The 55,696-nt window shown below is 62.0% G+C and carries 60 protein-coding genes (2 of these 60 cut by a window edge); 37 read left to right on the top strand and 23 right to left on the bottom strand.

Translation table 11 applies throughout. The features are described from left to right. The 5 genes in view from AC1C2O_RS01730 to sufB are tightly spaced (at most 9 nt apart) and all read right to left on the bottom strand, a layout consistent with a single transcriptional unit that may run on beyond the window. A protein-coding gene (locus AC1C2O_RS01730; RefSeq protein ID WP_495428707.1) for a metal-sulfur cluster assembly factor crosses the window boundary here: on the bottom strand, positions 1–261 show its 5' portion. The gene continues 69 nt to the left of window position 1, outside the view; only the first 261 of its 330 coding nucleotides appear in the window; the start codon lies at positions 259–261; its stop codon lies beyond the left edge, outside the window. Positions 262–270: 9 nt separating this feature from the next. Continuing rightward, positions 271–1,041, bottom strand: a complete 771-nt coding sequence (gene sufC, locus AC1C2O_RS01725) for a Fe-S cluster assembly ATPase SufC (protein ID WP_495428706.1) — start codon at positions 1,039–1,041, stop codon at positions 271–273. Further along, the gene (locus tag AC1C2O_RS01720) at positions 1,042–1,368 is read right to left on the bottom strand and encodes a non-heme iron oxygenase ferredoxin subunit (RefSeq protein WP_495428705.1); all 327 of its coding nucleotides are present in this window, start codon (positions 1,366–1,368) and stop codon (positions 1,042–1,044) included. It lies immediately after the preceding gene. Next, on the bottom strand, positions 1,365–2,570 hold the full coding sequence (gene sufD, locus AC1C2O_RS01715) for a Fe-S cluster assembly protein SufD (RefSeq protein WP_495428704.1): 1,206 nt from the start codon (positions 2,568–2,570) through the stop codon (positions 1,365–1,367). Before sufD ends, AC1C2O_RS01720 begins: the two co-directional genes overlap by 4 nt. Beyond that, a complete protein-coding gene (sufB, locus tag AC1C2O_RS01710) occupies positions 2,571–3,989 on the bottom strand; it encodes a Fe-S cluster assembly protein SufB (protein WP_495428703.1) in 1,419 nt (472 codons plus the stop codon). A gap of 228 nt (positions 3,990–4,217) precedes the next feature. Between sufB and AC1C2O_RS01705 the strand changes: the two genes are divergently transcribed. Continuing rightward, entirely contained in the window at positions 4,218–5,300 is a 1,083-nt protein-coding gene (locus AC1C2O_RS01705) for a COX15/CtaA family protein (RefSeq protein ID WP_495428702.1), read from the top strand. A 126-nt stretch (positions 5,301–5,426) separates the two neighbouring features. Beyond that, on the top strand, positions 5,427–5,870 hold the full coding sequence (gene yajC / locus AC1C2O_RS01700) for a preprotein translocase subunit YajC (protein ID WP_495428700.1): 444 nt from the start codon (positions 5,427–5,429) through the stop codon (positions 5,868–5,870). Here yajC and AC1C2O_RS01695 read toward each other — a convergent pair. Beyond that, the gene (locus tag AC1C2O_RS01695) at positions 5,816–6,721 is read right to left on the bottom strand and encodes a heme o synthase (RefSeq protein ID WP_495428699.1); all 906 of its coding nucleotides are present in this window, start codon (positions 6,719–6,721) and stop codon (positions 5,816–5,818) included. The genes yajC and AC1C2O_RS01695 overlap by 55 nt on opposite strands. Positions 6,722–6,936: 215 nt before the next feature. Between AC1C2O_RS01695 and tkt the strand changes: the two genes are divergently transcribed. Genes tkt through pgl form a run of 6 tightly spaced genes read left to right on the top strand, consistent with a single transcriptional unit; the run spans position 6,937 to position 15,039 of the window. Further along, positions 6,937–9,039 (top strand): transketolase, encoded by a 2,103-nt coding sequence (gene tkt, locus AC1C2O_RS01690; RefSeq protein WP_495428698.1) that lies wholly within the window; start codon positions 6,937–6,939, stop codon positions 9,037–9,039. After that, positions 9,036–10,148: a transaldolase gene (gene tal / locus AC1C2O_RS01685; RefSeq protein ID WP_495428697.1), complete on the top strand. Its 1,113-nt coding sequence runs from the start codon at positions 9,036–9,038 to the stop codon at positions 10,146–10,148. Before tkt ends, tal begins: the two co-directional genes overlap by 4 nt. Further along, positions 10,145–11,752 (top strand): phosphoglucose isomerase-related protein, encoded by a 1,608-nt coding sequence (locus AC1C2O_RS01680; protein WP_495428696.1) that lies wholly within the window; start codon positions 10,145–10,147, stop codon positions 11,750–11,752. Before tal ends, AC1C2O_RS01680 begins: the two co-directional genes overlap by 4 nt. 22 nt (positions 11,753–11,774) lie before the next feature. Then, entirely contained in the window at positions 11,775–13,322 is a 1,548-nt protein-coding gene (gene zwf, locus AC1C2O_RS01675; protein ID WP_495428695.1) for a glucose-6-phosphate dehydrogenase, read from the top strand. Then, a complete protein-coding gene (locus AC1C2O_RS01670) occupies positions 13,319–14,254 on the top strand; it encodes a glucose-6-phosphate dehydrogenase assembly protein OpcA (RefSeq protein ID WP_495428694.1) in 936 nt (311 codons plus the stop codon). Before zwf ends, AC1C2O_RS01670 begins: the two co-directional genes overlap by 4 nt. A 5-nt stretch (positions 14,255–14,259) precedes the next feature. Continuing rightward, a complete protein-coding gene (gene pgl, locus AC1C2O_RS01665; RefSeq protein ID WP_495428693.1) occupies positions 14,260–15,039 on the top strand; it encodes a 6-phosphogluconolactonase in 780 nt (259 codons plus the stop codon). Here the strand turns inward: pgl and AC1C2O_RS01660 are convergent. After that, entirely contained in the window at positions 15,033–16,124 is a 1,092-nt protein-coding gene (locus tag AC1C2O_RS01660) for a DMT family transporter (protein ID WP_495428692.1), read from the bottom strand. The two genes, pgl and AC1C2O_RS01660, sit on opposite strands and share 7 nt — an antisense overlap. A gap of 44 nt (positions 16,125–16,168) precedes the next feature. Here AC1C2O_RS01660 and def point away from each other — a divergent pair, with 44 nt between their 5' ends. From def to AC1C2O_RS01620, 8 genes are all read left to right on the top strand, one after another. Further along, complete coding sequence (def, locus tag AC1C2O_RS01655; protein WP_495428691.1) at positions 16,169–16,735, top strand: peptide deformylase; 567 nt, start codon at positions 16,169–16,171, stop codon at positions 16,733–16,735. Between the two features lie 121 nt (positions 16,736–16,856). After that, the gene (locus AC1C2O_RS01650; RefSeq protein ID WP_495428690.1) at positions 16,857–17,393 is read left to right on the top strand and encodes a septum formation family protein; all 537 of its coding nucleotides are present in this window, start codon (positions 16,857–16,859) and stop codon (positions 17,391–17,393) included. Positions 17,394–17,566: 173 nt separating this feature from the next. Continuing rightward, the gene (locus AC1C2O_RS01645) at positions 17,567–19,486 is read left to right on the top strand and encodes a heavy metal translocating P-type ATPase (protein ID WP_495428689.1); all 1,920 of its coding nucleotides are present in this window, start codon (positions 17,567–17,569) and stop codon (positions 19,484–19,486) included. A gap of 89 nt (positions 19,487–19,575) precedes the next feature. Beyond that, a complete protein-coding gene (locus AC1C2O_RS01640; protein WP_495428688.1) occupies positions 19,576–20,829 on the top strand; it encodes an alpha/beta hydrolase family protein in 1,254 nt (417 codons plus the stop codon). 220 nt (positions 20,830–21,049) lie between these two features. Continuing rightward, the gene (locus tag AC1C2O_RS01635; RefSeq protein WP_495428687.1) at positions 21,050–21,214 is read left to right on the top strand and encodes a hypothetical protein; all 165 of its coding nucleotides are present in this window, start codon (positions 21,050–21,052) and stop codon (positions 21,212–21,214) included. 43 nt (positions 21,215–21,257) lie between these two features. Beyond that, positions 21,258–21,590: a hypothetical protein gene (locus AC1C2O_RS01630; RefSeq protein WP_495428686.1), complete on the top strand. Its 333-nt coding sequence runs from the start codon at positions 21,258–21,260 to the stop codon at positions 21,588–21,590. Positions 21,591–21,656: 66 nt separating this feature from the next. Further along, positions 21,657–21,809, top strand: a complete 153-nt coding sequence (locus tag AC1C2O_RS01625; protein WP_495428685.1) for a hypothetical protein — start codon at positions 21,657–21,659, stop codon at positions 21,807–21,809. Positions 21,810–22,116: 307 nt separating this feature from the next. Continuing rightward, positions 22,117–22,500 carry a hypothetical protein gene (locus AC1C2O_RS01620; protein WP_495428684.1) on the top strand — a complete coding sequence of 128 codons (384 nt, stop codon included), beginning with the start codon at positions 22,117–22,119 and terminating at the stop codon, positions 22,498–22,500. A 130-nt stretch (positions 22,501–22,630) separates the two neighbouring features. Here AC1C2O_RS01620 and AC1C2O_RS01615 read toward each other — a convergent pair whose 3' ends face one another. Both AC1C2O_RS01615 and AC1C2O_RS01610 read right to left on the bottom strand, forming a co-directional pair. Beyond that, positions 22,631–23,296, bottom strand: coding sequence for a hypothetical protein (locus AC1C2O_RS01615; RefSeq protein WP_495428683.1), 666 nt, complete (start codon positions 23,294–23,296; stop codon positions 22,631–22,633). 127 nt (positions 23,297–23,423) lie between these two features. Next, complete coding sequence (locus AC1C2O_RS01610) at positions 23,424–23,828, bottom strand: hypothetical protein (protein ID WP_495428682.1); 405 nt, start codon at positions 23,826–23,828, stop codon at positions 23,424–23,426. Between the two features lie 188 nt (positions 23,829–24,016). Between AC1C2O_RS01610 and AC1C2O_RS01605 the strand changes: the two genes are divergently transcribed. Both AC1C2O_RS01605 and AC1C2O_RS01600 read left to right on the top strand, forming a co-directional pair. Beyond that, positions 24,017–24,415, top strand: a complete 399-nt coding sequence (locus tag AC1C2O_RS01605) for a hypothetical protein (RefSeq protein WP_495428681.1) — start codon at positions 24,017–24,019, stop codon at positions 24,413–24,415. Continuing rightward, a complete protein-coding gene (locus AC1C2O_RS01600; RefSeq protein ID WP_495428680.1) occupies positions 24,390–24,605 on the top strand; it encodes a helix-turn-helix transcriptional regulator in 216 nt (71 codons plus the stop codon). Before AC1C2O_RS01605 ends, AC1C2O_RS01600 begins: the two co-directional genes overlap by 26 nt. A 69-nt stretch (positions 24,606–24,674) precedes the next feature. Here AC1C2O_RS01600 and AC1C2O_RS01595 read toward each other — a convergent pair whose 3' ends face one another. Further along, positions 24,675–24,938, bottom strand: a complete 264-nt coding sequence (locus tag AC1C2O_RS01595; RefSeq protein WP_495428679.1) for a hypothetical protein — start codon at positions 24,936–24,938, stop codon at positions 24,675–24,677. Positions 24,939–25,132: 194 nt separating this feature from the next. Further along, a complete protein-coding gene (locus tag AC1C2O_RS01590) occupies positions 25,133–25,333 on the bottom strand; it encodes a hypothetical protein (protein ID WP_495428678.1) in 201 nt (66 codons plus the stop codon). Positions 25,334–25,682: 349 nt separating this feature from the next. Between AC1C2O_RS01590 and AC1C2O_RS01585 the strand changes: the two genes are divergently transcribed. Together AC1C2O_RS01585 and AC1C2O_RS01580 are read left to right on the top strand one after the other, a co-directional pair. Next, the gene (locus AC1C2O_RS01585) at positions 25,683–26,660 is read left to right on the top strand and encodes a zinc-binding dehydrogenase (RefSeq protein ID WP_495428677.1); all 978 of its coding nucleotides are present in this window, start codon (positions 25,683–25,685) and stop codon (positions 26,658–26,660) included. 503 nt (positions 26,661–27,163) lie between these two features. After that, positions 27,164–27,850, top strand: a complete 687-nt coding sequence (locus tag AC1C2O_RS01580) for a hypothetical protein (protein WP_495428676.1) — start codon at positions 27,164–27,166, stop codon at positions 27,848–27,850. A gap of 876 nt (positions 27,851–28,726) precedes the next feature. Here the strand turns inward: AC1C2O_RS01580 and AC1C2O_RS01575 are convergent. The 3 genes from AC1C2O_RS01575 to AC1C2O_RS01565 all read right to left on the bottom strand — a co-directional run bounded on the left by AC1C2O_RS01575 (position 28,727) and on the right by AC1C2O_RS01565 (position 30,079). Further along, a complete protein-coding gene (locus AC1C2O_RS01575) occupies positions 28,727–28,933 on the bottom strand; it encodes a hypothetical protein (protein WP_495428675.1) in 207 nt (68 codons plus the stop codon). Positions 28,934–29,637: 704 nt separating this feature from the next. Next, positions 29,638–29,796, bottom strand: a complete 159-nt coding sequence (locus AC1C2O_RS01570) for a hypothetical protein (protein WP_495428674.1) — start codon at positions 29,794–29,796, stop codon at positions 29,638–29,640. Then, complete coding sequence (locus AC1C2O_RS01565) at positions 29,789–30,079, bottom strand: hypothetical protein (RefSeq protein ID WP_495428673.1); 291 nt, start codon at positions 30,077–30,079, stop codon at positions 29,789–29,791. The genes AC1C2O_RS01570 and AC1C2O_RS01565 overlap by 8 nt, the downstream gene beginning before the upstream one ends. Positions 30,080–30,816: 737 nt before the next feature. On the opposite strand from AC1C2O_RS01565, the gene AC1C2O_RS01560 reads away from it, so the two are divergent. Further along, positions 30,817–31,056: a DUF2188 domain-containing protein gene (locus AC1C2O_RS01560; protein WP_495428672.1), complete on the top strand. Its 240-nt coding sequence runs from the start codon at positions 30,817–30,819 to the stop codon at positions 31,054–31,056. Positions 31,057–31,153: 97 nt separating this feature from the next. After that, positions 31,154–31,405: a hypothetical protein gene (locus AC1C2O_RS01555; RefSeq protein WP_495428671.1), complete on the top strand. Its 252-nt coding sequence runs from the start codon at positions 31,154–31,156 to the stop codon at positions 31,403–31,405. Between the two features lie 97 nt (positions 31,406–31,502). Here AC1C2O_RS01555 and AC1C2O_RS01550 read toward each other — a convergent pair whose 3' ends face one another. The 4 genes from AC1C2O_RS01550 to AC1C2O_RS01535 form a co-directional block, all read right to left on the bottom strand. Further along, positions 31,503–31,847 carry a hypothetical protein gene (locus AC1C2O_RS01550; RefSeq protein WP_495428670.1) on the bottom strand — a complete coding sequence of 115 codons (345 nt, stop codon included), beginning with the start codon at positions 31,845–31,847 and terminating at the stop codon, positions 31,503–31,505. Further along, positions 31,844–33,013 carry an ATP/GTP-binding protein gene (locus tag AC1C2O_RS01545; protein ID WP_495428669.1) on the bottom strand — a complete coding sequence of 390 codons (1,170 nt, stop codon included), beginning with the start codon at positions 33,011–33,013 and terminating at the stop codon, positions 31,844–31,846. Before AC1C2O_RS01545 ends, AC1C2O_RS01550 begins: the two co-directional genes overlap by 4 nt. A gap of 375 nt (positions 33,014–33,388) precedes the next feature. Continuing rightward, positions 33,389–34,258: a DUF4190 domain-containing protein gene (locus tag AC1C2O_RS01540; RefSeq protein ID WP_495428668.1), complete on the bottom strand. Its 870-nt coding sequence runs from the start codon at positions 34,256–34,258 to the stop codon at positions 33,389–33,391. Positions 34,259–34,398: 140 nt separating this feature from the next. Then, complete coding sequence (locus AC1C2O_RS01535) at positions 34,399–34,710, bottom strand: hypothetical protein (RefSeq protein ID WP_495428667.1); 312 nt, start codon at positions 34,708–34,710, stop codon at positions 34,399–34,401. A 68-nt stretch (positions 34,711–34,778) separates the two neighbouring features. Here AC1C2O_RS01535 and AC1C2O_RS01530 point away from each other — a divergent pair, with 68 nt between their 5' ends. After that, positions 34,779–35,042 carry a hypothetical protein gene (locus AC1C2O_RS01530; RefSeq protein WP_495428666.1) on the top strand — a complete coding sequence of 88 codons (264 nt, stop codon included), beginning with the start codon at positions 34,779–34,781 and terminating at the stop codon, positions 35,040–35,042. 305 nt (positions 35,043–35,347) lie between these two features. Here AC1C2O_RS01530 and AC1C2O_RS01525 read toward each other — a convergent pair whose 3' ends face one another. Beyond that, positions 35,348–36,208, bottom strand: a complete 861-nt coding sequence (locus AC1C2O_RS01525) for a hypothetical protein (RefSeq protein ID WP_495428665.1) — start codon at positions 36,206–36,208, stop codon at positions 35,348–35,350. A 20-nt stretch (positions 36,209–36,228) separates the two neighbouring features. Then, entirely contained in the window at positions 36,229–36,831 is a 603-nt protein-coding gene (locus AC1C2O_RS01520) for a hypothetical protein (RefSeq protein WP_495428664.1), read from the bottom strand. Between the two features lie 405 nt (positions 36,832–37,236). Here AC1C2O_RS01520 and AC1C2O_RS01515 point away from each other — a divergent pair, with 405 nt between their 5' ends. The 6 genes from AC1C2O_RS01515 (at position 37,237) to AC1C2O_RS01490 (ending at position 43,002) form a co-directional block, all read left to right on the top strand. Further along, positions 37,237–38,868, top strand: a complete 1,632-nt coding sequence (locus AC1C2O_RS01515; protein ID WP_495428663.1) for an AAA family ATPase — start codon at positions 37,237–37,239, stop codon at positions 38,866–38,868. 11 nt (positions 38,869–38,879) lie between these two features. Then, positions 38,880–39,320, top strand: a complete 441-nt coding sequence (locus AC1C2O_RS01510) for a hypothetical protein (RefSeq protein ID WP_495428662.1) — start codon at positions 38,880–38,882, stop codon at positions 39,318–39,320. After that, positions 39,317–39,535 (top strand): DUF2997 domain-containing protein, encoded by a 219-nt coding sequence (locus AC1C2O_RS01505; protein ID WP_495428661.1) that lies wholly within the window; start codon positions 39,317–39,319, stop codon positions 39,533–39,535. Before AC1C2O_RS01510 ends, AC1C2O_RS01505 begins: the two co-directional genes overlap by 4 nt. Beyond that, positions 39,532–40,344: a ComEA family DNA-binding protein gene (locus tag AC1C2O_RS01500; RefSeq protein WP_495428660.1), complete on the top strand. Its 813-nt coding sequence runs from the start codon at positions 39,532–39,534 to the stop codon at positions 40,342–40,344. The genes AC1C2O_RS01505 and AC1C2O_RS01500 overlap by 4 nt, the downstream gene beginning before the upstream one ends. A gap of 1 nt (position 40,345) precedes the next feature. Then, positions 40,346–41,005: a 4Fe-4S single cluster domain-containing protein gene (locus AC1C2O_RS01495; protein WP_495428659.1), complete on the top strand. Its 660-nt coding sequence runs from the start codon at positions 40,346–40,348 to the stop codon at positions 41,003–41,005. A gap of 341 nt (positions 41,006–41,346) precedes the next feature. Further along, the gene (locus tag AC1C2O_RS01490) at positions 41,347–43,002 is read left to right on the top strand and encodes a DUF4209 domain-containing protein (protein WP_495428658.1); all 1,656 of its coding nucleotides are present in this window, start codon (positions 41,347–41,349) and stop codon (positions 43,000–43,002) included. Between the two features lie 104 nt (positions 43,003–43,106). Here the strand turns inward: AC1C2O_RS01490 and AC1C2O_RS01485 are convergent, their stop codons facing one another. Then, positions 43,107–43,577, bottom strand: coding sequence for a hypothetical protein (locus AC1C2O_RS01485; protein WP_495428656.1), 471 nt, complete (start codon positions 43,575–43,577; stop codon positions 43,107–43,109). A gap of 283 nt (positions 43,578–43,860) precedes the next feature. Here AC1C2O_RS01485 and AC1C2O_RS01480 point away from each other — a divergent pair, with 283 nt between their 5' ends. From AC1C2O_RS01480 to AC1C2O_RS01460, 5 genes are all read left to right on the top strand, one after another. Next, on the top strand, positions 43,861–44,097 hold the full coding sequence (locus tag AC1C2O_RS01480; protein ID WP_495428655.1) for a DUF2188 domain-containing protein: 237 nt from the start codon (positions 43,861–43,863) through the stop codon (positions 44,095–44,097). A gap of 549 nt (positions 44,098–44,646) precedes the next feature. After that, positions 44,647–45,786: a hypothetical protein gene (locus AC1C2O_RS01475; RefSeq protein ID WP_495428654.1), complete on the top strand. Its 1,140-nt coding sequence runs from the start codon at positions 44,647–44,649 to the stop codon at positions 45,784–45,786. A 2,122-nt stretch (positions 45,787–47,908) separates the two neighbouring features. Next, complete coding sequence (locus tag AC1C2O_RS01470; RefSeq protein ID WP_495428653.1) at positions 47,909–49,564, top strand: Eco57I restriction-modification methylase domain-containing protein; 1,656 nt, start codon at positions 47,909–47,911, stop codon at positions 49,562–49,564. Continuing rightward, positions 49,561–50,280 (top strand): PaeR7I family type II restriction endonuclease, encoded by a 720-nt coding sequence (locus AC1C2O_RS01465; protein WP_495428652.1) that lies wholly within the window; start codon positions 49,561–49,563, stop codon positions 50,278–50,280. Before AC1C2O_RS01470 ends, AC1C2O_RS01465 begins: the two co-directional genes overlap by 4 nt. A 27-nt stretch (positions 50,281–50,307) precedes the next feature. Further along, positions 50,308–51,060, top strand: a complete 753-nt coding sequence (locus AC1C2O_RS01460; protein WP_495428651.1) for a PaeR7I family type II restriction endonuclease — start codon at positions 50,308–50,310, stop codon at positions 51,058–51,060. 302 nt (positions 51,061–51,362) lie between these two features. Here AC1C2O_RS01460 and AC1C2O_RS01455 read toward each other — a convergent pair whose 3' ends face one another. After that, a complete protein-coding gene (locus AC1C2O_RS01455) occupies positions 51,363–51,899 on the bottom strand; it encodes a hypothetical protein (RefSeq protein ID WP_495428650.1) in 537 nt (178 codons plus the stop codon). A 135-nt stretch (positions 51,900–52,034) separates the two neighbouring features. Here AC1C2O_RS01455 and AC1C2O_RS01450 point away from each other — a divergent pair, with 135 nt between their 5' ends. From AC1C2O_RS01450 to AC1C2O_RS01440, 3 genes are all read left to right on the top strand, one after another. Beyond that, positions 52,035–52,871, top strand: a complete 837-nt coding sequence (locus AC1C2O_RS01450; RefSeq protein WP_495428649.1) for a metallophosphoesterase — start codon at positions 52,035–52,037, stop codon at positions 52,869–52,871. Next, positions 52,868–53,767, top strand: a complete 900-nt coding sequence (locus tag AC1C2O_RS01445; RefSeq protein WP_495428648.1) for a hypothetical protein — start codon at positions 52,868–52,870, stop codon at positions 53,765–53,767. Before AC1C2O_RS01450 ends, AC1C2O_RS01445 begins: the two co-directional genes overlap by 4 nt. 117 nt (positions 53,768–53,884) lie before the next feature. Continuing rightward, positions 53,885–54,256: a hypothetical protein gene (locus tag AC1C2O_RS01440; protein ID WP_495428647.1), complete on the top strand. Its 372-nt coding sequence runs from the start codon at positions 53,885–53,887 to the stop codon at positions 54,254–54,256. Between the two features lie 490 nt (positions 54,257–54,746). Here the strand turns inward: AC1C2O_RS01440 and AC1C2O_RS01435 are convergent, their stop codons facing one another. Further along, positions 54,747–55,696: the 3' portion of a hypothetical protein gene (locus AC1C2O_RS01435; protein WP_495428646.1), read on the bottom strand. It continues 217 nt past the right edge of the window; the window shows 950 of its 1,167 coding nt (coding positions 218–1,167); its start codon lies off the right edge, out of view; the stop codon is at positions 54,747–54,749.

The raw sequence follows: 55,696 nt of genomic DNA, 5'->3' as shown, positions 1-55,696 counted from the left end.
CGGCATCCACACCCAGTTGATGCGGAACCGATCGACGACTGCGTCCAGTGCCTGCGCCGTCTGCTCTTCGAGCACGTCGGTGAGCGGACACCCGGCGCTGGTCAGCGTCATGTGGATGACAAGAGCGTCATTCTCGTCGTCCCACCCGAGGTCATAGATGAGCCCCAGGTCGACGACGTTGATCCCGAGCTCAGGATCCATGACGTCCTTGAGCGCTTCGGTGACCTCGTCGAACTTCTCTGGTGCAAGCGTCGCGGTCATGACCTCAGCCTACGCTTCGATCGGGGCCGAGGGGTCGAGGAAACGGTCGTAACCCTCTTCCTCGAGACGGTCAGCGAGCTCAGGTCCGCCCTCTTCCACGATCTTTCCCGCCACAACCACGTGCACGAAGTCGGGGCGGATGTAGCGAAGGATGCGCGTGTAGTGCGTGATCAGCAGCACACCGAGACCGGTGTTCTCCTTCGCGCGGTTCACGCCTTCCGACACAATCTTCAGCGCATCGACGTCGAGCCCGGAATCCGTCTCGTCCAACACGGCGAACTTCGGCTTGAGAACCTCGAGCTGAAGAATCTCGTGACGCTTCTTCTCACCACCGGAGAAGCCTTCATTCACGTTGCGCTGCGCGAACTTGGGGTCCATGCGCAGGTTCGTCATCGCGGCCTTGACATCCTTGGTCCAGGTGCGGATCGAGGGTGCTTCGCCGTCAAGCGCCGTCTTCGCGGTACGCAGGAAGTTTGTGACCGTGACGCCGGGGATCTCTACCGGGTACTGCATCGCGAGGAAGAGTCCGGCACGCGCACGCTCGTCGACGCTCATCGCCAAGACGTCTTCACCGTCGAAGGTGATGGTGCCGCTGGCGACCTTGTACTTCGGGTGCCCGGCGATCGTGTACGCAAGAGTCGACTTGCCTGAGCCGTTCGGGCCCATGATCGCGTGGGTCTCACCGGTCTTCATGGTGAGGTTGATTCCGTTGAGAATCGGGGTGGTACCCGTCTCGGTGTCGACCGTCACAAACAGGTCGCGGATCTCAAGAACAGACATTCAGATTTCCTTCGTCACAGTGGGATCAATGAGCACGTCGTCGCCGTCGATCTGGACGACGTAAACCGGAACGGGCTCATAAGCGGGGAGATTCTGGGGGATGCCGGTGCGCAGTGAGAATGCAGAGCCGTGGGCCCAGCATTCCAATGTGTCGCCCTCGACGAATCCCTCGGCGAGAGAGATCTCGCCGTGCGTGCAGACGTCACCGATGGCGTGGATCTCACCGGCGGAATCGAGAACGATCGCCATGGGCACGCCGTCGAGTTCTACGCGCAGCGGAGCGTCCTGCTCAAGCTCGCTGACTCCACATGCGCGCTGCGCGCTCATACGTTGACCTCTGCGAGTTCGGCATCGATCGCAGCGAGCAGTTCGCTTTCAATCGTTGGGAGGCCGAGGCGCAGCACGATATCAACGAGGAAGCCGAGTACCACCAGTCGACGGGCCTCTTCTTCAGAGATACCGCGCGACTGCAGGTAGAACAACTGCTCATCATCGAAGCGTCCGGTGGCACTGGCATGGCCTGCACCGCGGATATCTCCGGTCTCGATCTCGAGGTTCGGGATCGAGTCGGCGCGCGCGCCCTCAGTGAGCACCAGGTTGCGGTTCGCCTCATAAGAATCGGTGCCAGAGGCATCCGGTCCGATCAGGACATCGCCGATCCAGACACTGTGCGCGCCCTTGCCCTGCAGCGCACCCTTGTAGAGCACGTCACCGGTGGTGTGCGCGCCCTTGTGATGCAGATACACCTGACTTTCGAGGTGCTGGCCAGCGTCCGCGTAGGTCAGACCGTACATCTTTCCTTCGGATCCGGTGCCTGCGAGCTCAAGGTTCGGATTCACGCGCACGAGGCCACCGCCGAAGCTGATGACGAAGTGCTTGAGCGTGGCGTCGTTGTCAACGCGCGCCTGGTGCGATGCGGCGTGCACGGCGTCATCTTCCCAACGCTGTACGGTCACGACCGTCAGCCGGGAACCAGCACGAGCAATGATCTCGACGTTCTGCGCGTACTGGGCAGAACCGCGGTGGCGCAGAACAACCGTCGCGGAGCTGTGCTCGAGAGCCTCGATCACGATGTGCGCGTCAGCACGCTTGTCAGCGCCCTGTCCGGTGATCGTGACGAGGATCGGCTCTGCGACCTCTTCATCACGCGGGATGCGCACGTGCATGCCGTCGGCGGTGCCCTGCCATGCCACAGCCGCAACGATGTCTTCGGGAACGAAGAACTCGCCGCGCGGTGCGGTGCCGGCAGTCAGCGACTCGGCGATGTACTGCTCACCGGTCGTGATCTCGTAGGTGACGCCGTCGTTGTGCTTAGCCGGCGCGAACAGGCCGGTGAGCTTCGCGACTGGCGTGTGCTTCCAATTGACCTCGCGGCCGGTCGGCGTGCCGAAGTCTGCAGGCTCGAAGGAGCGCGGGCGCTCTGAGCGGGTCTGCACGGGAACGAATCCGGCCTCTGCCACCTTGGCGGCGCGGTCGATGTGCGCGTTCGTCTGCTGCGCCTCGCTGGGCGCTGTCGTAGGGGCCGCCATTTAGCCGACCGATCCTTCCATGCCCATTTCAATGAGCTTATTCAATTCCATCGCGTATTCCATCGGCAGCTCGCGAGCGATCGGCTCGATGAAACCACGCACGATCATTGCCATGGCTTCGGTCTCGGCCATGCCGCGCGACTGCAAGTAGAAGAGCTGCTCTTCGCTGACCTTGGAAACTGTGGCTTCGTGGCCGAGCTGCACATCGTCAACGCGAATATCGATGGACGGATACGTGTCTGAGCGCGACTGCGTATCGATCAGCAGAGCGTCGCAGACAACCGAGTTCGCGGAGTGATGAGCGGCGGGATCGACCCGCACCTCGCCACGGTAAGCCGTACGTCCACCTCCTCGCGCGATAGACTTCGAGACGATGGATGACTGCGTGTACGGAGCCATGTGCACCATTTTGGCGCCGGCATCCTGGTGCTGGCCGGGGCCTGCGAAGGCGACCGACAGTGTCTCGCCCTTGGCGTGCTCGCCCATCAGATAGATCGACGGGTACTTCATCGTCACCTTGGAGCCGATGTTGCCGTCGACCCACTCCATGGTCGCCCCCTCGTGCGCAACCGCACGCTTGGTGACCAGGTTGTAGACGTTGTTCGACCAGTTCTGGATCGTCGTGTAGCGAACGCGCGCGTTCTTCTTCACGATGATTTCGACGACTGCCGAGTGCAGTGAGTCCGACTTGTAGATCGGGGCGGTGCAGCCCTCGATGTAGTGGATGTAGCTGTCCTCGTCCGCGATGATCAGCGTGCGCTCGAACTGACCCATGTTCTCGGTGTTGATGCGGAAGTACGCCTGGAGCGGGATCTCGACGTGAACGCCCTTGGGAACGTAGACGAAGGAACCTCCGGACCACACCGCGGTGTTGAGGGCGGCGAACTTATTGTCGCCAGCCGGGATGACGGTGCCGAAGTACTCCTCGAAGATCTCGGGGTGCTCGCGCAGGGCAGTGTCGGTGTCCATGAAGATGACGCCCTGCTGCTCCAGATCCTCACGAATCTGGTGGTAGACGACCTCGGACTCGTACTGGGCTGCGACACCAGCGACGAGGCGCTGACGCTCGGCCTCTGGGATGCCGAGACGCTCATAGGTCTCACGGATCTCAGCGGGGAGGTCCTCCCACGACTGCGCCTGCTTCTCAGTGGAGCGTACGAAGTACTTGATGTTGTCGAAGTCGATCGCACTAAGGTCTGCACCCCAGGTGGGCATGGGTTTGCGTCCGAAGAGCTGATATCCCTTGAGCCGGTTCTTCAGCATCCACTCCGGTTCGTTCTTCAACCCCGAAATGCCGCGTACGACGTCCTCAGAGATTCCGCGCTTCGCAATGGCACCAGCGGCATCTTCATCGTGCCAGCCGAATTCATACACCCCCAGACCATCGAGTTCTGGGCGGTCGATCAGCACATCCGACATCACACTCTCCTTGTTGGGCCTCAACGGTGTCATCCGCCCCGACACCTTGGCCTCGTCGAGTACGCGAGGTGGGTGCCGCTGGTGGGCCTCATCACGGACGCATTCTTCGCGCCTAAACTATTGATGATGCATCTCGCGCTGAGCGCGTGCATCACAACAATCCGATTCTACAGGTTCCCCCTGGCAAACGGGCCGTGCCCGTCTGCCCGAGAGTGGACCGGAGGACACATGCCCGACACCACTGCCATGACCGACTCCCCCACACAGGTCCGGGCGTCCATCACTATCGGTCGACCGTTGCGCGTGTTGGCGTGGCTCTCGTTCCTGGCCGAGGTCATCATCATCGGCACCGGCGGCGCAGTGCGACTGACGGGATCAGGCCTCGGATGCTCCGAATGGCCGCTGTGCACGCCAGAATCTCTGGTGCCGATCTACGAAGTGCAGGGCATCCACGGCATCATCGAGTTCGGCAATCGCACGATGACTGGCCTGGTGGGGCTCCTCGCCCTCGCAGTGCTGTTGCTTACGCTGCACGCGATCGGCGGTCGCAAGCCCGTCGTCGTCGCGCTGTGGTTCGCTGGGGCGGGCGTCGTCGCAGCGGTTCTCGCGTACTTCGTCACGGCGCCGTTCGATCTGCCGGCGTTCGGTATCGCCTCCGGAGTGCTACTGCTCGCCGTCATCCTGGCCGCGATCCACTCGCTGCGTGAGAACGCCCGACGACGCGATCTATCCATGCTCGCCTGGATCGTGCTCGCCGGGGTGATGGCTCAGGCCGTCGTCGGCGGCCTGGCCGTGGTGAGCGATCTGAACCCCTTGATCGTCGGCTTCCACTACGTGTCTTCGCTGCTTCTGGTGTGCGTCACCGCAGCGTTCCTGGTTCGGATGCGCCAGTCTGACGCCCCTCGCAAGCGCGCCGTGCCGGTGTGGTTCGCCGTGCTCGCTCATGTGACCGGCCTGGCACTCGCCGCGACCATCTTCTTCGGGGTCCTCACCACCGGCTCGGGACCGCACTCGGGTGACGCGAACGTGATCCGCGACGGTTTCGACGCAACGGTCCTCGCGCACGTGCACTCCTGGCCGGGCTATATCCTCGCCGTCCTCGTCGCAGGGCTGACCATCGCAGCGTGGGTTCTGCGGCTGGAGCCCCGACGCTGGCTGTTGGTGCTTGTCCTCGCGATCCTGGTGCAGATCGGCGTCGGCATCTGGCAGGCACGTGACGGACTGCCAGAGATCCTGGTCGGCATCCACATGGTGTTGGCGGCGCTGTCGGCCGCTGCATACACGGCGATGGTTCTGCACCTAAAGCGCTGACCCCTGATCGAGTGGGCGCGTGTGGCTCGGATTTGCGCGAAATTCGAGCCACAATTACCCACTCGCACAGGTCGCGCATAGCGGGCGCAGGGCGTTCGCATTGGGTCCAGGGTGAGACTCACAGACATGAAATCTCTCACCCGCAACATTTCGTACTGGCTGCTTCTCGTTCTGTCCCTCGCGTCCGCCGGTGTCGGCGGCTGGATCATCAACAGCCAGAGCACGGCGATGACCTCCGCCTTGCTGGACGGAACAGCCACCGGCGTCGAGGTCTATGTCGGGCAGCCCCTCATCGTCGTCGGTGCCGCACTTCTCGGCGCTGGCATCATCGGCATCCTGCTCACACTCGCACTGAGCGCTGTGAAGGCGTTGCTGCCTGCCCCGACGCCTGTAGTCGTGGAGCCGATCGACTGGACGGCGGATTCATCTGCTGATAACGCTCCGACCGACTCAGCGATCGACGCCGAAGATGTCGCTGCTGCTGATTCAGTGGACGTCGAGAACGACGCCGAGGATCAGAACGGAAGCAGCGGGTCGACCGCCACGGCAACGAAGATCAGCGTCAAGTAGGTAATGGAGGCGTGGAACACCCGCATCGGACGCGGCTGTGTTCCACGCACCGCCTCGTTGTACAGGCGGTGTGACTCATAGATGAACCATCCGCCGAAGACGACAGCAGAAACCGTGTAGACCAGGCCCATGCCGGCAATCGGGATCAGCAGCAGCGAGCAGGCCAGCGTGGCCCACGCGTACAGAATCACCTGAAGGCCGACCTGAGAAGCGTTACGCGTGACGCCGAGCATCGGAACATCCGCGCCCTCGTAGTCGTCGCGGTACTTCATCGACAGTGGCCAGTAGTGCGCAGGCGTCCACAGGAAGATAAGCGCGAACAACACGATTGCCGGCCACGCGATATCTCCGGTGACTGCAGACCAGCCGATCACGACCGGGAAGCATCCAGCGATGCCCCCCCAGATGATGTTCTGCTCGGTGCGGCGCTTGAGGATCATCGTGTAGATGACGACGTAGAAGAAGATCGCCGCGACGGACAGTGTCGTTGTCAGCCAGTTGGTGGTTGCGAATAGCCAAACCGTGGATGCCACGGCGAGAACCCAGGAGAAGATCAGCGCCGCGCGCGGCGAGATCTCGCCGGTCACGAGCGGTCGGTTCTCGGTTCGGTGCATGTGCGCGTCCATGTCCCGGTCAAGGTACATATTGAACGACGCTGCAGAGCCGGCGCTCAGCGAACCGCCGATGACAGTGGCGAGCACGAGCCAGAGATTTGGCATCCCGCCTTCGGCGAGAAACATGACCGGCACGGTGGAAACGAGAAGCAACTCAAGCACGCGGGGCTTAGTCAGCGACACGTACGCCTTGATCGTCTTAGCAATCGGACGTTTCACCGCCGTCGTCTGCGACATGGTCGAGATAACAATCGCCTCCTCAGCACACACCAACGACAACCCTTTCAGTCTACGACAAGCAAACCGGACGACTCACAACGTAAGACGCATTTGTTGGTTGCTCTCACCCCGCTATGCTGAAAATCACTCGCGCGCCCGGCGCTGTGCACCTGTCCGTGACGATGCGGAGGCGCCAGGGGAATTCGGGCGCCCTCGTAGTTGTTGGAAAGGGCATGACCGTGACGGAACTCCAGTGGGCTGAAATCGATCGACGTGCGGTGGACACCGCCCGACTTCTTGCGGCGGATGCCGTGGAGAAGGTCGGCAACGGCCACCCAGGCACGGCGATGAGCCTCGCCCCGGTCGCCTATCTGCTTTACCAGCAGGTGCTGCGCCATGACCCGACTGACACTGATTGGCTGGGCCGCGACCGCTTCATCCTCTCGGTCGGCCACTCGTCTCTGACGCAGTATGTGCAGCTCTACTTGGGCGGCTTCGGCCTTGAGCTCGACGACCTCAAGGCGCTGCGCACCTGGGGCTCGCTGACACCAGGACACCCCGAGTACGGCCACACCAAGGGTGTGGAGATCACCACCGGCCCGCTTGGGCAGGGGCTCGCCTCTGCCGTCGGCTTCGCATACGCTGCCCGCTACGAGCGCGGCCTGTTCGACCCCGAGACCGCGGCTGGCTCCAGCCCGTTCGACCACTTCGTGTACGTGATCGCCGGCGATGGCGATCTGCAGGAAGGCGTGACCAGCGAGGCCTCTTCGCTCGCCGGGCACCAGGAACTGGGCAACCTGATCGCGATCTACGACTCGAACCAGATCTCGATCGAAGATGACACGAACGTCGCCTTCACCGAAGATGTCGCAGCTCGCTACGAGTCCTACGGCTGGCAGGTCATCACGGTCGACTGGAAGAAGACTGGCGAGTACGTCGAAGACGTCGCCGAACTGCACGCCGCGATCGAGGCCGCCAAGGGCGAGACCTCGAAGCCGTCGCTGATCGTCCTCAAGACCATCATCGGCTGGCCGTCGCCCGGCAAGCAGAACTCGGGCAAGATCCACGGCTCCGCTCTCGGTGCTGACGAACTCGCCGCCACGAAGAAGGTGCTCGGCTTCGACCCTGAGCAGAACTTCGCTGTCGCCGACGACGTGATCGAGCACACCCGCGCCCTCGCGGCTCGCTCGGCAGAAGAGCGTGCAGCCTGGCAGAAGTCGTTCGATGCCTGGGCCGCTGCGAATCCGGAGCGCAAGGCACTGCTCGACCGGCTTGAGGCACATGAGCTGCCCTCCGACATCGACGCCGCACTGCCTGTGTTCGAGGCCGGCAAGGAGGTCTCCACCCGCGCAGCATCAGGTCAGGTCATCAACGCACTTGCCGCAGAATTGCCCGAGCTTTGGGGCGGTTCTGCTGATCTCGCCGAGTCGAACCTCACGACGATCAAGAATGCACCGTCGTTCATCCCGACCCAGTGGTCCACGCACGAGTGGTCTGGCAACCCGTACGGACGGGTGCTGCACTTCGGCATCCGCGAGCACGCCATGGGCGCGATCATCAACGGCATCGTGCTGCATGGCCCGACCCGCGCCTTCGGCGGAACGTTCCTGATCTTCAGCGACTACATGCGCCCCGCAGTGCGCCTCGCAGCCCTGATGAACATCCCGAGCATCTACGTCTGGACGCACGACTCCGTCGCACTCGGCGAAGACGGCCCCACACACCAGCCGATCGAACAGCTCGCAACACTGCGTGCGATCCCGAACTTCACGGTGGTGCGCCCGGCCGACGCGAACGAGACCTCGGCTGCATGGCTCGAGCTGCTGCGCCGCAATGGCGGCCCCGCAGGTATCGCCCTGACCCGTCAGAACATTCCGGTGTTCGAGCGTGGCGATGACGCAGCATCCGGTGAAGTCTTCGCTTCTGCCGCCAACACTTCCAAGGGCGCCTACGTGCTCGCGGAGGCCCCGAACGGCACGCCTGACGTCATTCTGATCGCGACGGGCTCTGAGGTGCAGCTTGCTGTCGCCGCACGCACGACACTCGCGAGCGAGGGCATCAACGCCCGCGTCGTCTCTGCTCCGTCACTGGAGTGGTTCGACGAGCAGGATGCCGCGTACCGCGAGTCGGTGCTCCCGAAGTCCATCACGGCGCGCGTTTCGGTCGAGGCAGGATCATCCCTGACCTGGCACGGCATCGTCGGCACCAATGGCCGTTCCGTCGCGATCGACCACTTCGGCGCATCAGCAGATTACAAAACCCTTTTCCAGCAGTTTGGCATCACCGCCGAGGCCGTCGTCGAGGCGGCACGCGAGACAATCAAGGAGAACGCATGAGCACCCCGACTTCTCAGCTTCACGACGCCGGCGTCAGCATCTGGCTCGATGACCTCTCGCGCACCCGCATCAACTCTGGCAACATCGCTGAGCTGATCGAGTCCCGCAACATCACCGGCGTCACGACGAACCCGACGATCTTCGCGAACGCGATCACGAACCCGGATGACACGTCATACGACGCGCAGGTCACCGAGCTCGCCGCCTCCGGCGCCACAGCGGAGGAAGCTGTCTTCGCTGCGACGACTCAGGACGTTGCGGCAGCGCTCGATGTCTTCCGCCCGGTATGGGAAGCGTCCGGTCATGTCGACGGTCGTGTCTCGATCGAGGTCTCCCCCGACCTCGCACATGACACGGACAACACTGTCGCCCAGGCCAAGGAACTGTGGGCGAAGATCGACCGTCCGAACCTGCTCGTGAAGATCCCCGCCACCAAGGCCGGCCTCCCCGCGATCGCTCAGGCAATCGGCGCTGGCATCAGCGTCAACGTCACGTTGATCTTCAGCCTGGAGCGCTACGCCGAGGTCATCGAGGCTTATCTCACGGGTCTCGAGACCGCGAAGGCTGCTGGCATCGACGTGTCGAGCATCCACTCGGTCGCGTCGTTCTTCGTGTCGCGTGTGGACTCCGAAACAGACAAGCGTCTTGAGGCCATCGGCACCGACGACGCCCTCGCGCTCAAGAGCAAGGCAGGACTCGCCAACGCGCGTCTCGCCTACGAGCTGTTCGAGCAGACCTTCGCAAGTGACCGCGCCAAGGCACTTCTGGATGCTGGCGCGAACCTGCAGCGGCCACTGTGGGCCTCGACCGGCGTCAAGGACCCGGCACTGCCCGACACCCTCTACGTGACGGAGCTTGTCGCGCAGGGCGTCGTGAACACGATGCCGGAGAAGACGCTTGAGGCGACCTTCGACCACGGTGTTATCACCGGCGACACGATCACGGGTGGCTACGAAGAGGCACGTGCAGTCTTCGCCGGGCTCGCCGAAGTCGGCATCGACTTTGCTGATGTCACCCAGGTTCTCGAGGATGAGGGAGTCGCCAAGTTCATCGATTCCTGGCATGACCTGCTGACCCAGGTCGCCAAGGGGCTCGAGGCACAGCGATGACCTTCTCGATCCACGCCTCTGGCGCGGCCAAGGTCGCGATCGATGAGGTCGTACCCCGCCTCGTCGGCGACCTCATCGCTTCCCGCATCACGGGGTTCGATGCAACTCTCTGGGGCGAAGCTGCAGAGGAAGAAGCATCGAAGCGTCTCGGCTGGATCGAGGCCGTCTCGGTCTCCCGCCCGCTGGTCGCCGAGATCAACGCGCTGCGAGACGAACTCCACGCCAAGGGCGTGAATCGTGTGGTCCTCGCCGGCATGGGCGGATCATCACTCGCTCCGGAGGTCATCTCCCAGACAGCTGGTATCGCGCTCACGATCCTCGACTCAACTGCCCCTGGACAGGTGCTCTCGGCGCTCGATGAAGGCCTTGCAGCGACCGTTCTCGTCGTGTCATCCAAGTCGGGCTCCACGGTCGAGACCGACTCGGCAAAGCGTACGTTCGAGGCGGCTTTCCGCGACCTCGGCATCGACCCGACTGAACGCATCGTCGTGGTGACCGATCCCGGCTCACCGCTCGATGTCGCCGCGCGTGCGGACGGTTACCGCGTGTTCAACGCCGACCCGAATGTCGGGGGACGCTATTCCGCTCTGACGGCATTCGGTCTGGTTCCCTCCGGACTCGCCGGCGTCGACATCGACGAGCTTCTCAATGAGGCTGAGGCGACGTTGCTGCAGGTCGCCGTTGATCGGGCAGACAACCCTGCGCTGCGTCTCGGCGCTGCGATCGCTGCCACCAACCCGCGCCGTGACAAGCTCGGCCTGGTCACAGACGGCACGCACATCAAGGGCCTCCCGGACTGGATCGAACAGCTCATCGCAGAATCCACCGGCAAGGAGGGCACCGGCATCCTTCCGGTCGTTCTGCTTCCGGTCTCCCCTGAGATCGAGAACGTCCCTGCCGATCTTCAGATCGTGCGCTTGGTCGACGACGCGAACGAGTTCCACCTGCGCGAACGTCACCAGGGCGAGATCCTCGTCAGTGGCTCGCTCGGCGCGAGCTTGCTGGTCTGGGAGTATGCCACGGTGATCGCCGGCTATCTGCTCGGGATCAATCCCTTCGATCAGCCAGACGTCGAATCAGCCAAGATCGCTACTCGCGGTCTGCTGGATGCTCGTCCGGAACCGACCGCACCGGCATTCGTCGAGAACGGCATCGAAGTTCGGGTCTCCGACCCGGCTCTGGCCGCATCTGGCAACATCGAGGCAGTGATGGATGCCCTGTGGGCACAGCTGCCCGAGGACGGCTACGTCTCGATCCAGGCATACGTGAATCGCCTTGAGTTGCCGCAGCTACAGGGCCTGCGCGAGCTGGTCGCGGCCGACTCCGGTCGACCGACCACGTTCGGCTGGGGCCCGCGCTTCCTGCACTCGACCGGTCAGTATCACAAGGGCGGACCCGAGCAGGGTGTTTTCCTGCAGATCCTCGAGCGCACCGACGTGGATCTCGAGATCCCGGAGCGCCCGTTCACCTTCGGTCAGCTCATCCAGGCACAGGCCGCCGGCGATGCCGGCGTGCTCGCCGAGCATGGTCGTCCTGTCGTGTCTCTCACGATCACGGATGACTCGGCCGATGTGCTCGCCCTGTTCGAAGCCGCCCAGAAGTAGTCCGTAGGAGAAACCCCCGCCGATGACCGTTCCCGTATCACGCGGCCACAACCCGCTGCGCGACCCCGACGACCGTCGCCTCAATCGCATCGCAGGTCCCAGCGCGCTGGTGATCTTCGGTGTGACCGGTGACCTGTCGCGCAAGAAGCTCATGCCCGCGGTATACGACCTCGCGAACCGGGGGCTTCTGCCCCCTGGATTCGCACTGGTCGGCTTCGCCCGCCGTGACTGGAAAGACCAGGACTTCGCCCAGGTCGTCTACGAAGCGGTGAAGGAGCACGCGCGCACTGAGTTCCGCGAGGAGACCTGGCAGCAGCTGCTGCAGGGCATCCGCTTCGTCTCCGGTGAGTTCGACAACCCGGAGTCGTTCGCGAAGCTGCGCGAGACCGTCGAAAAGCTCGATGTGGAACGTGGCACGATGGGCAATCACGCCTATTATCTGTCGATTCCGCCGAAGGCGTTCCCGCTCGTGGCCAAGCAGCTCAAGGACTCCGGGCTCGTCGGCGAGGACCGCGGCGAGGATCAGTGGCGTCGCGTGGTGATCGAGAAGCCATTCGGTCACGACTTGGACTCGGCTCGTGCCCTGAACGAGGCGCTAGAGGTGGCGTTCCCCGCGGACTCCATTTTCCGCATTGACCACTACCTCGGCAAGGAGACAGTGCAGAACATTCTGGCGCTGCGCTTCGCGAACGAGCTGTATGAGCCGCTGTGGAACCGAAACTACGTCGACCACGTGCAGATCACCATGGCCGAGGACATCGGTGTTGGCGGTCGTGCCGGATACTACGACGGCATCGGTGCGGCGCGTGATGTCATCCAGAATCACCTGCTTCAGTTGCTGGCGCTCACCGCGATGGAAGAGCCCATCAGCCTTTCCGCAGAGCACCTGCGCGCCGAGAAGGAGAAGGTGCTCGCTGCGGTGAAGCTGCCTGAGGACCTGTCTCTGGCCACTGCCCGCGGGCAGTACGCAGGTGGCTGGCAGGGCGGTCAAGAGGTCGATAGCTTCCTCGGCGAAGACGGCATGAACCCTGAGTCTGTCACCGAGACGTACGCAGCGATCAAGTTGGAGATCGCGAACCGTCGGTGGGCGGGCGTGCCCTTCTACCTGCGCAGCGGCAAGCGTCTTGGGCGCCGAGTGACCGAGATCGCCGTGGTCTTCAACCGCGCACCTGAGCATCTGTTCGGCCGCAGCAACGCGGCGGAACTCGGTCAGAACGCGCTCGTGATCCGCGTGCAGCCCGATGAGGGCGTCACGATCCGCTTCGGTTCGAAGGTTCCTGGCGCCGGCACCAACGTGCGCGATGTGACGATGGACTTCGGTTACGGCCATGCGTTCACCGAAGCGAGTCCCGAAGCCTATGAGCGGCTCATTCTCGACGTGCTGCTGGGCGATCCGCCGCTGTTCCCCCGTCATGAGGAGGTGGAGCTGAGCTGGAAGATCCTCGACCCGGTAGAGAAGTACTGGGCAGCTGTCGGTGGTCCGCTGGAGCAGTACGCCCCCGGTTCCTGGGGACCGGCATCCGCTGATGCCCTCCTTGCCCGCGACGGACGCGTCTGGAGACGACCGTGATCATCGACCTTCCCGATACGACCGTCAGCCAGGTCGCAAAACATCTCGTCAAGGTACGCGAAGAGGGCGGCGCTGTCGCACTCGGACGCGTGCTTACGCTCATCATCTCTGCGCGCAACGGTGTGGCCGAGGCCGCTATCGATGCAGCCAACGATGCTTCTCGCGAGCACCCGATGCGTGTCATCGTGCTGACCACTGGCGATGGAGACTCTCACCTCGACGCACAGATCCGTGTCGGTGGGGATGCTGGAGCGAGCGAGGTCGTTGTCCTGCGTGCCTACGGCGCGGCAGCCAGCAACGAGGAAAGCCTCGTCACCGGATTGCTGTTGCCAGATGCACCTGTTGTCGCATGGTGGCCGGAGGACGCACCGATCGATCCGGCAAATTCGCCGCTGGGCCGCATCGCGCAGCGCCGCATCACGGATGCCGCAACCACTCCAGATGTGCGCGATCGACTCGCACTGCTCGGCAGGACCCATGCACCGGGCGACACCGATCTGGCATGGACGCGTCTCACACACTGGCGCGAGCAGCTCGCAGCGGTGCTTGACCAGCCTCCCTTCGAGACGATCACGGCCGCGGAGGTTCTGGGCGCTGCGGCATCCCCCTCCACCGCGTTGCTCGCTGCATGGTTGCGGTTGTCGTTGGATGTGCCGGTGCGCTGGCAGTACGAGGACCCATCGCACTGGGATGCTGGCATCAAGTCGGTGCGGCTGACCCGAGCGAGCGGCGATATTCTGCTGGAGCGACCGGAATCCAGCGTGGCGGTGCTCACACAGCCGGGCCAGCCTGATCATGAACTGCACCTTCCTCGTCGCACCCTGCGCGAGTGCCTGGCCGAGGAGCTCCGGCGCCTCGACCCCGACGTCCTGTACGGTCGAGTGATCACTGAGGGCTGGGAGAAGCTGGGTCCGCCCGAGACTGGAGAGTGAACGGCATGCCGCCATCATCCGCTGAGAAACTGGTCGTCGTCGAGCGAACCCCCGCCGCCCTCGCGGCACGGGTCGCAGACCGATTCCTCACGCGCGTCAAAGCGCGCACGAAGAACGGTCGAATCGCACACATCGCCCTCACCGGCGGCTCGATGGGCGGCGCGGTTCTCCGCGCGGTCGCTGTGCACCCGAAGACGAGCAAGATCGACTGGTCGCTGGTGCATTTCTGGTGGGGCGACGAGCGATTCGTCGCCGCTGACGACGCGGATCGCAACGCGCTGCAGTCGCGTGCGGCGCTGCTGGACCATATCGACCTTCCGGCCGAGAACGTGCACGAGGTTGCAGCGGCAGACAGCGGACTGACGCTTGACGAGGCTGCCGACGCGTACGTCGCCGAGTTGGCGAAGTACGGCACGGATGAGCACCCGTGGCCGTCGTTCGCAGTGTGTTTCCTCGGCGTCGGACCTGACGGGCACATCGCCTCGCTGTTCCCTGATCGTTCGGAAGTCACCGAGACGGATGCTGCGGCACTGCCTGTGCGCGACTCCCCCAAGCCGCCGCCGGAGCGAGTGACACTCACCCGTCCGGTGATCAACTCGTCCAAGCGGGTCTGGCTGGTGCTCACCGGCGCGGACAAGGCTTCAGCGCTGGGTCTTGCTCTTGCCGGTGCGAGCTACACCAGCGTGCCTGCCGCGGGCGCCAAGGGGCGCAAGCGCACGATCTTCTTCGTCGATCAGGCTGCCGCCGCTGAGGTTTCCGAAGACCTCATCGACCAGGGTTACTGATCGCTGCGCTCGACGCCAGGGCCGTAGCCGTGTTCCGGTCCGTTTCCTGGGCGGTTCTCGGCACCTGAGTCGCACTCAGCGCCCGAGTCTGTCGAAGGCGTCCCCGCAGAGTCATTGCTCCCCCGGCTGATTCCGAGATCCTGGCTCTCGCTCAGCACCTGGGGGTGGTAGCGAGCCAACCAGATGACACCCCAGACGGCGATCGCCCCGGCTACTCCGAAGCAGATCAGTACCCAGCCCGGCGCCGCAGAGGCTTCGCCGAGCACGAGCATCCCAATCAGGACCGCCACCATCGGATCAACGACGGTGAGCCCTGCGATGACGAGATCCGGCGGTCCGGAACTGTACGCGGTCTGCACGAAGTAGGCGCCCACTGCTGATGCGGCGACGAGTGCGATCACGCAGACCAGCGTCACCCATTCGAATTCCTCCGCCTTCACTCTCTCGATGACAGCCTTAGCCAGGGTCGCTACGAATCCGTAGAGAATGCCAGCGCCGACAACATAGAAGAGCGCGCGCATGCGGTGGCGAAGGATCAGCCAGCATCCTCCGAGCACGATGATCACGACCAGCAGTATCGCGAGGATCGTGAAGAGCTGCCGATCGCTGATCTCCTGCTCTGTCGCGAAGATCGCCGCGAAGAACACGAAGATGAAGATGCCGCCGACGCAGGCGCCGATAGCAATGAGAGACTTCTTGGTCGGAGTGTGTCCTGAAATGTGCGCGTTCAGCAGCGTCGTGATCACGAGCGCGATCGCACCAAGCGGTTGCACGACGATCAATGGCGCGAACGACAGCGCAGCGAGCTGGCAGACGATCGCCAGAAAAAGCATCAGAGTGCCGACAAGCCAAGAGGGTCGAGTCAGCAACCGCTTGAGCTGCTCGAAGCTGAGACCGGTGGTTCCGGCTGCGCCGCTGAGACGCTCGACCTTCTCTACGCCCCTGTGCTGATATTGCGCACCGAATGACATGAACACAGCGCCGGCGAGAGCCAGCGGGATGCCAAGGAGCAGCCCTGGGTTCGCAAATGCACCGACGAGCTGGTCGCCGACATCAGCCGCTGTAGTCCACACGCTCGCACTCACACGGAAAACATTACCTGGCACAGGCAACACAGTAGGGTTGTGGCGTGGCCGTTCTACCGATTCGCATCATGGGCGATCCTGTCCTGCACTCCCCCGCATCCGTCGTCGAAGAGATCAACGATGAGATCCGCACCCTTGTAGCCGACATGTACGAGACCATGGACACGGCTCCCGGCGTGGGTCTTGCCGCCCCGCAGGTCGGCGTGCCGCTGCGCATCTACACGTATTCCTACCCCGATGAGGAAGATCAGCCGTGGCGCGGCGTGCTGATCAACCCCGTGCTCTGGATGTCGCCGCCCGAGCCTGGTGAACCCGATCCCGACGAAGAATCCGAAGGATGCCTCTCCTTCCCCGGTGAGCGCTTCCCGCTGCGCCGCGCCGAGCGCGTGCTCGTGACCGGCCTCAACCTGGACGGCGCGCCGGTGCGCATCGAGGTCGACGGCTGGCGCGCGCGCATCATGCAGCATGAATTCGATCACCTCGACGGCATCCTCTACGTGGACCGACTTTCCGACGGCGATTGGAAGACGGTGCAGAAGATCGCACGCAAGCAAAAATGGGGACGTCCTGGTTCGAGTTGGATGCCGGGCGTCGATGATCTGGAAAGCTAAGTGCGTACAGCCTTTCGATTGCAATTTCAAAGTTGCGGCATAGATTCGCGCTGAAGTAGCGTTCCCTGTGGCGAGGATTTCATCCGCGACCGAATGACGATCCTTGGAGGGGACACAAATCATGAGAATGCGCACACGTAGCGCGCTGGCTTTGGCCGGCACGGCTGTCGCGTTAAGCCTCGCACTGACCGGATGCAGCGCGCTGAGCGGCATCTTTGGCGGCGGCGACGCCGAGCGCGACGACAAGGGGAACGTCACCGAGGAGTCGACAATCGACATCTTCGCGCTGAAGGTCGGCGACTGCATGCCCGCCAGCGACACCGACGGAGAGATCTCCGATGCCGATGTCGTGCCGTGCACTGAACCGCACGCGGACGAGGTGTTCTTCGAGTTCGAGCTTGCAGACGGTGACCTGCCGAGCGAAGAAGAGATCACCGCCGAGGTTGAAGCCCAGTGCGTCCCGGCATTCAACGACTTCGTCGGGTTCGACTACTACGAATCCGCCCTCGACTTCTGGTGGCTGACTCCCACTGAAGACACCTGGACCCAGGCGAACGACCGCCTGGTGCAGTGCGTGATCTACGAACCGGATCCCGCTGATGAGACAGGCAAGGCGCAGCTCGAGGTCACCGGATCCCTGGAGGGCGCCGGACGCTGATCCCTCAGCTCACAAAGACGAGACCTCGCCATCCGGCGGGGTCTTTTCTTTGTCGCGCTCTAGTTGCCAGGCCGCAGCTAACCTGGGGGACATCAAAGGCAGCACGCTCTATCCTCGAGCACTCTCGAGTAGCCGTCCTGGCGGAGACTGCAAGTCTGCGGGATGCTAGGCCCATGCAATTCCTCGGTGTGCTGTGGCGGTATCCCGCGATCATCCTCACGGTCGTTGTCTTCGCTGGCGTGGCCGTTCTCCATGCCACGAGCGAAGACACGGCAGGGAGATGGGCTGCGACTGCGTATGTCGGGGCGTTCGTCGTATGGACGCTAGTGAAGATGGTGCGGGATGTGATCCGCGGGCACGTCGGCCTCGACATCCTGGCGGTGGTAGCGATGGTCGCGACGCTTGCAGTCGGGGAGTATGTCGCGGCGCTCATTATCGTCCTGATGCTCTCGGGCGGAGAAGCGCTTGAGGATTTCGCGGGCCGCCGCGCGAAGCGCGACCTGTCGGCGCTGCTGGATCGCTCGCCGCGCATAGCGCACGTCGTCAAGCATCCGCATGGGCCTGATTCTGGTGATGTGCAGGATGTCCCCGTGGATGCCGTCACGATCGGCGATGTCTTACTCGTGCGCCCTGCGGAGATCGTGCCGGTGGACGGCATGCTGCTCAGCGACTCAGGGACCTTCGATGAGTCGTCACTCACCGGAGAAAGCATGCCAGTGACCCGCGAGGCTGGTGGCGAGGTGCTCTCAGGCGCGATCAATGGGTCCGAAGCGGTGCGGATTCGAGCAGTCCGACGAAGCGACGACAGTCAGTACCAACAAATCGTTGCGCTCGTCCACGCTGCTGAGAGTTCACGTGCCCCGGTGGTGCGTCTCGCCGATAGATTCGCAATCCCCTTCACCGCCATCGCTCTCGTACTTGCTGGCACAGCCTGGACGATCTCGGGAGATTCGACTCGATTCGCCGAAGTGCTCGTACTGGCAACCCCGTGCCCACTTCTCATCGCCGCTCCCGTCGCTTTCCTGGGCGGGCTCTCCCGGGCGGCAAAAGCCGGGGTGATCCTGAAGGGCGGTGCGGTAATCGAGCACCTGGCGCGAGTGCGATCCGCCGCGTTCGACAAGACCGGCACACTCACCGAGGGCAGACCGACTCTCGTTGACGTTCGCCCCGCCCCCGGCGTCGGCGCTGATGAGCTTCTGATGCTTGCAGCCTCTGCTGAGCAGTACTCGTCGCACGTCTTTGCGGACGGGATCCGCGCGGCCGCTACCGCTCGGGGCCTCACGCTGCATGCTGCGGACGAAGCGCGTGAGGTCGCGACGAACGGCGTAACGGCCATCATCGAGGGCCGCACCGTTGTCGTCGGCAAACCTGCATACATCTCGGCCCTCGCTCCAGATACGGTGCGTACGACGCTTGGCATCGGAGAAGCCGCGGCCTATGTTGCAATTGACGGTCAGTTTGCCGGGGCCCTCGTGCTTGCCGACGCTGCCCGACCTGAAGCATCTGCTGTCGTCTCTTGGTTGCGGGAAAACGGCGTCGAACGTCTCATGATGCTCACCGGTGATGCTCAGCCAACGGCGGAGTCGATCGGTCACCAGGTGGGTGTCGATGACGTTCACGCTGAGCTCCTGCCCCCGGAGAAGGTACGTCTCGCAGCCGAACTCCGTCCACGACCAATGATGATGGTCGGCGACGGAGTCAACGACGCACCCGTGCTCGCCGCAGCCGATATCGGTATCGCCATGGGCGCGAGGGGGGCGACCGCCGCCGGGGACGCCGCCGATGCCGTCATCCTCATCGATTCCCTCACCAGGGTCGTCGACGCCGTCTCAATCGCGCGACATACTCTTCGTGTGGCCCTCGCCGCGATCTGGATCGGCATCGGGCTGAGCGTAGCCCTCATGATCATCGCGATGACCGGGGTTATCCCGGCAGTCGCCGGGGCCCTCATCCAAGAGTTCGTCGATCTCGCGACGATTCTGTATGCCCTCCGCGCACTCGGCGGCCCGGCCAGCGGGCTCAGCATAGACGCGCCACGTGAGACCGAAGCAGCAGAAATCCCGACCGCGTCGAGAACGAGCACCGGCGACTGAGGACAGGTTCCGACTAGGTCAGCGGCGAATCAACACAGTCTCCAGAAATTGTTTCACCCCGCCGCGACCGCATGCGCTAGACAGTCTCTATGCGAACTGGCGCGCCCACGGCGCATACCCGTCGGCCGCGACGAGCACGACGGACCTTCCTGATCATCGGGATCGTCCTCATCGTGGTGCTCGGCCTCGCCGCAGCGGAGTTCGCACGACGAGACCTCGAGGGCCAAGCCGACCTCCGAACTGACCCGGCGTTCTATGCCCTGCCCTCCCCCGTTCCTCACGGCGATCCCGGCACGATCATCCGCACAGAGCCGATTCTGAGCGCTCCTGCCGGATCGAGCGCGTGGCGGGTGATCTATCACTCGCAGAACCTCGCGGGCGAAGACATCCCCGTCTCCGGCGTCGTGATCGTTCCCGATGGTCCGGCACCGGACGGCGGCCGAACAGTGATCTCCTGGGCCCATCCAACGACCGGGGCGGCGGCGAAATGCGCGCCCTCCCTCGGTCTCGACCCATTCCAGTACATCGAGGGGATGCACGAGCTACTGGCCGAGGGGTACGCGATCGCCGCGACCGACTATCCGGGCCTCGGAGTGGAAGGAGAATCGTCGTATCTCCTGGGCGTTCCGGAGTCGAACAGCGTGTTAGATATCGTGCGCGCCACTGGCCAGATCGACGGTGTCGACGCGAGCGGCCGTCTCGTTCTATGGGGACACTCCCAGGGTGGGCAGGCAGTTCTGTTCGCCGCACAACGGGCCGCTTCGTACGCTCCGGAGCTCGAAGTCGAGGGTGTGGCGGTCGCTGCCCCTGCAGCCAACCTGAACGCGCTGATGACCGACGACATCGTGAACCTCTCCGGAGTCACGATCGCTTCGCTCGCGATCCCCGCCTACACGGTCGCCTATGCAGATCGATACACCTCTGACGAGATCACGGCGATCCTCACCCCGGCCGGCGCGAAGGCCACGCCGGACATGGCCGAACTCTGCCTGCTCACGCAGACCAAAGAGCTGCATACGATCGCAGATCCCCTCGTGGGCGGGTACGTCACCAGCGATCCGGCCACCACGCAGCCGTGGAAGAGCCTGCTCCAGGAGAACAGCGCAGGCGCTCAACCGCTGACCGTTCCCGTGTTCGTCGGTCAAGGCGAAGCCGATGAACTGGTGCTACCCAGTGCGACCGAAGAATACGTCACGCTCCTCTGCTCACAACAAACGGATGTGACCTTCCATCGGTACCCGGACGTCACCCACGGGCTCGCCGCGTACGCCGCGCTCCCCGACCTGCTGCTCTGGCTGCCAACCCTAGACAGCGCACGCACGCACGCCAGTAACTGCGGTTGATGAATATGCGCCGCTCCCCGGTTCGGCCGGTCGTTCAGCATGCAGCCGCACTGACCGGAAGACGATGTAGTGATGCGCGTCGGGCGAGCCGGTGCACAGTTGAACTCGGAGGAACCATGAAAAAGGCGCCACATCAGGTTGAGGCTCTGGCTCTCTAGCGCGAGGCTGGGTGCAACAGTACGCTCTGGACAACCGGAGCAGCTGAAAGGTGGCGGTCAACATGACCATGAACGAGCCAAGAGTCGATCCCGAGACAGAGGCCGCGATCGATCGCGCCCTCGATGCGGCGAACCTGCGTGCCGGAGGCGCTACCGCTTCAGTCGTCCACCCGGATCAGGGGGAACCCATCGCCGACGACGGGGCCTCGGGCGGGGACGGAGACTAGAGAAGCTCGCAGGACGCTTTTAACTGATCGGCGGAAACTTGCCATGAATGAACAGCGCCGCTCAATACATCAGCTCGGTGACATGCTCACAGGGCTACAGGTCATCGTCGCGATCGCTGGGGCAGGTCTCGTCCTTTCTAGGACCCTCGGAGTAGCTGGATGTGAGGATCGCTGCAACTATCCAGTCCTCGAAGTCGCGACACGGGGATTCTGGATGGTTGATCTAGTCGTCCTTGTTCTCACGATCGCTACATACTTCCTCCTGAGATCCCGGCTACAAGAAGCCTGGGTTATCCCGACGATTGGGCTAGCCATCACACTGATCGTCCTGCTCATCACGAACGTGGCCATCGGGGAAGCGCTGGTTGTCGGATAACTGCGAGTTCACTCATCGAGGGTTGATTCCTCCCCACTTCTTTAGCCGTGGGGAGGAGGTGACGACATGGGCAAGATCAAGTTGAACAACGCACGACCGAACTACATCGAGCGTCCGGTCGTTGATCCAAAGACGGCGATGGAGCGGGCGCAGAAGCAGGTGCGGGCCGAGCGGAAGCGTCGCGCGCACTCCCTGATCACCGCGACCGCTCGGGGCTGATACCCGCGATCTCTGAGCCGCGACGGGTCGACGGAACATGGTGTTGGCAGTTCTGGTCAGCCGAGCTGGACCCAGGAAACTCTGCCGATAGTGCTGGCGCCTCCGGTGCTCTCATGAGATGAGCGCGGTATCCTAAATCCATCACGATCAGCCCGCTCGCCTCGCGGCTCGGGCTGATTTTCTTTTAGGAGACACGTGGTCGAGTCATCAGGTCGTTGCGGCTGGGGTCCCACAACCCAGGGGTTCTGAGACACCGAGGTTGCGAGACACCTAGCTCGCGCAGCCCATCCCTGCTACGGTCGGCCACATGAGCGCCCCCATCACAGAGCAGAATCGCGTTGGCGCTACGCAGCGTCCTCTTCAGCTCAGGCCAGTCGCGATTCTTCTGCTCGGAGTTCTCGTCGTTCCACTTGTACTCACCGCAGCGTTCAACAGCTACGGCCCACTCACTGAGGAAAGCGCCATTCGTATGGCATTCGCGACAGTCGCCGGTCAGGTGATCGCCGTTCTCACTGGAATTGTGACCGTCGGCGTTGCAGTGAAACGGCGACACAACGTCATGCAGATCGCGATCCTGATTGGGGTCGCGATCGCGATCATAGTTAGTGCGTTGGCCATGAGCGCGGCGGCAGGCGACTTGTTGTTGTCTCGGCTCGATCTCATCGCTGAAACGAATCTGCTCAACCAATAACCTGTCTGTGCTCGCGCTACCTCGCGCGAGCGTACCGCCACTGCGATCAACGCCGGTGACGGTGCCTCGCATCCGACGGGTTTCGAGATACCGAGGTTAAGTGACAGCCGATCAAGCTGATGCTGTCCCGTCAAAACTCTTCGTTGAGGACGGTATCTGAAGGGCTGATCGGGTACGCATCAAGATTGGGATCCTCAAGGATCCGTTTCGCTGTGCTCCGGGTGCAGCCGACGAGGAGGCTTCGCGCGTAGATGTCCTGACCGACGAACCAGTGGCGATCCGAAGGCCACCAGTACATCGGTACGCGCCCCGTCGCCGTAGTTGGCAGCACTAGAGCGCGATACTCATCGACCAAAGTGCCGGAGTAGAGCACCATCTCGCGTTGATACGGCGAGAACATCACCGCCGGTCCGTGTATTTCCATGGCATACCCGTCCCAGGACGCGAAGTAGTGGGTGCTCTGATCCGGTTCGAGTGCTTTGATGAGTGGCTTTACGAGGCTGACGGGTGAATTCCCCATATCGGGTTCCCTCCAGTATCCGTCCGGAAGCTCAACGCCTTCAACGGACGCGAACTCAGGCCACTGCATCCATGCCTGGGGCTCGATTCCGTTCCTGCTCACGACATCCGTCCAGGAGACAGTGGAGCCGTCTCGAAGCTCGATCGGATTGAGGATACGCACATACGATTCGTAGCCGGCTGGGACCACCGACGTCACTCTGTCACCCGTCGCATCGAGCAGTTTGGCGACAGTCTCGGCCGGACGCAGATCAAGCTCATGTCGCAATGGGCACATGGGTGAAGACTACTGAGGCCCGATCGCCGAATCCAGAGCGCCTCTGCTCACGCGGTCGCCCGGTGCGTCGCATTTTCCATGGGCATCGAGACGGTGAGGTGTGAGACACCTTCGCCGGCATCAGTCATTACCGCTCGGGGACGGTGCCCTCGTAGTCCTGCCACGTTCCGGAGAGAGCTTCCATAGCCCACTGCTGATGTTCTTTAGGCACGTCATGGCCCGCAAAATCCATCACGATGTAGTGGACGACGAAGCCATCGTCCACGGTCGCTGCATACTCAGCGGCGCGTTCGCGACTGCCGAACTTGTAGTAGGACGCTTCGGTGGTCGTATAGGCCTCGACGCAGTCCAATGTTGTTCCGCATCGTTCCGCAGTAACGTCTCGAGGATTAGTGCTGACGTCCGGTTCGTACTCAGCTTCCACCACCATCTCGAGCGTCAGCAACCTGTGGTTGTCGATGAGCGCGCAACCTGCCACGGCTGCCCCAACGATGATGAGCGCCGGTACCGTGAGAAACGGCCTATACGACATGGGCCCTAGTTTGACATGCAGCTGCATGTCGCATTTCCCATCGGCGGCTTCAAAGGGTCGTAGCCACACCGAGATTCCGAGACACAACCATGCCGAACGTTGAATGTCAGGTCCGCTTGACATTAAAGCGGGATGCGTGCGATCTTAGATGTCAAGTGCGCATTACATTTTGAAGGGACCGACTGACCGTGTGGAAGTACGTCGTTGCCGCCATCTCGCTGCTGGCTGTGATGATCGTCGGACTCTCTCTCGGCGATCGCTTCGATCTCGAGTGGCTTCGGATCGCGACATTGGTCGCCACCCCGGTTCTCGCAGTTACTGGGGTGATGATCATCAAGACGCGCAATCAGCGTCGCTCGCGTTCCATGGAGCCGGGCAGCGTCGAACGCGAGGCTGACGTTCGGGCACGCGCGGATGCGTTTGTCGACGCGCTCGTGCTCACAGCAGTTGCGCTCGCGCTGAGCGCCATCTTTCCGCATATCGCGGGCTGGGTGCTGCCACTCGCACTTCTTATTGGTTTTGTGGTGTCTTATTGGCTGCGAAGGGCGATGGACGGTCACGATGCGCGTCGCGAACAGTCTCCGTGAGCATCGCCGGTCGGTCGGCCTCACGCAGGAGGAGCTGAGCCGCAGGTGCGGTGTTTCCCGTCAGACGATCATCGCGATCGAGCGAGACGTCCACGTGCCCACGCTCACGCTCGCGTTGACACTTGCCGAAGAATTGAAGATGCCGCTCGATGCTCTCTTCCGACTGGAACGCTCGATCACTCAGAACTAGCCGCATGGAGCTCGCCCACAAGGTCGCGGAGACCGGAGATGATGTCGTCGCGATCGAGCGCATCGCCCCTCAGACGCTCGCCAGCGTATCTCGCCAGACAAGGACGCCACGCTCGAGGAACTCGGCGGGCACATCTCCCGGCGCCGGGATCGGGTCGGCAGGATCGACGTCGAGGGTGCGAAGCGTGGGGACACGTCGGCTCGGGGCATGAACCCACGCCGGAGCGGGGAGCCCCTCTTCGCTGAGGCGCAGATCGACCACAGCAGCCAGGGCGGCATCCCAGGCACGGTCACCGGTCAGCTCGGGCTCGGCGAGGCCGAGCACTCCGCGCACAAGGCCATGCTCGGCGACGAGGTTGTCGCTGAGCTGGATGAGCTCACGAAGAGCACTGTACTTGTCGCCCGCACGCAGGTGCCCGCGGATCGCTGCCGCGATGGTCGCCGGGTCATCGTGCCGAGTGGGGGCGGAGTACAGGCGATGACCGGTACTGCTGCCTGCGCCGATCTTGGCTCGGGCGTCCTTGCTGATTACCCTCCCAGCCCGAGGCCGCCGAGGAGGAAGTCAGCCGCGCGCTGGAGGTTCGTCACGTTCCAGGCGATCACGAAGACCGCGATGAACGCGAACGCCGCGATGTTGTTGATGGCGCTACGTCGCACAATGCGCTGAACGACGAGCAGCATAACTGTGCCGATGGCGATGATGGAACCGGCCACCTGAGCGAACGCCATACGCACGTACGCCTGCGCGTCAGGTGCAGACCAGCTGTTGAAGACCAGCGCAAGGACGGTGGGGATATCAGGACTCCGAGCAGCAGGATCACGCCGGCAGAATAGCCACGCAAACGCGTGCCCGGTGCAGGGCGAGTGTCGGTCTGGCTCATGACCTCGATCGTAGAGTGCTCGTGGTTCCGCTGCCTAGATCGAAGTGCTCAACATGGTTGATGGCCTCACGCAGGACGATCGAATGAGTCATAGTGAAACGGTCGGTTCAGAAAAAGAGATTCAAACGATCATCTCCCTATATCTCTGACCGCATCCATCCCACCGCTTCGCAGAACTGCAGAAAGTCGAGAACGCTATGCGCGCCATCATGCATCACGAATTCGGAGACCCGGCCGAGGTTTTGACCGTCGAAGACGTGCCCACGCCGGAACCGGGAGTCGGTGAGGTGCGTGTGCGCACCCTTCTGAGCCCGATCCACAACCACGACCTGTGGACGGTACGCGGAAGCTACGGATTCAAGCCCGAGCTCCCCGCCCGCGCGGGAACCGAGGCCGTCGGTGTGGTCGATGCGCTCGGCGAGGGTGTCACCGCGCTGGAAATCGGCCAGCGAGTCGCCACCGGGGGCACTTTCGGCGTCTGGGCCGAGTACTTCATCGCCAAGGCCGCGTCGCTGATCCCCATCGGCGACTCCCTGCCGGACGAGGTCGCCGCGCAGCTCGTGTCGATGCCGTTCAGCGCGATCGCCCTCCTCGACACGCTCAACCTCACCGAAGGCGACTGGCTGGTGCAGAACGCGGCCAACGGCGCGGTCGGCCGCCTCGTGGCCCAGCTCGCCGCGACCCGCGGCATCAACGTGCTCGGATTGGTGCGCCGCGCCGCCGGCATCGATGAGCTGAAGGCCCAAGGCATCGGCAACGTCGTCGCCACGGACACCGACGGATGGCGCGACACGGCGGCCGAGATCACCTCGAGCGCTCCGATCACCGTCGGGATCGACTCGGTCGGCGGATCCGCCGCTGGCGACATCGTGTCGCTGCTGGCCGAGAACGGACGACTCGTGGTGTTCGGGGCGATGAACTCGCCCGTCATCGAGATCGCGTCCGGGCCCATCATCTTCAACAGCATCTCGGTGACCGGGTTCTGGGGCAGCAAGGTCATGGGAGAAATGGACGCCGCCAAGAGGGCCGCCCTGCTCGGCGAACTAGTCGCAGGCGCCAGCGAAGGGTCACTCACTCTTCCCATTGAGAAGATCTACTCGTTCGATGAGGCCCGAGAGGCGAGCGGGGCGAACTTTATCGCAGGCCGTAGCGGAAAGATCCTGCTACGCCCGTAGCTCGTGCCCGCGAATGACCGGAAACTACCGAGCGCATGCCCCCGGCTTCAGACGTGGGGTTAGCGAGCCCTTGCGGCAGAGCCCGCAATAACGGCCGTCATCGCCGCGACGGCTGCGAACCACAGAAACCATGCCGTGCCCGTCGACGAGGTCATAGCGTTTCCCACGCCCACGGCGAGCCAAAGCCCAGTTGCCCCAGCGGCGGCCCCTGCGGCTCCACCGCGGGACGCGGACCCCGGGCGGGCGACTCACTCTCCGATCAGCAAGGAGTACAACGAGTACTCCTCCGATCAGCGCGGCCAACGCTGTCCCGCCTCCGATGCTCGCTCCGACAGCGAGCAAATAAATGAAGGCGCTCCACCCGCCCTGGCTGCGATAGTCAGCGCTGCCCCCAGATATAGACCGAGGGGATGTTTGCAGGGACTGAAGCCCTTCTCTCTCTCCTGGTTGGCTAAGCTAGCTGCCAACAAGTGGGCTATTGGTCACGTGAATCCAGGAGCGTCATGTCACATAAAGCCAAGCTCAGCACAACTCTCGCCGCGCTCGCCCTAACGACTGCCGCGCTTGCCGGGTGCACCGCCACGGCACCAGCGGCAGTCCAGACGTCCAAGTCATCCGCTCCCACGGCTGTCGCCGAGCCGGTTACCGAGGCTACGCCGACGCTGGAATCTACCGAGCCGGAAACCTGCTCCGGCATGTCTGAGGTCTACAGCTACACCGGCGGTCTGTATTGGGAGCGCCAGGGGACACTCCGAGATCTAGGCGCACGAGAGTTCGCGCAGGGCGAGGTGACATTGGATGCTGACGGCACGCCCTTGACCTATACCGTTGAGCCCGGCGACGTTGAGGCTGTGATCGGTGAACGGCTCTGCGCGTACCCAACCCTCGGCTCGATGAACCACGTCCGCGTGATCCAGCCCGGGCAGGTGCTCTGGCTCACCCCCGACCCCGACACCCCCTGGGTGCCGTACTACAACCCTGATGACGCGCCTGCTGGGTTCCAGCAAATTCCGTACCAGCAGGCAATCGAGTCCGCGGGCAGGGCAGTTGACGCCAGTGACGTGGCCACCGTGCGGGCAATTTGGAACGACACGCTCAAGGGCATGTTTGTGAACCAGGACACCATCGCCGCGGTCCAGAAGGTGGTCGACTCCGGCGACCTCGACGCGCTTCGCCAGCTCTTCTCGTAGCCTGGGGTGATCGACGACCTGGAGCGCCAGCGGGAGCATTGAGGGCTCCGCGACGAAGTTCTGAGCGCCCAACTGTTCGCGGTGCCTGGCACCGGATGGAGCCTGCAGAAGTGGACGGCGACCACACTCGTCAGCAAGACCGCGATGGCAGACTGGCCATCCCTCAAGAGTGCGCGCGCTGATGCCGAGGATGCGAGCTGCCTCAGCTGTTGAGATGGGCTGGGGTTTGAACGTAGGAGTGAGTTGCATGAAGCCTCTATGCGAGGACTCGCGAACTTCGAAGGGGTCGAGAGCGCTCAGCGTAGAAGTCCGGCGCCCCGCCGGTTCTACTGATTGCCTACTCTCGACCGGCCTCGCAAGGGTTCCGCCTGGCGGTATTCCTGGCGGAGCAACCGCTCAACATACCCGGTCGGAAACGGAAGAAGCCCGACTTCCGCGGAATCGTGCGGAAGTCGGGCTTCTGTTCTGCTCCCCGAATTGGACTCGAACCAATAACCTGCCGATTCGGAGGCGTCGCAGACGAGACCTGATCTTTTCGCAGAAATACGCGGATTTTCGCGGTTTTATAAGTTGAAAGCTACGCAGAAACACGCACTAATACCTCGGTACTACGTTGGCAAGCAAGCATTCCTGGTGGACGCTAGCGGAGATACACGCCAGGTCGATCATCTGGAGAGTATCAGACGAACTGACGCTTGGCACCACGACCTTTCCGGCTCAACGTGCGAGCGCATCTGCCCAACTGGCTTCGGCCACGTCCAATTCCTTCACCGCGCGGGCAGCTGTCGGTCCATAGTTCCAGTAGGCGGCTCGTCGGCGTAGAAAGTGCCCGCCAACTGCTACCCCATGCGGCACGCGCCTGGCCGAGCTTGTCGATCATCTGGGCCAGCGACCGCAGGCCGCGGGGCTGCATAGCCCCGCGTAGTAGAAGCTGTCGGCCGAGATCACTCCGCCGACGATGCGACCCGGCACGTCGCTTACCTCGTGGATACGGCCCTCGGGAACGAACAGCACCGGGGCACCGCAATCGCTCGCCCTGATGACGGTGGCCGCCTCTTCGCTCGATCCGTAGATGAAGTGCATCGTCGAACCCTCAAAACGGGCATCTCGGGAACGGCGCGCACGCGTCCACTCTGAGCGGAGTAGAGCAGGAGAGTGCTAAGAGTCGCTGCGTTCGTCGCCCAGTCGTCGCTTAAGCCTCTCGGAAACCGTAGGCGTCGGGGTGCGGATGCTGACCTTCACCAAGAACTGAACGAAGTCGTTGTACGGTCGAGGCTGATCCGTGCTCCCACGACTTGAACCGAGAACCCATTGGCCTAATAGGTCAACAGAAGGGACCTATTGAGGCATGATTTGGAGTCATTATTACACCTGATCAGAAGCACATTTCACCCAAGTATTATCTCTGCCGAGCGAAATCGACTACGGACCAAACCGGAGCGTTTCTGAGCCATTCTTGTCAGATACTTGTCTCGGCAGGCCCCACTTGGCCTGGCGCCGTCATCGACCGGAGTACGCACCTCACGGGCAAGACAGATCAGATGTCACCTATCCGTGCAGCAGTCCCGTTCTCAAACTAGTTGGCACTGTTCCAGCTACTTGGCACCGAGGTTTCCGCGGACGCAAGCGGTTGGGTCGTTTTAAGTGTGATGAGAATCCACACCCAGGTGGTCCCGTCTCCTGAGGTTGTACGTGACCTTCTCTCGCGGCTGGCCTTCATGAAAGGCGGGGATTGTCTCCGGTTCGTGAATGCGCTGCTCTCTCGACCTTCCACAGAAGGTATACGCCTACGCGGTGATGCGGGAATGCACCTTGCTCGAGCACGCGAAGACATCGCCTGCACGAAAACCGCCCTCCGGAACATCCTCATACAAATCCAACAGAGACATCCAGCTTTCCTCTTGCCCCGCAGCCATTGCGGGCATAGTGACAATTTGTTCAGCCATCTCTAGCGATCTCCTCGAGTAAAACCTGTGCCTGCTGTCGCTCTCTTGCGCCCGCATCAGCCAAGTCAGCGGCGACTATCAGCGCAGGCATGAGCTCTGGAACGTCATGCTCGACTATATGAAGCACAACGTTCTCAGGCCCGTTTGCGGGGAGTAAGAGGTGGTCAAAGATGAGCTCATCCAAATCCCCTCTAGATACATACCCTTCGAAGAACGCAGGCGATGCCAGTCCCGAGCGCTCATCACTTCGTCCAGACCGGAGGATTCTGCTGTCAGAAAGCATTGCCGCAGGTTCCGTCGCAGTGAACCGCACACGTTCCGCCCTACGTGACATCCACGAGCGCACCCGGTCGATGTCCGCTCGTGACTCTCGCCAGCGCACTCGAAGTCTAGATAGCTCGGAGCTACTGAGCCCCTCCGGCCTGTGCCCATCTGCCAGAGATGCAAGTGCCCAGGCGATTCGAGGACTGAGGGGTTGCCCCGCGCGTTTCGACTGGACCGGAAGGCTTGCAGGGTCAAGTATCCAGATTCCGCTGACTTCCGAGCCGTCGATGAGGCCGTCAGCAATCATCGCTCGAACGCGTCGCCGAGATACGGCAAGACGCTGAGCTGCTTCTGAAACACTGATCCCATCCACGACAGTATGGTACCGCCTACGGAATAATACTGTCAATCACGCCAGTGTGGTTTTTGCAGTGTCCTCGATGACTGCAGGACGCCTTCTTCTCAATGCTGCGGCACGCAGAGGTCTTCTGTTCCGCGCCTGCTCCCCCGGTGCGAACGTCGCCGCTGCGGGGCTCGCTCTTATCTCCTCGCGTGGATTCTCACCACACCTAAAATGAACCAACCGCTTGCGGCCGCGGAAACCTCGGTGCCAAGTAGCTGGAACAGTGCCAACTAGTTTGAGAACTCACAGTTGCTCAGACGGTTCACCTTCACGTAACACGGGATTCGGGTGTGTCGACGTGCACCCACCCGCGTTTCATGGGACGGTTCCCCTGACGAGAGGAGGTGAGATTCATGGGCAATGACAATAACAGGCACGTCGTACCGAACGCGGACGGCGGATGGGATGTGAAGGCACCAGGCGCGAGCCGGGCATCCTCGCATCACGACACCCAGGCAGATGCTATCGATCGCGGACGCGACATCGTCGGCAATGCCGGCGGCGGTGAACTGAACATCCACGGCCGCGATGGACAGATCCGAGCGAAGGACACGATCCCCAAGGGGAACGATCCCCGCAACATCCCAGGCTGATCAAGCGACGGGATCCGATCGTGAGGGGAAGTGCGGTCGGATCCCGTCACAGTCTGTCCTGGGGTACATTCAGCATCATCAAGAGAGGACAACACCGATGGTTCGAACCATCGCCCAGCTACGTGAGACTTCCGATGAGGAACTCATCACTGAGCATGACAAGCACGCAGCGAACACCAGCGTCGGCACTAACTACTACATGCAGGAGCTCGACCGGCGGTCTCGCGACCGGTCGTCAGCGGCATCCAGTCGGCTCGCTGTCGCTTCTCTCTGGCTCGCTGGCGGAAGCGTCTTGCTGTCGACTGTCGCCGCTACCGCTGCCGTATTGGCACTCGCTCAGTCGTCGTAGCCCCAAACTCTTGCGGCTTCCTATTGGGCGGTCGAGGCTCACGTCCGCAGTGAGAGTCGAGACGACGCGTGCGACGGAGATATCCGAACGCGTTGGTCTACGCTCCAGACGGTGTCGGGTCGGACAGGTCGTATACGCGAGCGTATCTTTCTTCTACCGCAGGCCAGACGAGATCGAGACCCGCCGAGACGGAGTTGGCCACGTGCGATGGTTCGCCGAAGATCACGAAGTCATGGGGAATCACGCGTCCGGCGCGGTCTTCCCGCCGCAGTGGGTCCTCAAATCGCAACGCCGTCATGTCCCCGACGTGCTGCGAAAATTCCGGTGTCGCGTCGAAGTTGGCGAAAGCCTTGGTGTACTCGGGAAGTGGGTCGCTGAAACCACCATCCAGGAGGAAGCGAAACCCCCAGGTCCTTCCTCGAGTGGCCCAGATCAGCCTCAACGTCGACTCCTCAAGAGAACGTCTCGTTCCTCGCCGGTTTCGAGATCAATAGCAAACTGAGTCAACGCCGCCCGAAGGTAGTCGCCCTTTGCCTGCGCGTCAGCGTTGGCTTCTCGGAGTCGATCACCGACGAGCTTCACGGCCTTATCGATCATGTCTTTCGAGATCACCGCCGAGATGAGAGTAGCCACAGCGCCCACAGGGCCGGGGAGTTTGGCTGCCCGGCCTACCCAACCAACCAGCACAGCGACGACGCCAGCGACCGCGCTGGCGTGACCGAGAAGCGCTTCAGCAACCTTTCCGCGCAGGTTGCGGCCTTCGGCCCAGCGGACGAAACGCTCAAGGGGAAGCACACTCGCAATGGGCATGACGAGATCTACCCCAACTTTCTGAGTCACGTCGATTGATCCTGACGAGAACTTTGCCGACGAAAGCAACACGAAGTCCTCGCCAACGGAGAGCGCCTCGTTGCCGAGAAGAACGTTCTGGAGCATCTTCCGGAGTTGATCGACTTCGTGAGCAGCGTGAAGGACCACGAGGTCGCGGAAGTCCGCCGCCGTGACGTCCGGCAGCACATCGGCCTTAGACAGCGCGAACATCCAAATCCGGGGGAATCGCGCGAGCGGCTTTCCCGCCTCCGTCAGGTCTTCCACAACCGGCAGGAGACCGTTGCGAATATTCGTGAACAGCAACTTGAGATAGCTCGCTTCGTTGCCAACATTTCTGGCTAGCTCTTCACCATCGACGAGCACGATCGCAACGTCCGAGGCGAGGAGCGCTGCGAAGGTCTCGGCCCGGCGATGAGCTTCTTCCGGGCCGCCGGGAGACTCGTGGAACCACTCCCCGGGGTAGTCATGCCACACCAGGCGGATGCCGTCGTAGCTGCCCGACTTCTTGTCGGGTTGGTGCTTGAGCCGTGCCGTGAATGAGTACGGGATCGAGGAGAACCGATTCGCCGCGGGAACGCGACCGTCCCGGCTCATGCCAAGGTAGTTCTGCAGCAGTCGATCGCCCTGACCAGCATCGTCCGCAACGACGTCGAGACGGGTCCTCGCCTGTGTCCGCTCCTCCCGCATCAGCCCGTAAAACGACGAGATCAGGATACTCTTCCCGCTCCCACTTTCGCCGAACACGGCAATGTGCTGCTCCAGCACCTTTTTTGGCATAAGAACAATCTAAGTCACGCGCGGTCGCCATCAGCCGACTCGTGGTCCCGTATCCGCAGGGTTGGAGACAATGAGCAGTTAGGCGCTACCGGTCTTGGACTTCGAGGCGGTGCGCAGCCCCCACGATACTGGGGAGATGGCAGAACCCATCCCGGACTTCGGCGGGGATGCCGGCCGTCCGAAGGAACGCAAGCTCGACATCAGTCGGCGTCTCGGCTGAATCCACGTCCACCAACACGTCATGGACAGTTGCGACGTGCATGTCGGGAACTCCGCGCTTGCGCCGTTCAAAAACTCGTTCAATAACCGCTACTCGTGAATGGCGTAGATGAACAGGTTTAATGAACGGAGACCGACCTCATCGGTAGCTTCTCTCTAGTACTCGGTCGCTGGCAGCAGTTCCGCTTGCCAGATCTCAATCATCGGCACCGTCGTGTTCCCACCGATCTGAGTCTCGTAGTCATAACTCTGCAGGACTGTTGCCCAGAGCTTCACGTTGTCGTCCTCGACGAGCGGGTCAAACACGGGGCACACCTGCTCCCAGTCCCCGGACACAGCCATGACGCTTTGGCTGTAGTCGTACGACATCTCTTGCTGCGTCGCCGCGGTGTCGACGAGCATGGCGCACCGCCCGGTCGCCGAGTCCAACTGCATGATCGAACCGTAAAGGATCAGGTTCTCCCCCACGTGCGCGTCGGGATCCTTTGCAATCAGCGCGAAGGTACGGTCGTCGACTTGCTGGAAAGTACTCAGATCCGGCGTCGTGTCCACGGCCGGCGGCGCAGCTACTTCCTCCGGCTCATCCTGGGGTTCAGTAGACGGTTCAGGATCGCTTGCCTGCGTCACTACTGGAGCAGGCTTCGATGTCGACTGATTCGACACGAACACGGCCAAGCTAATCGTCATCCCGACCGAGATGAGAAAGGCCACGGTGCCGAGGACGAGCCCGGTAATACTCAGACCTTTTGACTGTCTCCGCGTAAGAGCAACGATTCCGAGAACGATCGCGATTGCACCCAGCACAAACCCGACCACGGGAAGCAGCCCGGTAAAGAACGCGACGATGCCAACGACCAGAGCGGCAATCGCCATTCCCGCCTGCTTCTTGGGCGCACCAACCGGGGCAACACCTGGATACGACGCCTGCACGCTCGGATAGCCCGGCTGATATCCCGGCTGCGGAGGCAACGGGGGCGGTGCCGAAAAGTTCGGATGTCCTCCGGCCGGAGGTTCGGGTATGGTCATAGCCGGATTATGGCAGATAGATGCACAAGCATATGAAACCGGGTCTAGCTGACCTCTGAGACGGGTCAGCGATACCAGCCTCCAGACCAATGTGGCAGCATCGCAAGAAGCGCTGACGACCGCAATCAGGTGCCGCATTCCTACGTCGCCAACTCAACCGCATTGCCCCAAACCCAGCACCGATAGGTCTTCTCCGCAATCTCGAACTCGATGCCGACCGCGGTGTCGGTACTTCGCACCACCAGCGCAACGACTCTGGCGTGCTGCGATCCGAATCGGACCCAAACTCGCACGCGCTGCGGCTTCGGGTAGATGGTGAGCGGGAGCGTGTCCAGCGCGAGCTCCTGGGGACTGAGGGATTGCAAGGGGCCGGCAGTCTTCGCATAGCGCTCGAGTTGCTTCTCCTCCGCACGCAGGTCGTAGTGCTCGGCAAGCCGCTTGCTGGTACCCATGCCGGCTCCTTTCTCCGGCCTGCATCAAGAGTAGCGAGTCTCGAACAAGTGTTCTATTCTCTTAACTCATGAGCACTACTACTATCGAACACCAGACGACCCTGTGGATGATCGATGATGTGCCTGCACGGATGGTCTACGCAGGCAAGCGTTGGCAGATCACTGACACTCCCACACGCTTGAGACATTCGATCTGGGAGGCCCCACGGGAGTCGAGCCTTGGCCTCTATGGGTGGAGGTTCCAAGGAACCGATGACGCTGGGTTGTCGCTGATCTTCGACGTCTACAAGGGTGAGGACGGTTGGCACGTGCATCGGGCTTACGACTACTGAACGGTTTCAGCGGCCACCTTTCTGATTGCTGTCAGAAATTTGTCCCGTGAGGCACTGGAGGCAACAGAAACGGCAATCGGCGCCATAGCGCGTCCCGTCGAAAGCGGCTACACAGTTCTCTGGGACGGGCCACACGATGAACGAATGCCCAGCTAGCTCAGGAATTGACCTCCGATCCGCGTCGGAGCGTGACACAACGTCGATCATGCGCTGGCCACATCGCGTGCCCGACAGGATGCACGCAACCGCCATACAGGGCTCCGGTTCTCCTAGAAGCATTCGGGCGTCAGGATCCTCACCACCACTCAGGATTGCCGCTTTCGTTCAAGTGCCAAGCGCGCGGCATACACGGTGGATTCGGCGTCGCGGACGAGCTCATCTGCTTTTGCAGCATTGCCGGCTGTCTCTTCGGCAGCGATTCGAGCGCTCTCTGCGTCACCTCTCGCCCGTTCGAATTCCGCCTTGATCTCCTCGACCTTCGTGGCCAGCCACAGAACGTCCGCAGCGGCGGCTTCGCGCGCTCTGTTCGCCTTCGACTGCTCGCGCTTCGCACGTTCAAGTTCGCGCTCGGCCGCGTGGACTACCTTCTCCGCTTCCCTCTGCTCACGACGTACGCGCACCTCATCCGCAGGTACCGGCACCGACACAGCCCTGAGCTCCGGCGCCCCGCCCCCGAGGACATTGTCGAAGTCGAGCGAGAAATCGCTTGACGGTTCCAGCGCGCGAAGAAGCCTTCCAGAAGCGACAGCGGCCGCCGCATCCGGATCAAAGAACGCCGCCGTAATCGTCTGTTCAACGCCCTGCACCGTTGCGCCCGCGACCCGCCACCCCTGGGCCGTCGACAGCGAAACAGCTTCCTGCGCGAGCTGACGGGTCAGCGTGCGCCGTTCACGCCCGAGCTTTGAGAGCGTCTGCGCATCGAGACCCTCCTGCGCGTCGCGGAGGTCCGCGGCCAACTGAAGAACCTGTCCAAGCCGGTCAGCACGCTCCCGAGCGAACACGTTCACTACCGCTGCCGTAATCGACGGCTTCCGCAGCGACCGAATCTGCTCGGCCAACTCCCGACCCGCGACCTGTTTCGCACGAGAGCTTCGCTCGGCCACGAACTCGGAAGGGGGAAGCGTGTAAAGCTCGGCGGCGACCTGGGCCAGGGACGGATCTGCCATCGCTCCACCAATATGCGGGTTTAGATGTACGAGAGATCGGAAACAAACTGAACGATGGTGTGTTGATCCATGCCAGCCTCGAGCCATTCTTTCGGCGACCGGTCCCCTAGCTCAGGGTCCACGGTTGTCATCACCAGTTCGATATCGAGCGGGTCGTAGTCATGCGGGAATGCTTGCAGTACCTCGCGCAAGCCCGGCACTAGTGTGTGTGACTCGGTGAACTGCCAGCCCGGGTAGCCCGCCTGCCCAGCGATCTCACCGGCAGTCATGATGTGCCCCTTGTTGGCGAGTTCGCGCACCTGTGTCGAAGTGACGCCAAGCACTTCTGCGGCGCCTTCCGTCGAAAACAATGTGCGGGCTGTCTCTTCAGCGAGGAAAGTCTCTGATTGCAGCAGATACAGGGCGTTTTGTTGTGCGGCCTCAGCGGAGAACACCTCGGCGGGGATGCCGGCCGTCCGAAGGAACGCGACCTCGGCTCCCGTCGGCGTCTCGGTCGCTTCCAAGCCCGCCAACACGTCGAGCACAGTAGCCACGTGTTCGTCGGGAACTCCACGCTCTCGAAGAGCGCGGACGAAGCGGTCAAGGCCGCTGCGCTCGGATTGAGAAGCAACCGGAGTACCCATACCTGATGATACGAGCAATAGCACGCCTCCACCAGGAACGGGTGCCCCCATCAACAACGTCGGCGGTCCTGAAATAGCCGTGCCTGGGACCTTCTGTGCTCTGCGCTGGTTACTGTGCGCAGCTTGTGTAGACCGCGGGCCATGGACGCTCGATCTGAACATTCAAGGGGGGAGCCCGCATCGATTGCGAGGAACAATCAAGATTCGGCGTGAAAACCGAGCGGAGCAACTCGAATCGATACCCGAGGGCGGGTCTCAACGGCCGATGAGATTCGCCAAGCTCGCCTATAGATTCGCCGGCTGCTCCGCCAGCGACGCTCCGACAATCTGCGGGGCAAGATTCGAGTAATTCGCACGTCCGAAGACGCCGCTACACTGAAGCAAAATCTCAAAGAGGGAGACGCCTTGGCGGAACTTACGCGATTCCAGCAGACGATGGCCGAGCTGATTCGTGCGCGTCATCCCGTGTTGCTCGTCGAGACCCAAGAGCCAGAGCGTGTTCTCGATGCCCTAGAGGGTGTCCTTGATGCCGGGAGTATTCCGCGCGGCCGCGCCATTAAGCAGTACACGCTGACCAACGGGCTACATTCCCCCGGTGGACCGGCTGGCAAACGCGTCGTTCCTGAGGAGGCTCTGCTCGACGCCTTGACTGAGAAGGAGCCAACGATCTTTCTCTTCATGGATGCTCACCACCAATTGGGCGCAGGAGGACGTCAGCCTGAGCCGGGGCTTGTGCGCGCGATCCTCGACGCGGCAACAGCATTCAAGACTGGTTCGATCCCCCACACGCTGGTGCTCGTTGCGCCAGGGCTCACGTTGCCAGTGGACCTGGAGAAAGTGGTTACGGTCGTCGACCTTCCGCTCCCCAGCGGGGAGGAGATAGGGAAGGCATTGGAGAGCTTCCTTGCAACTAATCGTGACGCAGTCCGCGATGAACTCAACGACACGGAACGCGAACGCCTGATACAGGCTGCCCAAGGGCTCACCTTGAGCGAAGCAGAGAATGCTTTCGCTCGAGCTGTGGTGACTGATCGGGTGCTGAACGCTGATGACATCTCATTGATACTTGAGGAGAAGCGACAGACGATCCGGAAGTCGGGACTCCTCGAATTCATCCCGCCAACGGGGGATCTGAACGAGATCGGCGGTCTCGACAACCTCAAGAAATGGTTGATTAAACGGGATGGCGCTTGGCTCCCCGAGGCCGCGGAATGGTCCGTTCCTGCACCCAAGGGGCTCCTCATTACCGGTGTACCCGGTTGCGGAAAGAGCCTCACCGCGGGAGCGATATCGTCACAATGGCAACTCCCGTTGCTACGACTGGATGTGGGTCGAGTTTTCTCTGGATTGGTCGGCTCGAGCGAACAGAACATGCGCAACGCATTGAAGCTCGCCGAAGCCGTCGCTCCCTCAATCCTTTGGATCGATGAGATCGAAAAGGGGTTTGGCTCGGCGAGCGGAGGAGGAGACTCCGGGACCTCTTCCCGCGTGTTCGGTACGTTCCTTACGTGGATGCAGGAGAAGAAGTCCCCAGTATTCGTCATCGCAACGGCGAACAAGATCGACGCGCTACCGCCCGAGTTTCTGCGAAAGGGGCGGTTCGACGAGATATTCTTCGTCGACCTGCCCACGCATCGGGAGCGTGAGGCAATCTGGACCCTGCATCTAGGAAAGCACCTCGCAGCACCTTCCAAAGCTGGTGGCGAGTTCGAGCTGTCCGACCCATCGATGGCGGAACTTGCTTCAGTAAGTGAAGGATTCTCAGGGGCAGAGATAGAGCAGGCCGTCATCAGCGCGTGCTTCGATGCCTTTGCAGAACGACGAGCCGTTACGAAAGCTGATGTGCGGCGCTCCATCGATCAGACCGTACCGCTCTCCGTAACTCAATCGGAGCAGATTACGCGGATCCGCGAATGGGCAGCAAGTCGTGCCGTCGCCGCGACATCTGAGCAGGACCGAGGCGCCTACCAATCGGATGCCCCAACTGACCCAAGTGATGTCTCTTCATGGCGTGGTGGCCGCGCCATCGACTTTTAGAAAGGTGCGACGTGAGCGTAGAAGTACTGCTCATTCCGTTGGGGATTGCGGCATTTGGAGCAGTGAGTACCGCGATGCGCGAAGCGCGCTCGAAGGAGCTGTGCGAAAAGTGCAAGGCAACACGAATTATTGACCCTGAGATCCTGCGCCAATCACTCGACCGCATGGGCGCGCTAATTACCCGCGACGACGGTGGTCGAATCCTCGCTACTGGCCGTTGGGGGTCGCTTACCTTTCAAAAGGTGGGAGACATCTATCTCGGTCGAGTAGATGGAAACGACACGAACGCCACTCAGGCGATGCTCACCGAGCTCGACTCACACGTGGGGCGCATCGCACAGCAAAGAACAGCAGCGATAGTTGAGCAACGCGCAACGGACCTCGGCTTCAGACTTATCCAACAGCACGACGAGGACGGCGCGCTTAACTATGTCTTCGAGGAGATCGAATGACGCGCAAGCTCAGCATCTCCATTCTCCCGGACGGGACTATCACGGCGGAGGCGAGTGGCACGCCGGGCCCCGATTGTCTCGGAGCCCTTGAACAAATGCGCCTTCTACTGAATGCGGATATTCTCGATTCCAGGCCCACACCAGAGTTCTCAGAGTCACCGACCGTCGCCCGTATTTCTCTACAAAACGACCACCGTCTGGAGGACCGCGCATGAGCACACCAGAAGAGCTGCTGTGTAGTCGAAAGTGGCGTGTGAAGCACAGCCTGTGGATGCTTCTTGGCTGGGTACCGTTCGCTCTTACCGCATGGCTCGGCTACTTGATCATCGGCATCCGATCACGGAACTGGAAATGGATACTCGCCGCGACCGCGTTCCTCGCGTTCCTTGTCGGCTGGATGCTATGGTCCGCGACGCTTCCGAGCAGCACCAAGGGCGAACCCGCTCCTGAGAACAGCACTGCGGGATGGTGGGGCCTCGTGAACACGGTCGTATGGCTAGGAAACGCAGTTGGCTTACAGCCGTGGATCAACCGCAAGTGGCTTGTGTGGCGTGCGCACAGAGAGACCTCCACACCCTGGTACGCGACTGCGACTACCGGACGACACGACGCAACGATCCGCCCCGATCCAAACATCGTCGACACAGCAATCAATCGCGCATTCAGGCAGGCCAACGCCCCTGCGAACGTGTCGACACACGGCGCATCAGCAGTTCCGACACAAACCAGCACCAATGCCGCTCCCCCGACGTCGCAGATCGACTTGAACACCGCTACACAGGAACAGCTCAGAACAGTTCCCGGCGTCAGCTCCGATATCGCGAATCGTATTGTCGCTGCGCGGGAGGACGCAGGCCCCTTTCAGAGCGCGAGCGATTTAGTGACTCGTGCCGACGTCAAGCCACACATCTTCAGCGCAATGCAACAACATCTCTTCGTGTCGCGATCGACAGCGGCCCCCGCCCCTCCGGCGACCTCACACCCCGAAGGGCGCAGCGAACGTGGCCGCCGGCTCGAGTTCTGAAATGCCAGTCCGGGTCGCTCGTGTCACCCATCGAACAACTGCCGAAGGCCCCGGCCTAAGAACCGCGATCTGGGTGCAAGGGTGTTCAATCCGTTGCGCCGGGTGCATCAACCCACATCTGTTTTCGCCCACTGGTGGCACTCTCGTCTCACCAACAGAAATTGTTCGCGAAGCGGTCAGATTTGAGGTTGAAGGGATCACACTGCTCGGAGGAGAACCGTTCGATCAAGCCGGACCCGTCGGTGCCATCGCTGCCGAGGCTCAGGCGCACGGCCTTGGAGTCATTTGCTTTACCGGGTACACCAAGACGCAAGCGGCAGGAATGCAAGGAGCAACGCGCTTACTTGACAACGTGGATCTGCTCGTCGACGGCCCGTACCTCGCCAGCGAACCGGAATCCCATCGTGCGCTTGTCGGCTCAGCGAACCAACAGTTCATCCACTTGACAAATCGCTACCTGGACTATTCACCAGAGTCGGCCCTAAACCGCGTGGATATACGCATTGGCCAGTCTGGCGATATCGACATCGCGGGATTTCTTACATCCTCACGTGTCCGCGATCTTGCGGATTCACTCAAAGCGCGACGCGTACGCAAGCCGCGCGACCGCGTTTATAGCCTCACTGATGGCGATATCCAAACCGACATCGAAGCGAAGTAGTCCGTGGGACTGACACGAAGGCTGAGCAGTGGTCGAGGTGCGCTTCTCGACCACGTTGGACGTCAAGCAGGTCGTAGCGGTGCGTGAGATTCATTCGCAACGTCCCTACCCGGGTACTCCATGTTCGGATCGGCGACGACGAGCTCTTGCGACAGTCGACGGGTTTCCGTCTCGCGATGAGAGTGCGCGCTAGCCTCTTTAGCGTGGACGAGGACATTCAAGCAGACCGCTGGGCAAAGGCGGTAACGCGAGCGGCGGAGCAGGGTTTGTTGGCATCGCCGACGACCCGTAGTACTTCTCTCGACGATCCCGGCGACCCGGATGTGACTGAGGTGGTTCGCATGGCGGACACCCTTCACGACTACATCGTCCGAGTCGAGGATCTCATCGCCCCGTACCGCCCTTTCCTCTCGAAAAGCCTCGCCCCGGCGGACTTATCGGTGGAGCAGCTCTCCATCGCGCGTGCCATTTCCACCACCGCGGCTGACGCCGTCCTGCAGGTCAAAGCCTTGGACGTTCTCGCGCTCCGCGCCCCTTGGCAGAGTCGTGCCGAAGCCACAGTCGCCATGGTGACGGCGCTTCGTGGCGCGATCCTCACCGAGCCCCTCGGTCCGCCCTTGTACATCGCGATGGAGAGGGCCTTCGCTGCCATCAATCACCACCGCCTTCGCACCAGCCAAACAAGCGCTGACCTCGATGCCGCCATCCTCGACCGATTGTTGGCATGGAGTGATAACTCGATCTCGCTGAACCTGGCCCGGATCCTTCGCACTGCAGGACGCGGGCAGTCACGCGGCGCGGAGGTGGCGGACTCTCTCATCGTGCACGCGAAAGACCCCGGCTCATACGTCTACATCGAGGAAGCGGCGCGATGGCATCGGTTCATCGGCGATGAGGACTCGGCCCACGATGATTTGATCCGCGTTGTGCGGCTATTGCGTGATGACGCTCACGCGCTCCTGGACTCTGGTGAGATCTCGAAGGTCACGCATGCGCGACATAATGTAGAGCTCGCGTTCAAGACCCTCTCAGGCGTTCCCTCCCGTGCCAGGCCCGCCCGCGGTGCACAGGAGTTGTATGCGGACCTCGTCGCGTTGCAACGCCTGGTGGGGAAGGCGTCCGTCCAGCTCATGGAACCGGTCGAGCAGAAACAGCCGGACCTCTCACAGGTGGCGGGTCCTCTGTTGGCGGCACTTCGAAAGGAGGACGCTGACACCGCCCTCGGTGTCTTCCTGCACGCGATCCCCACCATCGATTACGAATCGTTCGCTCAACGTGCCCAGCACGGCATCGACGACCGGCCGATACCTTTCGACGTCTTGCACGTCACCTATGGTGCAGATGGTCGACAGGTCAATCGCTCAGACAGCAGCGAAGAGGTCTACGGGCTGCCACGAAACGTATGGCAGCTGATGGTGGAGACGAATACCAAACGCATCATCACCGTCGTCACCCAGATCCTCGCGCCCGCGTGGATGGACATCCTCGGGCGGCTCCCGATCACTTTGGCCGAGTTCGTCGGAGCGGCCGACCGGAGCCCCCTGATTCCGCCTAGGCATGCGCTTCTTGTCGGGAAGGCGCTCTACATCGGGTACAACGGTGATTTCCTCACCGCCACACAACTGCTGGCGCCTCAAGTGGAGGCGGTTGTACGGCACCACCTGGGCAATGCAGGTGGGCGAACGAGCACGCTGCGCCGCGGGGTAGGGGTAGAGGACGAGTCAGGCCTGTCCACGTTGGTGCGGGACGAGTTGATGGAGGCGGTATTCTCCCCGGATGTTGCGTTCGAGATCCGGGCGCTGTTCTGTGGAGACGGTGGAGCGAACCTCCGCAACGAGTCCGCACACGGTCTACTCACGGACGACGACAGGTCCTCTCATTTGTGTTTCTATGCCTGGTGGCTTGTATGGCGCTTGGTTGATGCCCCGTTCGCGAACTCCGTCCGACACCCGACAGCCGCCCAGGAGAGGGAGCCCGTCCATCCCGCGGAAGGCTGATTGATGCGCCGCGTGGCGCTCGCGGGGCGTTCCGCATCGGGTCTACCGAAACACCCGACAGTCACGCCTGCAGAAGTGCGAATCAGAAAGCGCGCGTCGCCGAGTCACTCAAACAGCGCGCGGGTCAATTCCTGCGGCGTGCGTCGGATATACGGCTCAAGCGCCGCACGCAGGGAAGCGGTAGTCGTGGCCCACCGATAGGTTTCGTCGAACTCCTCATTGCGTTTGAGCCCTAGCCGTGTCGGCAACTTCCACGCCGCTTCCGGGTCCAGGACCACGAAAGTGGTGCGCTCATGAAGCCCGCCCAGCTCATCGCCTAGGTTGACGTAGACGAGCTTGAGCCTCCTGCCGAGGTACTTGCGGTGGACCGTCATGCCACCCTTGAGGACAACCTTCAGCTGAATTGGCACCGCCACGAGGTCGTCGTTGATCGCGACTGCGTCGACAGGGGTGTCCTGCCTGTTCGGGCGGGCAACGGTGATTCCGTCACGAGAGAGCCAGTTCTCCAGCGCGCCCACGCCGGCGGCTTCAATGAACTGGCGGGCAATGAGGTTCCGACCGGGGAAAGTGGTCATGCGGCTGTCCGTTCCGTTGTGCTTCAGTCGCCGGAGCGTCGCCGCGGCGTCATTGACTTTCGACCGCACGCCGGGCCTCGTAAGGACGCAGCACACGCCCACCTGTTCGAGTACGCCGACACGATACCCCTGAGACCGCTCGACCGGGAACGCACTCTGCGACGTATCTGCCGCTCGGCGGCTGGTTCGTGTGCGGGTCCAGCGGTAGTCTGCAGTCACGGCAGACGCGAGCTGATCGCAGCTTTGCGGGCCGGTGGCCGAACTGTTTCAAAGAGGAGACAACATGGTGAAGGGTGACGTGCATACGTCGTTTGATGACGAATCCGGAAAGTGGGTCAACCGGCGCGAGGGAAATCAGCGCGCGAGCAGCACCCACGAGACTGCAGCAGAGGCGTCCGACCGCGGCAGGGACCTAGCACGGGACACCGGAAGTGAGTGGTTGAAGCATCGAAAGGACAACGGGCAGATCCACGACCGGAACACTTTCGGCGACAATGACCCGAACCCGCCGAAGGGCTGAGGTGCAGGTTCGCGACGGCGCTGTCGGGTTGCCTGAACGGAACCGCGCTCCGCACCGGTAGATCTGTCGCGTGATGTTTCTCACTTTGCGACATTCTGGGACGTCTTGGGTCGGTTCGCGCACCTATTTGGGGGCTGGTTGAGGGCCGGTTCCGCGGCCGTATTTCGGAGTCCTCGACACCCCGAAACTAGCGATCCTGAGTTTTCTTGGGTCGATATTCCGAGGGCGGTATGAACACGGGGCTTAGATGCAGTTCTCGTTCGACCGCTTTGCGGGCGCATACCAACACCGACAGATCGAAGTCGCCTCGTCCTAGCTGGCTCCTCAATAGTGCTCGTGGTGCCGGCGCAGCGGTGATTGCGTGAGCCAAGATCGAGATCACCTTGGAGCACTCGGTCGCCTTGCTCTCGCAAGCTTGCGACCATGATAAGCACAGCCGAGGACACGCCAGCGTGCTGCGTAGGAAGTGAAGAGATGACGTCAAGAATCACGGCGATCCAGTGGAGAGCAGACGATGACCTTCTCGTGTTTCGTCTCTCGACTGGACAAGTGGTCAGCTATCCGGCGAACGGCTCCTACGATCACGCTCCGCCCGAAATCAACGTCATCGATTGTTATCCTTGGCATCGACGCATGGCATTTCACTTCGGCAGCGGGTTGGGCTTCACCACACGGTTTCCGCACCCTCGCCGACAATCACCCATCGGCGGACGGCCCGTCGTGTACCTCGATCAGAATCAGTGGAGCACGATCAACAAGGCAATCTTCGCTCCCCATCGCGTGCCCGACGCGCAAGAGCGAAACGCCGCAGTCACGCTTCTCGCCATGGCGGAGAAAGGCGAGGTCATATTGCCGTTGTCGGCCGCCCACCTCTCCGAAACCGCCGCATGGACAAACAGAACAGCCCGCATCGAGCTCTGTCTAACACTCATGACTGGCAGCGCCGGTTGGCAGATGCGCGACCCCTTGAGGGTTCGAGACGCAGAATTGCGAAGCGTGATCGGGAAAACCACGCACCATAACGAAACATTGCCGGACGTCTTCACGCTCGAACCCTACGCAGCCTTAGATTCGCGGGGAGACGACGCCGCACGCGAGGCCGCTCAAGCGGAGATTCCCGAAGAACTTCGCTACTTGCAAAAGGGCATGCTTTCGACGTTGGTGTATGTATCCTGCCTTATCGCGCAGACCCCGGTGAACCGCACCGCACCTGATGGCTGGGCATCGCACGCGAACCGATTCACGGAATGGCTCAAGAGCGAGCACCAACGTACGAAGACACAGAAACGCCGTTCCATCCAAGCGTTCACGCTGGCCGATATTCGAGGCGAGGTCGCAAGAGCTGCGTTCGGAGTTGGCGCGAGCCCGCAACGGATGTCAGATTGGGTGCATCAGACATGGGATAGGGCGTCTCTCGGTCTCCCCGCAATCTCGCTGTTCCGCGAGGTAACGATCGACAAGATGCTCGGCGGCGCACCGTGGGAGGCCAATGACCTGACCGACATGATGTATCTCTGCACCGCAGCGGGCTACGCCGACTATGTCATCGGAGATCGTCGCACGGTGGCAGCACTTCGACAAGCCGTTCGCCGACTCGACGCGCCCGCGCAGATTCACAACAAGATCGCTCCCGTGGTCGCCGCCATTACCGAAGCCGCTAACCGCAACCTGCCACCTCACAGCGCCTAGCCTGCGCGAAGCCTCGCGCAGCCATGCGCCTCGCCGGAGTTGAACGCCGCACGGCATCTGGGCACCGGCGACTGCACTCCCCCACCGCAGGACATCGCTATTTCTGCCCATGGCGGTGAACCATCAATGAGTTTCTTCGAAACACGGACGCACGACGCTCTGTTGGGCCTATCCCGCTATCGAGCGCGCCCACGCACCAGAAGGTGCAAATAGCCCGGTGCACGCAGATCTAGTCTGACTCGAATTCATGTGCTCCAAGAGGAATCCATACCCAAATGCCCGTACTGCCTAAAACAATTCGAGGATCCAAACAGCGGCCAGCCCGAGCGAATACTCACTCTCGCAGAGGTGGCACAGATCGTCGGGATGGGACCCACCTTCGCCGGGGCTCCCCGTGCTGCAATGAGCGCTCGGCCGACGCAATCGGAGAGTAGAGGGGACCACGACGGGCAGCTGGCAAGAACGTTCCCCCGTTCTTCCACAGCTCTAGCGCATCGACCCATTCGCGCTGCGACAAGACCACGTCAGCGACCAGCACTCCCCCTGTCATGTATCGTGTGCGGCGCCGTCCGGAAGACGATTTCGATGGCAGAGGGTCCGATGTGAGGACCGCGCCCTGGCCGTCCCGGCGCGACAAGCTGAGACACGCTTCAAGCGCGCGCAGATCATCACCGTTTGCGGATTCTGGCGAATGACGAATCACGAGTATCTGTGCGGAATCCACCGATACCTCGATCCGCACGCGGGATCCCCAGCACCAATCCAAATCTAGGACGTCGGCCCGCTGCGCATTCTCTTCGTCAGTGAGTCCGGCGTGAAGCAACATGCTCTTGAGATAGTTCATATCCCGTCTATGCGCGGTGTCACTCAACGTCGTGTACGAACAATTGCTGCTCGCTGATTGCTCCGTAGCCACATGTCAGTTCTCAAGTTAGTTGACGCTGTTCCAGCTACTCGGCACCGAGGTTTCCGCGATAATCGGCAGTGTCGCTGCCGTCAACCGCAACTAGAGCCCGCGCGGTGGAGCTGACTTAGCAGAACCGTAAGAAGCTGTGCGCGATGATATGCATCATCGTCATATCTTGCTGCTTCGACCCCAGCATTGGGACGTCGGGTGTGCAAGGGTGCGCCCGGTCACTACGAACGACAGTGCGTGTTCGATGAGCGATCTGCTTGAATGCGAGTATGCGAGTATGCGAAGTCTCTTGGTACCAGTGGGCACCCTTGCAGGGTTGATCTGTTTGGCTCTGGCTGCGATCCACATGAATATCATTTGGCTGCTGCTGGGTCTCGGTGTTTTCGCGATACTGATGTTCACAGGGCACCCCAAATCTGACGCCCGTAGCGCCCCCAGCGCCCCAAGCACACCGAGCACCTCTTCGGACGAAGACCTCAGAGTTAAAGCGAACAGCCATTACGTCGCCCTGCAGCTGGCAGAAGAGCGGGGGATGCTCGGAACCATGGCGCGCAACTGGCTGGAGGCATACGAGGAAGATTCCAGCGTGCCGCCCTTTGGCATGCGCCCATATTGGACACCAACCGGTCCGGGAGGTGCCCCGCAGTTCCTCTCAGGGATGGGAAACCAAGGGATAGATCGACGACTCGCATATGTGCAACAGGCGGAGGGGGGGTGATTCGCTCCTCCCGCTCATGGTCAACGACTCTGACCGGAGAGTGCGCGAAGCTGTGCAGGCACGGTTGAAGCCCAACCAAACGGACTCGCGTTAGATCGGGCCAACTGCACCTACGAGTCCTGACACTTGCACCGCAGGTCGCCTCCCAGCAGGGGGATGCGGCAATCCACACCTTCGGCCAGAATCGAGCACATGAACTACGACGAGGTGGGCGGGCTTGATGGCGTGCCAGTCAGGGTGCCAGCCGACGATGACTACCGGACATGCTCTGAGTGCAGCGGAGACTGCTATCCCGACCCCAGCGTTAGCGTCGGCGGGCGGGGTGCGCGCATCGCGTTCGTGTGCGCTGAGCATGGAGTGAATGCGGTGATTGATCCTTTCGGGGACACGCGGTAGGTCCGGGCCGCCAGAACCCGTATCCAAGGGTTGACCGATACCCTGAGATCACCCGCGTTTGTTGCGCGCACCATCGTGTTGAGGGGAAGTATATGGCTGTCGCTGCTGTGGATGAGATCGAGTACGGCGAGGTATTTACCCGAGAGTGGGTCGTCGACACGATCCTCGATCTTGTTGGGTATACGGCTGATCGTGATCTTTCACAGGTAAAGCTCGTTGAGCCGTCCATCGGCTCCGGTGCGTTCCTGGTTCCTGTGGTGAGCCGACTGCTTGAATCGGCCAAGATCCACGACACCGAGCTCTCAGCGTTGAAAGACAGCGTCTTCGGTCTTGACCTCCAGCAGGAGCATGTCGAGACGTGCCGACAGAAGATCGAACCGTTGCTGATCAGCGCAGGCGCTTCTGCAGAGCTGGCAGAATCACTCACGACCAGCTGGCTGACGCACGGTGATTTCCTCCTGGATGCTATCCCGAGCAATGTCGACTTTGTCGTGGGTAACCCGCCATACATCCGCACAGAAGACCTTGACGATGACGTCGAGGCAACTTACCGCTCACGATGGAAGACGATGCGCGGTCGCGCTGACATCTATGTCGGCTTCTACGAGCGCTCCCTGGGCCTGCTGAAGACTGGAGGCAAGCTCGGATTCATCTGTGCTGACCGTTGGATGCGCAACGCTTATGGGAAGCATCTGCGCGGTTTGGTGGTGTCCGGATACGCGGTCGAGACGGTCTGGCAGATGCACGATGTCGACGCGTTTGAGGCTGAGGTGTCGGCTTACCCAGCGATCACAGTGCTGGCCAACACACGACAAGGTCGCGCTACCGTCATCGACACGACCAGCGAGTTTGGTGAGGCCTCAGCGCTGGAGGCCAAGTCGTTCGTCCAGGGCTCGGGTGACGAAGGTACGGGCCAGGGCTGGGAAGGCGCACGGCTACCCAGCTGGTTTGAGACGGCAGACTTTTGGCCAGCAGGGTCGCCCCACATGATCAAGCTGCTGGAACGCTTACAAGAAGACTTCCCCACGCTGGAGTCTGATGGCGTGACAAAAATCAGCATCGGTGTCGCCACCGGGGCTGACAAGGCGTACATCGTCGCCAAGGATTCCAACATCGATGTCGAGCCAGACCGATTGACGCCCATCGTGATGGCAGACGACATTCGCTCAGGTCAGCTGAAGACTCCAACGCAAGTGTTGTTGAATCCATGGGATGACCGCGGTCAGCTCATCGACTTGGAGGCTTACCCGAGGTTCGCTGCGACTCTTGGTGCGCACGAGGCCGTCAGGAAGCGCTTTGTTGCGAAGAAGAACCCGACGACTTGGCACCGGACGATCGACAAAGTGTACCCAGGACTCGCAGATCGGCCGAAGCTGCTGTTGCAGGACATGAAGGCGCAGATTACGCCTGTGCTTGAGCCTGGTGGCTACTACCCGCATCACAACCTGTACTACGTCACCTCAACCTCATGGGACATGGAGGTTTTGGGCGGACTACTGCTGTCGAAGATCGCTGAAGCATTCATCAGTGCGTACGGCGTGAAGATGCGTGGCGGGACTCTTCGGTTCCAGTCCCAGTATCTGCGGAAGATCACCGTTCCTCGTCCAGAGACGATCCCTGAGGACGTCGCGGAGAGGCTGCGGGAGGCATTCCGTATCGGCGACAGAGTTGCCGCCACCCGAGCTGCCGAGGAAGCTTACGGGTTGGCTCCCGGCGAGAGCGAACTGCCGAGGAAGTCAGGCGTATGACCAGGCAGCTGGGCAGCGTGTTGAGCCTCCTTGAGCACTTTTGGGAGGAAAAGGGCGCTGCCGTCGAGCGGAACCGCTTGGACGGGCGGGACGGCCATGGTGCCCAAGCGCGCGACGCCAGACACATGCGTCAGCTGGCGCTATTCGTCGGCCAGATGTTCATCGACGCCGGGCTAGACGAGTCCGAGGTATTTGTCGATGGTGTGATCCCCGGTTACTTCCGCCGCTCGAAGAGCTGGGACATCGTTGCCGTGCACAAGGGGCATCTCGTGGGCATCGTCGAGCTTAAGTCGCAGGTTGGCAGCGAGGGGAATAACGGCAATAACCGCATCGAGGAAGCCCTGGGTAACGCGTTCGACGCGATCACCTCGCATGAAATGACGCCGGTCTTCGGCAACCTGCCGATGTGGAGCGCGTTCTGCATGGTCTTCGGCTCCGATGCCACGACTGCGCGCGAGATTGGGATGCGCAAGCGACCGCTATTTGACATCGACCCGGCATTCGTTCCGATGACTTACGGGAGTCAGCTCGCTGTAACCACCGAGAGGTTCATCCAGACCGGAGCATATAGCGCCGGATGGCTCGTCACCTCGTGGGTCGATGACCAGGGTCATGTCCAATACGAGGAGCCGGTGCCGACGGCGACGGTGGATACCTTGTGGACTCACATCGAGGCACGCGTCCGTTTCGCGAAGCAAGCGCTCGTCCGCGCATAACATCGATCGACGAAGGAGACATCAGAAATGGCTGATCTGACACCACAAGATACGTGGAAAGCGGCTGTCCTCGGCTATTGGACGGGGTTAGACCTGCAGCAGGCGAAGCAGGGTGAGGCCACTGGCATCAAGGACACTGGCAACCGCGCTGCAGTCACCGGTGGCAAGCAGATGGACGCCATGCAGGAGGCCTTTGCCAAGATCTGGGGCTCAGATCCTGACATCACCTTGGAGGTGCGCACCACAGGTCACAACAACTTGCCGGCATACTTCAGACCGGCTAAGAACTGGGACCTATTGGTGTTGTATCGGAACGCGTTGATCGCTGCGATGGAGTTCAAGTCGCAACGTGGACCGTCGTTCGGCAATAACTTCAACAATCGAACTGAGGAAGCACTCGGGCTGGCTGCTGATTCTCAGATGGCCGCCGAGCGCGGGCTGTTTGGACAGCTAAAACCTTGGTTCGGTTTTGTCATGCTGGTTGAACGTGCAAAAGGATCTCTGAGCGCGGTCAAGGTTCCAAAGAACATGCCGTTCCCTGCAGACCCGGTCTTCACTGGAGCGTCGTACATCGAGCGGTACCGGATCTTCTTTGAGCGCCTGGTCAAGGAAGGCAACTACGACGCGGCCACGCTACTGACGGCTGAAATAGGCAGTGACGCGTACGTCGAACCGTCGGTCGGTCTGTCGCTGGCGAATATGGAGGCCGCGATCAGAGCCCGGATTGAGTACATCAAGGCCCTACCTGACGACGTGTTCGACGAGCTCGTGACGAAGTAGTCCTCGTCGTTCCGGCTGGGATCGAGAGGAGCTGAACCCCTCCGGTCCCAGTTAGGAAAAGAAGCTGAGCGTCACCACTTTATTCGCAGTTCGGTCCCCATACCGAGGTGGTTGTCATAGTTATCCACAAAGCGTTCTCTCAGGTTACCGGCCGGTGCCGATTCGGCTGAGTCACAGTTCCGAAGCCACACTGCGAGCACTGGTGGAGCCTTCCCTCACAATTATCCGCGCGCGTTTCCCGCGCGTGGAGGACTAGCCCATCGCCTCGAATTCCAATGGAGTGCCCTCCGCGTCGCATCTGGTCATGCGTCGGTCGTTCCGCCGCCGATGCAGTCACGGCCCTTGTTTTGATCCGCGAGGTCGAGGAGGTTCGCGATTCGCTCAATTTGGCCCGGAGTGAACCGGGCCTGTGGTTTCCTCCGTTCATTGGCAATCCAGTAGGCGAGGTCGCGCTCGCTCTTGTCCGCTCCCTTCCTGGACGCGCTCGGAGGACGCCCGTACAGTACGAGGAACTGTTCGAGCTTGTCGAGGTTCGCGTACCAGCTATCGATGCGCGGGTCCCAGATCCAACCCGGGATTCTGGTCAGACGATTCTCACGCATTGCGCTGAGGCGCGGCCGGTGGTCTTCGGGCGGGTGCTGCCTTGCCCATTGCTGTTGCCGTATCCATCGCAGCAGTGCGGAATCGACGCCGTCATCACCGGCGCGAGGCATACGTCCCAATGCGCGAACCAGTCGATCCACATCATCAGCACGGCGACTCCACGCAGCCTCTCGGAGCCCGACCGGCTCATCAACCTGTTCGGCACGGACAGGGGCATCTGGTTCTTCATTGCTCATACCTCCTTCCATGCGCGGTGTGCCGGCAACTGTCGGTCAGGTTAGTAAACTCGCCCGAATTTGGGCGGCGGGTTCGCATAACGTGTCGTCCCATGCGCCCTCACAGCGCTCGAGATCGGACTGACAGGAGCACAGATGACCTTGACCGCACAGGAGACAGCGGCAACATTCGACATCGCCGAGAACGAGGTCGTCATCGCCGGCGACTGGCACGCCAACCGCTTATGGATCGGCCGCGCCATCCCCGCCGCCGCACTCACAGGCGCCCGCACCCTGCTGCACGCCGGGGACTTCGGATTCTGGCCCGGCGGCAGCGACGACCTACTGGCAACCGTCGAGTACTGGGTCGCGAAATCCTGGGAGCAGCCGACAAGGTCGGGGATTGAACGGGTCCTTTTGACGCCGGGGAATCACGAGGATTGGGGTGACCTTGAGTCGCTGTTCGCGGCTTCCCCGGGTCTCGCGATCCGGGTGAGTGAGTCCGTGTGGGTACTCCCCCGCGGGTTTCGGTTCACCATCGGTAATCGGTCATTCCTCAGCTTCGGCGGGGCAGCAAGTATCGATGCCAACTACCGGGTCCTGGGCCAATCCTGGTGGCCCGCCGAACTCCCTTCCCTCGATGACGTTGAAGCGGCGGTTACCGGTGGCATCGCTGGGGTGCTGCTCACCCATGACGCCGGGCAGCTGACGTCCCCTCGTGTGGCGGCGATTGTGGACGGCCCCAGCGACTGGTGGCCGGCCGCTCGCAGCTATTCGGACGCCAGCCGGGCACTCATCGGCAAGGTCGTCACCGGGACCAACCCTCTGCTTCACCTGCACGGGCATTACCACGTTCGCGACTCCGCCACCATCGAACGCGAAGGGCTCCCACCATTGCGGGTGGAGGCGTTGGGCATGGACGACCAGGACGGGAACCTCGTCCTCCTGCGCCTGGATGACCTTTCTGTGACAGACGTGGCGGTGCACCGATGACCGACTCCCGATTCCGACCCGTCGTCGCCATCGACGTCGACGGCGTCCTACGCGTGAATCCCCCGGGCCTCGGCGCGACAATAGCCCCCGCGGTCTTCGGCAGGGTGATCACAATGCGGAAGACGCAGTACCCGACGTACCTGCACCGGGAGCCCGACTGGGACGAGCACGGTGAGTGGACCACCAAACACTGGTTTTCTGGCGTCGGTGCAGCCTGGGTACAGAGTCTGCTGGACCGTGGGATCGAGGTCGTGTGGGCAACCACCTGGCAGCAGTATGTACATACCTACTTTGCACAGGTCCTCGGATTGCCAGAGTTGCCCGTCGCCGTGCAGGGACCCGGGAGGGTTACCGAGTCGTCCCCATCGTGGAAGGCACACCGCCTCGCCCGACAGTTCGATGGCAGACCATTGCTGTGGGTCGACGACAACGTACTCAGAGAAACGACGCTCGAGGAACTCCGCCGCCGGGAAGACCGCGTCCTCACCCACTTCCACTGGGTCCGCAAACCACACATCGGGATCACCATCTACGACGTCGCCGAGATGGACGAGTGGCTCGAATTGACCCGCACCCCGCACGGCCAGCACGAGCTCCGCCGTCGCCGGCGACGCGACCGCGTCCACGCGGCGCGAGCGCACCGCCGCTCCATCTGGGGATGCGACGCTAACTACCGTGCCTGGCAGCCCGTGCAATCACGCCTCAACACCGAGCTCGGTCTGGGCACGGACGACATCGACATGCTCGCGGCATACGCCCGCAGTCACTCGGAGAGCATCGACGCCGCAGAGGTCGCGGACCTCATGGCCGAATGGTGTGATGCCAAGGACGTGCCCATCGAGGACATTGCCCGCATCCTCCGCGAATACCGCCCCCGAACAGGGAGAGAACAATGACACGCGAATCGCACGCACCCGATGGGCAGCCCCATCAGAGCGGTCCGCTGACCGAGCAGTCCATCCCCGGCAGGTATCTCGTCGTCACCCAGTCCGGGACCATCTACTGCGTCGAACTTGTCGACCACGATTCGGGTACCGGCCGTCACCAGATATCCGAAGGACGCGGCACTCAACAAAGACGGCACACCCTTGCCTGGCGTTGAAGCGTTCTACTTCGACACTCTCACCGGGTACGGCGAGATCCGCTGGTGGAAAGACAAGCTGGCAGACTACGACCGACCCGACCTGCCCTACGTCGGAACCATCCGCACCACAAGCCACGTGCTGATCATCGTCCGCGTCGACGATACCGATGCCGCACACACGAATACCGCCATGCTCGCCGAGTCACTACGCGCCGCGCTTGCTCTCGAAGAACCCCACGCGTTCACCAAGTTCATTGACGCGCTCCTCGCGACGAACCGACATCCGTCCGGACGGGAGTGATATCGCCCTGAACATCCACGAATCGCCCTCCGTTGGACGGATATGTAACTCGGCCGGGCGCGGCGGAGAGACGCGCGCTGACTTTAGCCACGGACAGCAACCTCACTGTCCCGGACCGGACATTGCAGAGCTAGTTACTTTCCGCTCCGAGGGGCCGAGATTGATTCGCTGAGGAACGCAGCAAGCTCACGGTCGGTATAGCGAATGCGTCGGCCGAGAGTCGGGTATCGAGAGCCGCTGCCACGATAACGCCAGTCCTCCAACGGGTGACGGCCCGCACAAGCGCGTACTAACCGCCAGCTCGAATCACACGAGACCACTCATCAGCTTCATAAGCATCGCTGAGAACTTGCGTCTGTCGCGCCGTGTCGCCCAATGCCGCATTCCTTCGTCGAATACTCCGCAACTAAGACGCTGTGCGGCGCCGTGTCGACTCAGGCGTGGGGCGTACGGGCGGTCAGGTCACGCCAGGCCGCTCAGGCCCAGCTGTTCATTCGACGCCTTCCAAAGTCACCGATAGCGGCTGCGGGGTGGTGACGTCCTTGAGTCGCGCGTAGTGGCCGGGTCGTCGCTCAAGCTGCCCCTGCACGACGACCGTGGTACCAGCGTGCATCCAGTCATGCAGTGCACCCATCTGGTCTGCCTTGACCGGCACTTCAATGCGGCTCTTGCGGGTGCCTTCAACCATCGCGGCTGCGGTCATGGTGATGAGCCCGAACGGGTCGCCGGGCAGATGCTCAATTCGGAAGATGGGGCCGACAAACACTCGCTGCTGTTGCTTCTTGGTGTCGGCCAGCACGCGGGAAGCATCGCGGAGCAGTCTGCCCGCTTCGGCCGGGATGGTCACGGTGGTCGGCAGGTCGTCTGCTGCAGGCTCGGCGCCAGCCCAGGTGAAACCAGTCTCCAGGAACGCGATGTCCGGTTCGTCGAGAGCCGTGGCGGTTTTGGCAAACAGCTCGCGCGTTCCGCCTGCGTAGACGATGGGCAGCATGTTCTTTGCGGTCGGCTCTGTACCGGGCTGCACAATCTGCTTCTCGAATGCTGACAAAGCCTGAGCGAGTGTACGGGTGACCCTGCGCTCGTTCGACTCGGGGGCGACCTGGTCCACACTCTCGAGGGTGTCAGCGGGCGGAGCCGGGGCGTCGTCGACGTGCACCAGGACCGGGAACACGAACGACCCCTGCTCAGTGTGCCCAAGACGTGCGGAGCCCGCAATCGCGTCGCCAGACTTCGCATAGCTGGCGATGACAGCGCGCGGCTTGCGGGCGGCCGTGGCAGCCGCGCGCAGCATCCCGTACGCACTACTGATGACCGTGGCAGCGGTCTCGAGCGGGATGCTCTCGCCGCTGGAGTTCACGCGATAGCGGACGACATCGTAGTTGTTCTGCTCGATGGACTTCTCGATGTCGCGCGGGTGCTCGCGGGTGGGCAACGCGATGC

The organism is Microbacterium sp. Y355, from assembly GCF_059445345.1.
The sequence above is the reverse complement of the archived record's forward strand: the minus strand, read 5'-3'. Positions and strand labels throughout refer to the sequence as shown.

Coding starts and splice junctions, on each gene's coding strand:
- sufC (WP_495428706.1), bottom strand. CDS start 1,041: ATGTCTGTTCTTGAGATCCGCGACCTGTTTGTGACGGTCGACACCGAG.
- AC1C2O_RS01720 (WP_495428705.1), bottom strand. CDS start 1,368: ATGAGCGCGCAGCGCGCATGTGGAGTCAGCGAGCTTGAGCAGGACGCT.
- sufD (WP_495428704.1), bottom strand. CDS start 2,570: ATGGCGGCCCCTACGACAGCGCCCAGCGAGGCGCAGCAGACGAACGCG.
- sufB (WP_495428703.1), bottom strand. CDS start 3,989: ATGTCGGATGTGCTGATCGACCGCCCAGAACTCGATGGTCTGGGGGTG.
- AC1C2O_RS01705 (WP_495428702.1), top strand. CDS start 4,218: ATGCCCGACACCACTGCCATGACCGACTCCCCCACACAGGTCCGGGCG.
- yajC (WP_495428700.1), top strand. CDS start 5,427: ATGAAATCTCTCACCCGCAACATTTCGTACTGGCTGCTTCTCGTTCTG.
- AC1C2O_RS01695 (WP_495428699.1), bottom strand. CDS start 6,721: ATGTCGCAGACGACGGCGGTGAAACGTCCGATTGCTAAGACGATCAAG.
- tkt (WP_495428698.1), top strand. CDS start 6,937: ATGACCGTGACGGAACTCCAGTGGGCTGAAATCGATCGACGTGCGGTG.
- tal (WP_495428697.1), top strand. CDS start 9,036: ATGAGCACCCCGACTTCTCAGCTTCACGACGCCGGCGTCAGCATCTGG.
- AC1C2O_RS01680 (WP_495428696.1), top strand. CDS start 10,145: ATGACCTTCTCGATCCACGCCTCTGGCGCGGCCAAGGTCGCGATCGAT.
- zwf (WP_495428695.1), top strand. CDS start 11,775: ATGACCGTTCCCGTATCACGCGGCCACAACCCGCTGCGCGACCCCGAC.
- pgl (WP_495428693.1), top strand. CDS start 14,260: ATGCCGCCATCATCCGCTGAGAAACTGGTCGTCGTCGAGCGAACCCCC.
- AC1C2O_RS01650 (WP_495428690.1), top strand. CDS start 16,857: ATGAGAATGCGCACACGTAGCGCGCTGGCTTTGGCCGGCACGGCTGTC.
- AC1C2O_RS01645 (WP_495428689.1), top strand. CDS start 17,567: ATGCAATTCCTCGGTGTGCTGTGGCGGTATCCCGCGATCATCCTCACG.
- AC1C2O_RS01640 (WP_495428688.1), top strand. CDS start 19,576: ATGCGAACTGGCGCGCCCACGGCGCATACCCGTCGGCCGCGACGAGCA.
- AC1C2O_RS01635 (WP_495428687.1), top strand. CDS start 21,050: ATGACCATGAACGAGCCAAGAGTCGATCCCGAGACAGAGGCCGCGATC.
- AC1C2O_RS01630 (WP_495428686.1), top strand. CDS start 21,258: ATGAATGAACAGCGCCGCTCAATACATCAGCTCGGTGACATGCTCACA.
- AC1C2O_RS01625 (WP_495428685.1), top strand. CDS start 21,657: ATGGGCAAGATCAAGTTGAACAACGCACGACCGAACTACATCGAGCGT.
- AC1C2O_RS01620 (WP_495428684.1), top strand. CDS start 22,117: ATGAGCGCCCCCATCACAGAGCAGAATCGCGTTGGCGCTACGCAGCGT.
- AC1C2O_RS01615 (WP_495428683.1), bottom strand. CDS start 23,296: ATGTGCCCATTGCGACATGAGCTTGATCTGCGTCCGGCCGAGACTGTC.
- AC1C2O_RS01610 (WP_495428682.1), bottom strand. CDS start 23,828: ATGTCGTATAGGCCGTTTCTCACGGTACCGGCGCTCATCATCGTTGGG.
- AC1C2O_RS01600 (WP_495428680.1), top strand. CDS start 24,390: ATGCGCGTCGCGAACAGTCTCCGTGAGCATCGCCGGTCGGTCGGCCTC.
- AC1C2O_RS01590 (WP_495428678.1), bottom strand. CDS start 25,333: ATGGCGTTCGCTCAGGTGGCCGGTTCCATCATCGCCATCGGCACAGTT.
- AC1C2O_RS01585 (WP_495428677.1), top strand. CDS start 25,683: ATGCGCGCCATCATGCATCACGAATTCGGAGACCCGGCCGAGGTTTTG.
- AC1C2O_RS01580 (WP_495428676.1), top strand. CDS start 27,164: ATGTCACATAAAGCCAAGCTCAGCACAACTCTCGCCGCGCTCGCCCTA.
- AC1C2O_RS01575 (WP_495428675.1), bottom strand. CDS start 28,933: ATGCACTTCATCTACGGATCGAGCGAAGAGGCGGCCACCGTCATCAGG.
- AC1C2O_RS01570 (WP_495428674.1), bottom strand. CDS start 29,796: ATGGCTGAACAAATTGTCACTATGCCCGCAATGGCTGCGGGGCAAGAG.
- AC1C2O_RS01565 (WP_495428673.1), bottom strand. CDS start 30,079: ATGCTTTCTGACAGCAGAATCCTCCGGTCTGGACGAAGTGATGAGCGC.
- AC1C2O_RS01560 (WP_495428672.1), top strand. CDS start 30,817: ATGGGCAATGACAATAACAGGCACGTCGTACCGAACGCGGACGGCGGA.
- AC1C2O_RS01555 (WP_495428671.1), top strand. CDS start 31,154: ATGGTTCGAACCATCGCCCAGCTACGTGAGACTTCCGATGAGGAACTC.
- AC1C2O_RS01545 (WP_495428669.1), bottom strand. CDS start 33,013: ATGCCAAAAAAGGTGCTGGAGCAGCACATTGCCGTGTTCGGCGAAAGT.
- AC1C2O_RS01540 (WP_495428668.1), bottom strand. CDS start 34,258: ATGACCATACCCGAACCTCCGGCCGGAGGACATCCGAACTTTTCGGCA.
- AC1C2O_RS01535 (WP_495428667.1), bottom strand. CDS start 34,710: ATGGGTACCAGCAAGCGGCTTGCCGAGCACTACGACCTGCGTGCGGAG.
- AC1C2O_RS01530 (WP_495428666.1), top strand. CDS start 34,779: ATGAGCACTACTACTATCGAACACCAGACGACCCTGTGGATGATCGAT.
- AC1C2O_RS01525 (WP_495428665.1), bottom strand. CDS start 36,208: ATGGCAGATCCGTCCCTGGCCCAGGTCGCCGCCGAGCTTTACACGCTT.
- AC1C2O_RS01520 (WP_495428664.1), bottom strand. CDS start 36,831: ATGGGTACTCCGGTTGCTTCTCAATCCGAGCGCAGCGGCCTTGACCGC.
- AC1C2O_RS01505 (WP_495428661.1), top strand. CDS start 39,317: ATGACGCGCAAGCTCAGCATCTCCATTCTCCCGGACGGGACTATCACG.
- AC1C2O_RS01500 (WP_495428660.1), top strand. CDS start 39,532: ATGAGCACACCAGAAGAGCTGCTGTGTAGTCGAAAGTGGCGTGTGAAG.
- AC1C2O_RS01495 (WP_495428659.1), top strand. CDS start 40,346: ATGCCAGTCCGGGTCGCTCGTGTCACCCATCGAACAACTGCCGAAGGC.
- AC1C2O_RS01490 (WP_495428658.1), top strand. CDS start 41,347: ATGGCGGACACCCTTCACGACTACATCGTCCGAGTCGAGGATCTCATC.
- AC1C2O_RS01485 (WP_495428656.1), bottom strand. CDS start 43,577: ATGACCACTTTCCCCGGTCGGAACCTCATTGCCCGCCAGTTCATTGAA.
- AC1C2O_RS01480 (WP_495428655.1), top strand. CDS start 43,861: ATGGTGAAGGGTGACGTGCATACGTCGTTTGATGACGAATCCGGAAAG.
- AC1C2O_RS01470 (WP_495428653.1), top strand. CDS start 47,909: ATGGCTGTCGCTGCTGTGGATGAGATCGAGTACGGCGAGGTATTTACC.
- AC1C2O_RS01465 (WP_495428652.1), top strand. CDS start 49,561: ATGACCAGGCAGCTGGGCAGCGTGTTGAGCCTCCTTGAGCACTTTTGG.
- AC1C2O_RS01460 (WP_495428651.1), top strand. CDS start 50,308: ATGGCTGATCTGACACCACAAGATACGTGGAAAGCGGCTGTCCTCGGC.
- AC1C2O_RS01455 (WP_495428650.1), bottom strand. CDS start 51,899: ATGAGCAATGAAGAACCAGATGCCCCTGTCCGTGCCGAACAGGTTGAT.
- AC1C2O_RS01450 (WP_495428649.1), top strand. CDS start 52,035: ATGACCTTGACCGCACAGGAGACAGCGGCAACATTCGACATCGCCGAG.
- AC1C2O_RS01445 (WP_495428648.1), top strand. CDS start 52,868: ATGACCGACTCCCGATTCCGACCCGTCGTCGCCATCGACGTCGACGGC.